The 57,671-nt window shown below is 56.8% G+C and carries 47 protein-coding genes (2 of these 47 running past the window's edge); 23 read left to right on the forward strand and 24 right to left on the reverse strand.

Translation table 11 applies throughout. The features are described 5' to 3' along the window. The 5 genes from DX909_RS02840 to DX909_RS02860 form a co-directional block, all read left to right on the forward strand. Positions 1-730, forward strand: partial view of a sensor histidine kinase gene (locus DX909_RS02840; protein WP_206512956.1) — the 3' portion only. The gene continues 263 nt to the left of window position 1, outside the view; only the last 730 of its 993 coding nucleotides appear in the window; its start codon lies beyond the left edge, outside the window; its stop codon occupies positions 728-730. Positions 731-746: 16 nt separating this feature from the next. Then, positions 747-1,793, forward strand: coding sequence for a sensor histidine kinase (locus tag DX909_RS02845; RefSeq protein WP_229310921.1), 1,047 nt, complete (start codon positions 747-749; stop codon positions 1,791-1,793). Positions 1,794-1,826: 33 nt separating this feature from the next. Then, positions 1,827-2,885 carry a sensor histidine kinase gene (locus DX909_RS02850; protein WP_128543538.1) on the forward strand — a complete coding sequence of 353 codons (1,059 nt, stop codon included), beginning with the start codon at positions 1,827-1,829 and terminating at the stop codon, positions 2,883-2,885. Between the two features lie 136 nt (positions 2,886-3,021). Beyond that, the gene (locus tag DX909_RS02855; protein ID WP_128543539.1) at positions 3,022-3,798 is read left to right on the forward strand and encodes a LytR/AlgR family response regulator transcription factor; all 777 of its coding nucleotides are present in this window, start codon (positions 3,022-3,024) and stop codon (positions 3,796-3,798) included. Between the two features lie 601 nt (positions 3,799-4,399). Further along, the gene (locus DX909_RS02860; protein ID WP_128543540.1) at positions 4,400-5,830 is read left to right on the forward strand and encodes an SGNH/GDSL hydrolase family protein; all 1,431 of its coding nucleotides are present in this window, start codon (positions 4,400-4,402) and stop codon (positions 5,828-5,830) included. Here DX909_RS02860 and DX909_RS02865 read toward each other — a convergent pair. From DX909_RS02865 to DX909_RS02900, 8 genes are all read right to left on the reverse strand, one after another. Continuing rightward, positions 5,781-6,272, reverse strand: a complete 492-nt coding sequence (locus DX909_RS02865; RefSeq protein WP_128543541.1) for an SRPBCC family protein — start codon at positions 6,270-6,272, stop codon at positions 5,781-5,783. The genes DX909_RS02860 and DX909_RS02865 overlap by 50 nt on opposite strands. Before the next feature lie 68 nt (positions 6,273-6,340). Beyond that, on the reverse strand, positions 6,341-6,703 hold the full coding sequence (locus tag DX909_RS02870; protein ID WP_229310922.1) for a hypothetical protein: 363 nt from the start codon (positions 6,701-6,703) through the stop codon (positions 6,341-6,343). A gap of 151 nt (positions 6,704-6,854) precedes the next feature. Then, the gene (locus DX909_RS02875; protein ID WP_128543543.1) at positions 6,855-7,433 is read right to left on the reverse strand and encodes a Crp/Fnr family transcriptional regulator; all 579 of its coding nucleotides are present in this window, start codon (positions 7,431-7,433) and stop codon (positions 6,855-6,857) included. Positions 7,434-7,470: 37 nt separating this feature from the next. After that, on the reverse strand, positions 7,471-8,610 hold the full coding sequence (locus tag DX909_RS02880) for an FAD-dependent monooxygenase (protein ID WP_128543544.1): 1,140 nt from the start codon (positions 8,608-8,610) through the stop codon (positions 7,471-7,473). Positions 8,611-8,973: 363 nt separating this feature from the next. After that, positions 8,974-10,314: a sensor histidine kinase gene (locus tag DX909_RS02885; RefSeq protein WP_128543545.1), complete on the reverse strand. Its 1,341-nt coding sequence runs from the start codon at positions 10,312-10,314 to the stop codon at positions 8,974-8,976. A 181-nt stretch (positions 10,315-10,495) separates the two neighbouring features. Next, complete coding sequence (locus DX909_RS02890) at positions 10,496-12,763, reverse strand: aconitate hydratase (RefSeq protein WP_128543546.1); 2,268 nt, start codon at positions 12,761-12,763, stop codon at positions 10,496-10,498. 205 nt (positions 12,764-12,968) lie between these two features. Then, on the reverse strand, positions 12,969-13,745 hold the full coding sequence (locus tag DX909_RS02895) for a glycosyltransferase family 2 protein (RefSeq protein ID WP_128543547.1): 777 nt from the start codon (positions 13,743-13,745) through the stop codon (positions 12,969-12,971). Positions 13,746-13,820: 75 nt separating this feature from the next. Continuing rightward, on the reverse strand, positions 13,821-15,539 hold the full coding sequence (locus tag DX909_RS02900) for an LIC_10190 family membrane protein (RefSeq protein WP_445479329.1): 1,719 nt from the start codon (positions 15,537-15,539) through the stop codon (positions 13,821-13,823). Positions 15,540-15,848: 309 nt separating this feature from the next. On the opposite strand from DX909_RS02900, the gene topA reads away from it, so the two are divergent. Together topA and DX909_RS02910 are read left to right on the forward strand one after the other, a co-directional pair. Beyond that, entirely contained in the window at positions 15,849-18,377 is a 2,529-nt protein-coding gene (gene topA, locus DX909_RS02905) for a type I DNA topoisomerase (RefSeq protein ID WP_128543549.1), read from the forward strand. Between the two features lies 1 nt (position 18,378). After that, a complete protein-coding gene (locus DX909_RS02910) occupies positions 18,379-19,074 on the forward strand; it encodes an SIR2 family NAD-dependent protein deacylase (RefSeq protein ID WP_128543550.1) in 696 nt (231 codons plus the stop codon). 30 nt (positions 19,075-19,104) lie between these two features. Here the strand turns inward: DX909_RS02910 and DX909_RS02915 are convergent, their stop codons facing one another. Beyond that, complete coding sequence (locus DX909_RS02915; RefSeq protein WP_206512957.1) at positions 19,105-19,992, reverse strand: YitT family protein; 888 nt, start codon at positions 19,990-19,992, stop codon at positions 19,105-19,107. Positions 19,993-20,180: 188 nt separating this feature from the next. Next, complete coding sequence (locus tag DX909_RS02920; RefSeq protein WP_128543552.1) at positions 20,181-20,546, reverse strand: hypothetical protein; 366 nt, start codon at positions 20,544-20,546, stop codon at positions 20,181-20,183. 173 nt (positions 20,547-20,719) lie between these two features. Here DX909_RS02920 and DX909_RS02925 point away from each other — a divergent pair, with 173 nt between their 5' ends. Further along, entirely contained in the window at positions 20,720-21,601 is an 882-nt protein-coding gene (locus DX909_RS02925) for a bifunctional 5,10-methylenetetrahydrofolate dehydrogenase/5,10-methenyltetrahydrofolate cyclohydrolase (RefSeq protein ID WP_128543553.1), read from the forward strand. A 101-nt stretch (positions 21,602-21,702) separates the two neighbouring features. Here the strand turns inward: DX909_RS02925 and DX909_RS02930 are convergent, their stop codons facing one another. Continuing rightward, positions 21,703-24,663, reverse strand: a complete 2,961-nt coding sequence (locus DX909_RS02930) for a TolB-like translocation protein (RefSeq protein WP_229310923.1) — start codon at positions 24,661-24,663, stop codon at positions 21,703-21,705. A gap of 158 nt (positions 24,664-24,821) precedes the next feature. Here DX909_RS02930 and DX909_RS02935 point away from each other — a divergent pair, with 158 nt between their 5' ends. After that, complete coding sequence (locus DX909_RS02935) at positions 24,822-25,229, forward strand: response regulator (protein ID WP_164851184.1); 408 nt, start codon at positions 24,822-24,824, stop codon at positions 25,227-25,229. Between the two features lie 11 nt (positions 25,230-25,240). Here the strand turns inward: DX909_RS02935 and DX909_RS02940 are convergent, their stop codons facing one another. Next, complete coding sequence (locus DX909_RS02940; RefSeq protein WP_128543555.1) at positions 25,241-26,236, reverse strand: hypothetical protein; 996 nt, start codon at positions 26,234-26,236, stop codon at positions 25,241-25,243. Between the two features lie 73 nt (positions 26,237-26,309). Further along, entirely contained in the window at positions 26,310-27,728 is a 1,419-nt protein-coding gene (locus tag DX909_RS02945) for an aldehyde dehydrogenase family protein (protein WP_128543556.1), read from the reverse strand. 131 nt (positions 27,729-27,859) lie between these two features. On the opposite strand from DX909_RS02945, the gene DX909_RS02950 reads away from it, so the two are divergent. Together DX909_RS02950 and DX909_RS02955 are read left to right on the forward strand one after the other, a co-directional pair. Beyond that, entirely contained in the window at positions 27,860-28,945 is a 1,086-nt protein-coding gene (locus tag DX909_RS02950; RefSeq protein ID WP_128543557.1) for a helix-turn-helix transcriptional regulator, read from the forward strand. A gap of 81 nt (positions 28,946-29,026) precedes the next feature. Next, positions 29,027-30,736, forward strand: coding sequence for a hypothetical protein (locus tag DX909_RS02955; protein ID WP_128543558.1), 1,710 nt, complete (start codon positions 29,027-29,029; stop codon positions 30,734-30,736). Here the strand turns inward: DX909_RS02955 and DX909_RS02960 are convergent. Both DX909_RS02960 and DX909_RS02965 read right to left on the reverse strand, forming a co-directional pair. Further along, a complete protein-coding gene (locus DX909_RS02960) occupies positions 30,731-31,510 on the reverse strand; it encodes a hypothetical protein (protein WP_128543559.1) in 780 nt (259 codons plus the stop codon). The two genes, DX909_RS02955 and DX909_RS02960, sit on opposite strands and share 6 nt — an antisense overlap. Continuing rightward, on the reverse strand, positions 31,511-32,560 hold the full coding sequence (locus DX909_RS02965; protein WP_128543560.1) for an AMP-binding protein: 1,050 nt from the start codon (positions 32,558-32,560) through the stop codon (positions 31,511-31,513). Between the two features lie 122 nt (positions 32,561-32,682). Between DX909_RS02965 and DX909_RS02970 the strand changes: the two genes are divergently transcribed. Next, positions 32,683-33,141 (forward strand): DUF2452 domain-containing protein, encoded by a 459-nt coding sequence (locus DX909_RS02970; RefSeq protein ID WP_128543561.1) that lies wholly within the window; start codon positions 32,683-32,685, stop codon positions 33,139-33,141. Between the two features lie 89 nt (positions 33,142-33,230). Beyond that, on the forward strand, positions 33,231-34,055 hold the full coding sequence (menB, locus tag DX909_RS02975; RefSeq protein ID WP_128543562.1) for a 1,4-dihydroxy-2-naphthoyl-CoA synthase: 825 nt from the start codon (positions 33,231-33,233) through the stop codon (positions 34,053-34,055). 44 nt (positions 34,056-34,099) lie between these two features. On the opposite strand, the gene DX909_RS02980 is transcribed toward menB, so the two are convergent. Beyond that, the gene (locus DX909_RS02980) at positions 34,100-35,467 is read right to left on the reverse strand and encodes an FGGY-family carbohydrate kinase (RefSeq protein WP_128543563.1); all 1,368 of its coding nucleotides are present in this window, start codon (positions 35,465-35,467) and stop codon (positions 34,100-34,102) included. 36 nt (positions 35,468-35,503) lie between these two features. Further along, positions 35,504-36,784 (reverse strand): sugar isomerase, encoded by a 1,281-nt coding sequence (locus DX909_RS02985; protein ID WP_128543564.1) that lies wholly within the window; start codon positions 36,782-36,784, stop codon positions 35,504-35,506. A gap of 211 nt (positions 36,785-36,995) precedes the next feature. Between DX909_RS02985 and DX909_RS02990 the strand changes: the two genes are divergently transcribed. After that, the gene (locus DX909_RS02990) at positions 36,996-38,012 is read left to right on the forward strand and encodes a GntR family transcriptional regulator (RefSeq protein ID WP_128543565.1); all 1,017 of its coding nucleotides are present in this window, start codon (positions 36,996-36,998) and stop codon (positions 38,010-38,012) included. Positions 38,013-38,284: 272 nt separating this feature from the next. Then, complete coding sequence (locus tag DX909_RS02995; protein WP_128543566.1) at positions 38,285-38,905, forward strand: 3-keto-disaccharide hydrolase; 621 nt, start codon at positions 38,285-38,287, stop codon at positions 38,903-38,905. Positions 38,906-38,913: 8 nt separating this feature from the next. Here the strand turns inward: DX909_RS02995 and DX909_RS03000 are convergent, their stop codons facing one another. The 3 genes from DX909_RS03000 to DX909_RS03010 form a co-directional block, all read right to left on the reverse strand. Then, on the reverse strand, positions 38,914-39,798 hold the full coding sequence (locus DX909_RS03000) for an N-acetylmuramoyl-L-alanine amidase-like domain-containing protein (protein WP_128543567.1): 885 nt from the start codon (positions 39,796-39,798) through the stop codon (positions 38,914-38,916). 93 nt (positions 39,799-39,891) lie between these two features. After that, positions 39,892-41,472 (reverse strand): MFS transporter, encoded by a 1,581-nt coding sequence (locus DX909_RS03005; protein ID WP_128543568.1) that lies wholly within the window; start codon positions 41,470-41,472, stop codon positions 39,892-39,894. A gap of 41 nt (positions 41,473-41,513) precedes the next feature. Further along, positions 41,514-43,247, reverse strand: a complete 1,734-nt coding sequence (locus DX909_RS03010; protein WP_229310924.1) for an alpha-amylase family protein — start codon at positions 43,245-43,247, stop codon at positions 41,514-41,516. Between the two features lie 213 nt (positions 43,248-43,460). On the opposite strand from DX909_RS03010, the gene DX909_RS03015 reads away from it, so the two are divergent. From DX909_RS03015 to DX909_RS03030, 4 genes are all read left to right on the forward strand, one after another. After that, a complete protein-coding gene (locus DX909_RS03015) occupies positions 43,461-45,335 on the forward strand; it encodes a glycoside hydrolase family 13 protein (RefSeq protein WP_128543570.1) in 1,875 nt (624 codons plus the stop codon). 79 nt (positions 45,336-45,414) lie between these two features. Next, the gene (pgmB, locus tag DX909_RS03020) at positions 45,415-46,080 is read left to right on the forward strand and encodes a beta-phosphoglucomutase (protein ID WP_128543571.1); all 666 of its coding nucleotides are present in this window, start codon (positions 45,415-45,417) and stop codon (positions 46,078-46,080) included. Positions 46,081-46,134: 54 nt separating this feature from the next. Further along, positions 46,135-46,713 carry a DinB family protein gene (locus tag DX909_RS03025; protein WP_128543572.1) on the forward strand — a complete coding sequence of 193 codons (579 nt, stop codon included), beginning with the start codon at positions 46,135-46,137 and terminating at the stop codon, positions 46,711-46,713. Positions 46,714-46,751: 38 nt separating this feature from the next. Beyond that, a complete protein-coding gene (locus tag DX909_RS03030) occupies positions 46,752-49,073 on the forward strand; it encodes a glycoside hydrolase family 65 protein (protein ID WP_128543573.1) in 2,322 nt (773 codons plus the stop codon). 76 nt (positions 49,074-49,149) lie between these two features. Here DX909_RS03030 and DX909_RS03035 read toward each other — a convergent pair whose 3' ends face one another. After that, positions 49,150-49,497, reverse strand: coding sequence for a DUF6970 domain-containing protein (locus DX909_RS03035; RefSeq protein WP_128543574.1), 348 nt, complete (start codon positions 49,495-49,497; stop codon positions 49,150-49,152). 95 nt (positions 49,498-49,592) lie between these two features. Between DX909_RS03035 and DX909_RS03040 the strand changes: the two genes are divergently transcribed. Next, positions 49,593-50,588, forward strand: a complete 996-nt coding sequence (locus DX909_RS03040) for a hypothetical protein (protein WP_128543575.1) — start codon at positions 49,593-49,595, stop codon at positions 50,586-50,588. Further along, positions 50,551-53,004: a hypothetical protein gene (locus DX909_RS03045; protein ID WP_128543576.1), complete on the forward strand. Its 2,454-nt coding sequence runs from the start codon at positions 50,551-50,553 to the stop codon at positions 53,002-53,004. The genes DX909_RS03040 and DX909_RS03045 overlap by 38 nt, the downstream gene beginning before the upstream one ends. 42 nt (positions 53,005-53,046) lie before the next feature. On the opposite strand, the gene DX909_RS03050 is transcribed toward DX909_RS03045, so the two are convergent. Further along, a complete protein-coding gene (locus DX909_RS03050; RefSeq protein ID WP_128543577.1) occupies positions 53,047-53,826 on the reverse strand; it encodes a hypothetical protein in 780 nt (259 codons plus the stop codon). A gap of 3 nt (positions 53,827-53,829) precedes the next feature. Here DX909_RS03050 and DX909_RS03055 point away from each other — a divergent pair, with 3 nt between their 5' ends. After that, the gene (locus DX909_RS03055) at positions 53,830-54,474 is read left to right on the forward strand and encodes a class I SAM-dependent methyltransferase (RefSeq protein WP_128543578.1); all 645 of its coding nucleotides are present in this window, start codon (positions 53,830-53,832) and stop codon (positions 54,472-54,474) included. A gap of 65 nt (positions 54,475-54,539) precedes the next feature. Here DX909_RS03055 and dnaK read toward each other — a convergent pair whose 3' ends face one another. Together dnaK and DX909_RS03065 are read right to left on the reverse strand one after the other, a co-directional pair. Then, positions 54,540-56,474, reverse strand: coding sequence for a molecular chaperone DnaK (gene dnaK, locus DX909_RS03060; RefSeq protein WP_128543579.1), 1,935 nt, complete (start codon positions 56,472-56,474; stop codon positions 54,540-54,542). Positions 56,475-56,683: 209 nt separating this feature from the next. Next, entirely contained in the window at positions 56,684-57,253 is a 570-nt protein-coding gene (locus DX909_RS03065) for a hypothetical protein (protein ID WP_128543580.1), read from the reverse strand. A gap of 152 nt (positions 57,254-57,405) precedes the next feature. On the opposite strand from DX909_RS03065, the gene DX909_RS03070 reads away from it, so the two are divergent. Continuing rightward, positions 57,406-57,671: the 5' portion of a nuclease A inhibitor family protein gene (locus DX909_RS03070; RefSeq protein WP_128543581.1), read on the forward strand. Its footprint extends 142 nt past the window's final position; only the first 266 of its 408 coding nucleotides appear in the window; its start codon is at positions 57,406-57,408; its stop codon lies beyond the right edge, outside the window.

Below are 57,671 nucleotides of genomic sequence, written 5' to 3' on the forward strand. Positions count from 1 at the left end.
GGTGACCCGGAAAGTATATGTATCCTATATTCTGGTCGGAATCATCTGTTCGCTCCTGCTGGGAACCATCTATGAGATCATTTTTTACCTCCAGCAGTACCGGCAGGCCATTGCGGAAGCGGAGGCCGTCCAGAAGGCCGGTATTCAGAGCCAGTTCGACAGCCTGAAGAACCAGGTCAACCCGCATTTCCTTTTCAACAGCCTCAATTCGCTTTCGGCCCTGATCTCGGAAGACCGTGCGAGGGCCAACCAGTTTCTCGACGAACTTTCGACCGTTTACCGGTACCTGCTGCAATCCGGGGAACGACGGCTCGTGACGGTCCAGACTGAAATCGATTTTATCCACTCCTTCTTTTACCTGCTGAAAGCCCGCTACGGAGCCGCCATCGAACTGAAGATTGCCATCGACGTGCAGCTGCTCGACGCCTGGCTGCCGCCCTTCAGCCTCCAGACCCTGGTCGAAAACGCCATCCGGCACAACATCATCCTGGCCGAAAAGCCGCTCGTCATCACTATCCATACGACGCAGGATTCGGCCCTGGCGGTGAAGAACAATATTCAGCGGAAAAACCTCCAGGTGAACAAGCAGCCGGGCGGTCTGGGCCACCTGACCGAGCGGTTTACGCTGCTTCGGCTCCCCCGGCCCCTGATCACCGACGACGGCCGTGAGTTTGTGGTCCGTTTGCCCCTGATCGTCAAAGGTGCCGATTTTTTGGTAAATTTACCGTGATCTATTTCCAACCGATGTGGGCCTGACATTAAACCGATTTACCCAAAAGGATACGTTAATCGCGCTGATCATTCTGCCCTTCTATTACTTCCTGCTGAATTACATGCTGTTCGGGAACACTTACCTCCAGCAGCGGCATGTTTTTCTGGGGGCATCGGTGGTTACGGCGGTGATCTGGACGCCGGCCTATTTCCTGCACGCCGTCCCGGCCGTCTTCCTTCGGAAACAGTTCCCCCATGTCCGTCAGATCTGGATGCGGATGTCGATGGCGCTGGTGATTCATATTTTCATGTCCGCGCTTACCATAACGTTCCTGTTTTACTTTTACCACTGGATCCGGTTTCCGGATTACGCTTTCGATCCGGACCGGCTGCGGCTGGCCCTGACGCTCGGGGTGGTCGGCAATATCACGGCGAACATCATTCATGAGGGCGTTTATACGTTTGAAAAGTGGTCGCAGACGATCCGCGAAACGGAGCGGCTGAAAAAGATCAACCTGCAAAGCCAGCTCGACGGGCTGAAGCAGCAGGTAAACCCGCATTTTCTGTTCAACAGCCTCAATACGCTGTCCTCGCTGATCGACGAAGACACCGAGAAGGCCGGGCTGTTCATCGAGGAGCTTTCCAGCGTCTACCGGTATCTGCTCCAGACCAATGAGGGCGAACTGACCAGCCTGCAGACGGAACTGGCCTTTATCGAATCCTATTTTCACCTGCTGAAAACCCGATACGGCGACGGCATTTTCCTGGAGGTGGCCGTGGCCGACCAGTACCGCGACGCCCGGATTCCTCCGCTGACGCTGCAGATGCTGGTAGAGAATGCCGTCAAGCATAACGTCATCCTGCCCGAGCAGCCGCTTCACATCCGGATCGAAACCACCCGGCAGGGCCGACTGAAGGTGACCAACAACGTGCAGCGGAAAAACGCCCGGGTCCTGTCGAACGGCGTCGGGCTGTCGAACATTGCCACCAAATACCGGCTGCTGGGGCGGGGCGAACTGGAAGTGAAGGACTCCGAGCAGCAGTTTACCATTACCCTTCCGTTGATGACCCATGCCGGCTAACCCTCTCGCTCACCTCACCGCCCCCCCAGCGCCATGAAGCCATTTAGGGACACCCGCCTTCGCATTTTCGGGCCCATCGTTCTGATGCTCTTCGGCTCGCTGTTTTTCCGCCTGAAGTTCATCATCAGCTTCACGCCCGGCCATCTGCTTCAGTACCTCCTGGTTTCCATCACTTCCGGATATATTTGCTGGAATCTGACCCGGTGGGTGGTCCGGAGGATTCAACGGCGCTATCCGGACCTGGTGCAAACCCGCCGGCGGCTGTTCCTGCTGGCGCTGGCGTTTCCCGTACTGGTCAACATCGGTTATTTCCTGCGGTATTTCGGTCACGAGTGGCTGTCTCCCCTCCTGAACAATCCAAAACCGGCCCGCGAAGATCCGTTCATCTTGGATTACATCGAAACCGTGGGGGTCCAGATCTTTTATCATTTCATTTACATCGGTATTTACGAGGGCGTTTATATCTTCCTCCAGTGGCAGCAGACCACCACCGAAAAGCAGGAATTGCTCCGGACGCTGTGGCAGGGTAAGTTCGAAGTGCTTAAAAATCAGGTTAACCCGCACTTTCTGTTCAATTCGCTGAACACCCTTTCTTCGCTGATCTCCGAGAATCCGGCCCAGGCCGAAGAGTTCGTCGACGACATGGCCAGCGTGTACCGGTATCTGCTCCAGAGCAACGAGCGCGAACTGACCAGTCTCCGGACCGAACTGGCCTTTATCCAGTCGTATTTTTACCTGTTGAAGACCCGGTACGGGGAGGGGCTGTTTCTGAACCTGGAGGTCGACGACCGCTCGATGGACACGCTGATTCCCCCGCTGACGCTGCAGATGCTGGTGGAAAATGCCGTCAAGCATAACGTCATCCTGCCCGAGCAGCCGCTGCAGATCGACATTGCCGCCCGGGAAGGAACGCTTCAGGTCCGGAATACGCTTCAGCGGAAACATTTACGAGTCGAATCGAGCCATATGGGATTGTCCAATATTGCAGCCAAATACCGGCTGTTGTCCCAGCCGGACCCGAAAATTGAAGAAAAAGAGGGCGCTTTCGTGGTTACGCTGCCGTTGATTCAGGAACGCGTAGCCGCCCTGTGACCCGTTTTGAGCCTACAATTCATAGCCGATCCGTTCCGGTTCAAACCCGGTTTGTGCGGTTTCAGCCGACTGCCGATAGGCCGATTCCCGGATTTAACGTAATTAGTATAAAAAACATACCTGAAACCTGAATAATATGGATGTCCTGGTGATTGAAGACGAAGAACTGGCGGTTCGCAAGCTCACCAAACTGTTGCAGGAAGTGGACGACAGTATCCGGATCGTCGGAACGGCGGCCAGCGTCCGGGCATCGGTTCAATGGCTGCAGACCAACTCCGCCCCGGACCTGATCCTGATGGACATCGAACTGGCCGACGGGCAGAGTTTCGAAATCTTTGAACAGACCGCCGTCGAATCACCGGTAATCTTTACGACCTCCTACGACGAATATGCGCTGCGGGCCTTCAAGGTGAACAGCATCGATTACCTGCTCAAACCCATCAAGCGGCATGAGCTGGAAGCCAGCCTGGAAAAACACCGGAAGTTCCGGAACCAGCCCGAAACCGAAACCGGCGGGCGGCTCGCCATCGACGCCCTGGTGCAGCAACTCCGCCAGCAGATTCAGCCAGCCGAATACCGGAAGCGGTTTCTGGTCAAACATCTGTCGCAGTGGATGCCGGTGGAAGTGGCCGACATCGCCTATTTCTATTCAGAGGAAGGTGTCAGTCTGTTCCGCACCCGCAACAACCAGAAGTTCTCGGTCGATTATACCCTCGATGAACTGGAGGCCATGCTGGATCCGACGCAGTTTTTCCGGGCCAACCGGCAATTCATCGTCGATATCAACAGTGTGCAGCAGATCCACCCCTATTTCAACAATAAGCTGAAACTCACCCTCAAACCCAACCCGGAGGATGAGGTGCTGGTGAGCCGGGAACGGGCCACCGAGTTCAAGAAATGGATGGGAAAATAATAGGTTTTTATATACGATACTTTTTGCATTCGGCGCCGGCGACCATCACATCGCCGGCGTTTTTATTGCCTTTTCCGAAAGCTCCCATTGCCTGTCCCAAAAGTGGTCGATATTGTCCCAAAAGAAACTGATCTTTTCTTCCATTGTTGATACCTTCCGTTCAGGAATAAAGAAAAAATTAAATAACGGCTCGTTCTGTTTAAAAGCGATTCCCCTACGCTTTCTGCTCTATTTAATTCATCGATCTGCTCCGTTTATGTCCCGGTTTGGGGACTTTCGTTTCAGCGACTCCTTTCCGATTCTCCAACGCCAACCCGGAAAACGCCCTCCCTGCGCCTGATGTACTGACATTTTTTGCGTAAACTTGAGGCTATCCCTTCCAAAAAGGGTGGTTTAAGTTTTCATTTCTTTCATTTAATAAATTTCAATAACCCACTCCAAATGGACATATAAACGACGAATTAATCGCTCCATCGCATTGGAGACATTTCATCTGTTTCAACAAATCATTTTTCTCTGTCCGAAGAAAAAAAAGAATCCTTCCCGCTTCCGATTTCATGAGTCGGCAGAGAGGTGGTTCTTTCCTAAAATGTGTACAACTATGAAACGCGTAGTTAAGTTTTTCGGAGCGACCGGACTATTCATGGCAACGGTTTTTGGCGGTCTGTACGGGTATGACCAGTCGTTTGGCTCCGCAGACGGAATTTTAAAGGGATTCATCCTGGTCAATGTGGCGCAGGCGCTGGGATGGAGTCTCGGGACCCTTTTTATTCTCGCCCTCGGAATGACGGTACCCCACAAGCCTATCCAGAATGGATTTCTGGCCGGCACTTCCCTCCTCGTTACGGTTCTTTTGCTGGAACTCGGTGGATATTTCGCCTATGGGATGGGCTGGTTTTCCTGCTCCGCCCCCCTTTTCCGCAGGTTTTACATTCGGGAAAGCCGCTGCCGCCAGGACGAACCATTTTCCGGCGACTTCAGCGTGGCTGCGGGCCGGTGGCGGCTTCCCTGCCGTCGCCGGACTCGGGTCACCTGCACCGGGGATACCCTGATCGAAACCTCCAATCGCTTTGGCGCCTATGACCGGGAACGGTCCCTGAAGTGCCCGAAAGGAAACCGCAAACGGGTGGTCGTCCTCGGCGATTCGTTTCTGGAAGGCTACCTGGTTCCTCAGTCCGACCGGGTCACCAACCTGCTGGAAAACCGCCTGGAAACCGAACATCTGAATTTTGCCATCAACGGCACCAGTCCGATCAACTATCTCCTCACCTACCGATCCGTGGCCTGCCGGTTCGACCATGAGGTGGTGGTCATCGGTTTACTGCCCGCCAATGATTTCGAAGATTACCGGGAAGACCGAAAACCGCAGCTGGTCGAATGGCCCATTTACCGACCCTACTGGTCCGGAACCTACCCGAACTATCAGCTCCGGTATTCGCTTTCCAGCATCGGTCAGTCCATTGCGGGCGGCTGCACCAGTCCGGCGCAATTAAAAAGGGTTATCGACTCCCTGTATGCCTCCCTTTCGCTTATTGAGAAACTGAAAGCTGATATTCTGTATAATTCCCTGGTGTTTAAAGGGTTGGTTGCCCTCTCCTCGCAAAAGGTTTGGAAACAGGGCGGCTTTACGAAGTTTGAAAAATTCAGTGAGGAGGAGTTCCTGTATCTGTGCTATTCGCTTCAAAAACTGGTGGAATCGGCTCAAGGGAAAACCATCGTCCTGCTGTCGATTCCGGTCTGGTACGACCTTGAAACGCTACACCGGGGCCACCCGAACCGGCTGGACCCCCGACTGGCCGGATTCTGCCGCCGGCACCGCATCACGTTCATACCGCTCATCCCCTACTTTCAAAAGTATAAGGGCGATCTTCACCGGATCTTTCCGGAATGTGACGGACACTGGTCGAAGGAAGGGGAGCGATTCGTGGCGGATATTCTGGCTCGTCATCCGGCTTACCGGCAGGCGCTCGGGCAGCCGGAGGTCAGGAAATGGGAGGATCTCCGCCCGCCAGCCGTTTGGGCAGTTCGATGACGGGGTTGGGCGTTTCTTCCAAAAGCTGTTTCAGCCGGAGCAGATCCGCGCGGAACTGGCGCTGCAGCTGGCTGATCAGCAGGGGAGCCATCAGGCGCTGCCAGCCTTTCAGTTCGACGCTCAGTTCGTAGGTCAGGCGGGTGTCTTTCTCGACCCGTTCAAAAATCCGCTGTTCCCAGAGTTCCACCGGGCCGTCGACGCTGACGTAGGCGGTCCGGCGGTTGGGGGCGGCTGCGGTGACTTCCGCCTGGACGGTGATTCTCTGATCGAAAAGCCGGATCTCCTGCCGCAGCCGCATTCCGGTGCGGGCCATACCGGGAGCATCCTGGTTAATTTGGGAGAGGTTGCTCCGCCAGAGCAGATCATTATCGTAACAGGCCAGGATACCGTACACGTCCGCCAACGGCAATCGGATCAGTTCGGAATGACGAACGGTAATCATGAACAGGCGTTTAGGTTATTGCATGTACGGCATTTCCGACAAACCGTCTCCGGTCGATGGATCATCGGTCAGGCCCCACGTTCACTGTTTTTTACTTCGAGAATAAACCGCTCGGCCTCCGGGAGCGTTTCGCACAGTTTGGTCGGGACAACGGAATTATCCCGCAGGTACAGCGCTTCGGAAGACAGTTTGGAAAAAAGATCGGGAGAAAGAATACTGATGTTATAGCGCAGACCGGCTTCGTAGGCCAGGGGAAAGTATTCATTGACAATCCATTCGACCGATTCGGTCCAGGCGCCGTCCATTTCCTTCGTGTCATGAACGTGAAACCGGCAATCGTTTTTTCGCCCTTCGGTTCGCTGCCATTCCAGCATGAGGAGGGTCGCCCGGATGAGTTCTTCATCCGTGCAGAAACCTACCCACCTCATCATCAAATAGTTAACTGAAGGTTCAAAACTCAGGACAGCGTAAACGATTCCTTCCTCGTTCTCAATATTTTCAATGATGTTCACGGCAGACAGTTCCTTTCCACTAAAAGCAACCCACTAAGATACGTATATTCATTCATTTTTTGCATGGTCCTTACGGTGTCCTTCCTGATTCGGTGGTCTGGTACAGCGCCAGCGTTTCGACCGTAATGCCCAGGTAACTGGCCACATAGCCCGACGGGATTCGTTTCAGTACTTTCGGATGTTCCTGGAGCAAACGGCGGTACCGGGCCTCGGGGGAGTCCTTGAGCAGGGTGGCCTCCCGGCGTTCGAGCCGGGTCAGCTGATCCTGAAGCAGAATGAGGCCGAAGCGCTGCCAGGCCGGGTAGGTCCGGCAAAGATGCATCACCTCGTCATGGCCCAGTTCAAGCACCTGCGTTTCTTCCAGCGTAGCGACATTCACATGGGAAGGCCGCTGAGTGAAAAAGCTGACGAACGACCCCAGGATCGAGTTTTCAAAGACGAATTCCTTCGAAACCTCCCAGCCTTCGGCTTCGTAAAAAAGCCGGCCGCAGCCCCGTTCGATGAAGCCGATGGTTTGGCAGATCTCACCTTCCCGGACATAGAGTTCACCGGCCGGCAGAGTCCGGGGCCGGATCGCACTTTCCAGAGCGTTCTTTTCTTCGATGGTGGGTTTGATGACGCGTTCAATATTGAACAATACTCGATTCATACAGGGGAAGCGAATGAAGTAACTCCCCGTAATATACTTAAAAATCTACCTGGTACAAGGTTTCCAGCCGACGTTCGTTCATTCCGGCCGGCAGGAGCCGGAACAGGCGGTTCCGCAGCCCGGCCAGCACCGGGCTCTCCAGCTGGGCTACCTGCCCGATCCGCCGGGAAGTTTCCACGATATAATGGGTGCGTTTCAAACGCCTTTGCTCAAATCGACGGAAGGCTTCCGGAACGTCTTTGGAGCGGCTCAGCTCGTCGGCCAGGATGACCGCATCCTCGATGGCCTGGCAGGCTCCCTGGCCCATATTCGGCGTCGTGGCATGGGCCGCATCCCCCATCAGCAGCAGGTTTCCGAAGGCATAGCGACGCAGCGGCTTCAGGTCCATGATGTCGTTCCAGAGCAGGTTCTCATTGCGGGTCCGGGCCAGGACCTGCGGAATCGGATCGTGGTACCCCTCAAACTGTCTGCGAAGGTCTTCGACCGAAAACCGGCGGAAACGAGGGTCTTTGGCGGGGGCATTGACACAGGCGAACCAGTAGAGCTTCTGGTCGGCCAGCGGCACCAGACCCACCCGGCCGCGACGGCCCCAGGTTTCGGAGGCTTCTTTCAGATCCAGACCGGACCCGTCGATCACGGCCCGCCAGCACGTATACCCCGCAAACCGGGGCATGGAATCCGGCAGCAGCTGCTGCCGGATCGGGGAATGGATCCCGTCGGCCACCAGCAGGTGATCAGTCTGATGAAAAGTGCCGTCGTCGAACCGTACCAGGACGCCATCCGGGGTCTGCTCGGCGCCGATGGCCCGTTTCCCCAGAATGATCTGGCTGTCGTTCAGGTAACTGAGCAACGCCTGGTGCAATACCGACCGGTGAATGGTAAAGTTGTCGGTGCCGAACTTTCGGCTGACCGCCCGGCTGTCGGTTCGGGTCAGCACCCTGCCCTGCTCGTCCAGAATGCTGAACGCATCGAGGAGCCGCCCGGTCCGAATGATGGTATCGGAAATACCGATTTTCTGAAATGCCTTGATGGCATTGGCGGCCAGGGCCAGGCCGGCGCCCAGCGGCTTCAGGGCCGGGGCAGCTTCGAAAATGACGGGCCGGTATCCCAGCCGGCCCAGGGCGATGGCCGTGGTCAGTCCGGCGATGCCGCCCCCGATGATGGTAAACCGGTTCATTGGTTTTGTTCAGGTTAGATAGCGGTTCTGGACAGATTACAGAAGGCCCGGTTCGGGCAGCCGAAGCAGGAACCGGTCCGTTGGGCAGGGGTTTGAGCGGAAGCCGGCGACGCTTTACTTCCGGGAACGTCCTCCGGTCGGGTTGTCCTACCGTCGAAGTCCCCAGAACCGGCCTCCCGTCCGATTGCCGATGTTTGACCTGCTGCCCTTTCAGTGAATTTCATGGTTTCGTATTTGTTGTCCGATGCCGTAAAATTCAGGTACAGGGGCGGTTTCTTCAATCAGAAATCCGGTGAAACGGAAAAAGGCCGTCATGAATCGGCCCCGGCCGTTCCCAGGCCGCCCGCGGGCTGCGTTGCCTGCTTACTTTTCGAAACGGATCAGGGGCAGCGAAACGACGAAATCCTCCGCCGTTTCCTGAAAGGTGGGAGCCGGCATACCAAGGAGCTGGTATTTGGTGAGGATGTTGAGCAGTCCCTTTTTCGTGCTCTTGACCCGGTCTAACGGCTTCCGCTGGAGGTTGTTGCGAACCGTCAGCCAGCCCTGGCCGGAGGTGGAGATCCGGATCTTCAGGGGCTGATCACCGGAGACGATGTTGTGCTTGACGGCATTTTCCAGCAGGAGCTGCAGCGTCAGGGGCGGCAGCCGGTAGTTCAGGTACAGCTCGTCGACGTCGATTTCCAGGCCGATGCCCCGGCCGTAGCGGGTTTGGAGGAGGTGATAATAGGAATGGATAAAGGTCAGCTCGCGGCTCAGGGTCGTCAGTTCATTGTCGTTGTTCTGCAGGAGATACCGGTAGACACTGGCCATTTCGTCGACGAACTGTTCCGCTTTTCGGGGTTCGTCGGTAATCAGGGAGGAAAGCGAATTGAGGGAATTGAACAGGAAGTGGGGATTCAGCTGTGCCTGGAGGGCCCGCATCTGCACTTCGGACATTTCCTGCCGCAGCTGCTGAACCGAAAGCTCGGCCTCCAGTTGTTTGCGGTGGTGCTGTTCACGCTGGCGGGCCAGCCGCTGCTCCATGACGGCGGTCTTGACGGCCGCCCGGCGCTGCCGGATTCCCAGTCCGAGGGAGAAACAGACCAGTTCCAGAATGATCCCGAACTGAAAATAGGTCAGCGGGGCTTCCCAGAGTGTGACCGGGTTGTCGAAGTTGTAGCCGACGAACGTCATGACCATGGAAGTCACCCCGCCGGCCAGCAGAAAGGCCGTCCCCGAAATAAAATAGCGAACGACCGGGTCTTTCAGTTGCAGGATTCGGTAAATGCCGTACAGGGCAATGACCACGATGGCCAGCCGCATGACGGTATGGGAGCCGTGGTAAAGGCCGGGATACCAGTCGTTTGCCAGGTAACAGATCCAGAGGTGCAGGAGCAGGAAGGCCACAATAAGACCCTTGGTGTATTGAAAAAGCCGGAAAAGTCCTGGGATACGCTGCCGCAGGCCGATGAAGGCATCGGCGAAATCGAAGTAGATGAAATAGGCAATCATCGGTGCCCCGGTCCGGACGAAATACCAGTCGTTATCCGAAAACAGGTCGTTCACTTCCTTCAGCCGAAAGCCGAAATACGCCAGCCAAGTCAGCATGTAAAGAGTGTAAAGCCCGTAAATCCTCTCCCGGTAGATCACCCACTGGATTACGTTCAGCATCAGGATGGAAAGCACCATACCACCAAACATGGGCTTCCAAACTTCAAGAGACATAGAACCGGCCGAATTACGTTAGAATCAGAGGTCAAAGGTATCGAAATCCGGCCAATCTCCGGTAAAGAGTTTTAGCCGCCGGTATCGCCCGGGCCGGTCCAAAAAAAGCCCCCGACGACTGCTCATCGGGGGCCGGATATGGGGATCTGCCTGAAAGCGGCTTATCTGAAGCCTCTCAGGGTCAGGCGTTTTCCTTCTGCTTAATCAGGTTCAGCGCCGATCCGGCCTTGAACCATTCGATCTGCGTCTGGTTGTAGGTATGGTTCACCTGAAACTCCTCCTGGGTACCGTCGGCATGGTTCAGCCGGATTTTCAGCGGAACGCCCGGTGTGAAGTCCGTCAACCCGAGGATGTCGAGGGTATCGTCTTCCCGGATATCGTCGTAATCGTCCGGGTCGGCGAAGGTGAGCGCGAGCATACCCTGTTTTTTCAGGTTGGTCTCGTGAATCCGGGCGAACGATTTCACCAGGATGGCCCGAACGCCGAGGTGGCGCGGTTCCATGGCGGCATGTTCGCGGGACGAGCCCTCCCCGTAGTTTTCGTCGCCGATCACGATGGAACCGATACCGGAAGCCTTGTAGGCCCGGGCCGTAGCCGGAACCTCCGCATACTCACCCGTCAGCTGGTTCTTCACGCTGTTGGTCTTCTCGTTGTAGAAGTTGACCGCGCCGATCAGCATGTTGTTGGAAATATTGTCCAGGTGACCACGGTATTTCAGCCACGGACCCGCCATCGAAATGTGGTCGGTCGTACACTTGCCTTTCGCCTTGATCAGCACCTTGAGGCCGGTCAGGTCGGTACCCTCCCAGGCCGGGAACGGTGCGAGCAGCTGAAGACGGTCCGAAGTCGGACTGACGATCACCTGCACCCCGCTGCCGTCTTCGGCCGGAGCCTGATAACCGGCGTCTTCCACGGCGAAACCGCGGATCGGCAGTTCGATGCCTTTCGGTTCATCGAGCATCACCTCCTCGCCGGATTCGTTTTTCAGCTTGTCGGTCATCGGGTTGAAGGTCAGGCTGCCGGCAATGGCCATGGCCGTCACCAGTTCGGGCGAGGCCACGAAGGCGTGGGTTGCCGCCAGACCGTCGTTCCGCTTGGCAAAATTCCGGTTGAACGAGGTGATGATGGAGTTTTTCCGGTTCGGGTCGTCGATGTGCCGCGCCCACTGCCCGATACAGGGTCCGCAGGCGTTGGCGAGCACCACCCCGCCGATCTTCTCGAAGGTATCCAGCAGACCGTCGCGTTCGGTCGTGAAGCGAACCAGTTCGGAACCCGGCGTTACGGTATACTCGGAATGCGTTTTCAGATTCTTGGAAATGGCCTGTTCGGCGACGGAGGCCGCCCGGGTCAGGTCTTCGTAGGAGGAGTTCGTACAGGAACCGATCAGACCCACATCGAGTTTTTCGGGCCAGCCGTTTTCCTTCACCGCCTGGGCAAATTTGGACAGCGGCCAGGCCAGATCCGGGGTATACGGGCCGTTGATGTGCGGCTCCAGTTCGGACAGGTTGATCTCGATCAGCTGGTCGTAGTAGGTAGCCGGATCGGCGTATACTTCCTCATCGGCGCGAAGGTGCTGTCTGACGGCGTCGGCGGCACCGGCGATGTCGGCGCGGCTGGTCGAGCGGAGGTAATCGGCCATTTTTCCGTCATAGCCGAAAATGGAGGTGGTTGCCCCAATTTCGGCGCCCATGTTGCAGATGGTGGCCTTTCCGGTGGCCGACAGGCTTTCGGCGCCCTCGCCGAAGTACTCGACGATACAGCCCGTTCCGCCTTTCACGGTCAGGATGCCGGCCACGCGCAGGATCACATCCTTGGCGGAGGCCCAGCCCGACAGTTTCCCGACCAGCTTCACCCCGATCAGTTTCGGCATTTTCAGTTCCCAGGGCAAACCGGCCATCACGTCGCAGGCATCCGCCCCGCCGACCCCGATGGCGATCATGCCCAGACCGCCGGCGTTCGGCGTGTGGGAGTCCGTTCCGATCATCATTCCGCCCGGAAACGCATAGTTTTCCAGCACGACCTGATGGATGATCCCGGCGCCGGGTTTCCAGAAGCCGATCCCGTATTTATTGGAAATGGAAGAAAGGAAGTCGTACACCTCCCGGTTCTTGTTGTTGGCGTTTTCAAGGTCCTTTTCCGCACCGACCTCGGCCTGAATCAGGTGGTCGCAGTGTACGGTGGAGGGAACGGCGGCCTTCGGTTTACCGGCCTGCATGAACTGCAGGAGGGCCATCTGGGCCGTGGCGTCCTGCATGGCCACCCGGTCCGGCGCGAAATCGACGTAATCTTTACCCCGGTTGAAGGCCTTTTCGGCCTTGCCGGCGCTGAGGTGTGCGTATAGGATTTTTTCCGAAAGGGTGAGCGGGCGACCCACGGCCTGACGGGCTGCTTCGACGCGCTCACCGAGTTCGGTGTAAACACGTTGAATCATGTCAAAATCAAAAGCCATAGACTGAAGGAATTTAAGCAGTGAACAGAACGATGTATCTGAAAGGATAACATCGGCTACCTGAAAATCGGTTTCCGGGTTTGCGGGTCAAAATTAGATGATTTTCGGTCGAAAGTAAAACCCGCAGTGATTTTAGAAATTATTTGGACTTGTTCTCATTACCGGCAATAACCTGACGGTGCCTTTTCCCAAAGAGTATTCCGGATCAATCGACGGAATCGACGGATTCGGGCACTTTTCGGGAAACCGGCTGGAAAGCCGCCCGGCGCCTTCCGGGAAGGAGGTTGTATTTCAGAATGCAGTAGATGGCCCGAAGACCGTCCCGCCAGCCGATCTTTTTCCCTTCCTGATAGGTCCGGCCGTAATACGCAATGCCGACCTCGTAAATCCGGATGCCGGGCACCCTCGCCATTTTTGCCGTTACCTCCGGTTCAAAACCGAACCGCTTTTCTTCGAGATGGATATTTTTGATCACCTCCGCCCGGAACACTTTGTAACAGGTTTCCATGTCGGTCAGGTTCAGGTCGGTGAGCATGTTGGATAGCAGGGTCAGAAACCGGTTGCCCACCGTATGCCAGAAGTAAAGCACCCGGTGCGGCCGTCCGCCCATGAACCGCGAGCCGTAGACGACGTCGGCCCGCCCGGCCAGCAGCGGCTGAAGCAAATGCCCGTATTCGGCCGGGTCGTATTCCAGGTCCGCATCCTGAATGACGACAAAATCACCGGTGGCCCTCCGGATGCCGGTATGGAGGGCCGCCCCTTTCCCCTGATTGACCGAATGACGAACGTACTGGCAGGAAAATTCAGGCTGTTCCGCCAGGAAGCCCTCCACCACCTCCTGCGTCCGGTCCGTCGAGCCATCGTCGATTACCAGAATTTCCCGGTCCATTCCGGAGGGAAGGCTGACCGCCGAAACCCGGTCCAACAGCAATCGAATAGTTTTCTCCTCATTGAAGGCCGGAACGACAATCGATAATTTCATACGCTGATAAACGGGCGCAGTGGGGTTTGAGTTTGTAAAAGGTACCGTATTAATTAATATAGTCCCGCAATTTGGTTACAAATTCCGAGACGCCCGCTGCCGGGAACTCCGAAAACCGTCGGCCAGGGTGCGGCCCCGCATCTCGAGGTCCGGATAATAATAGGGTGAGCAGGGCATTTCCTCATTGAAACAGCTTTGTTCCAGGGGAGCGGCCCGGGGAGTCAGCACGAGCATCCCGCTCCGGGTTTCCCGTTCGATGAACATGGCCTGGCGGGTGCCCTTGTCCGTATAGGTCAACGGTCGGGGCAGGACCGCATACCGCTCTACCGGAAATCGTTCCCCTACCAGATATCGATTCCCAAAATACCCGATCAGAATGAGGGATGCCCCGGTCACCAGGCCGTTGACAACCCTGTTTCCCATCCGTCCGCGAACCGGGCCGGACACCACCGGCTGCCAGGGCAGCAGGGCCGTCAACCAGATGAAAGCGTATCCGAACCGGAATTCGGGAGCCGAAAGAAACCAGAACAGGAAACCCGCCAGCGCCACCCCATACGGCAGATTGAGGGGCCGAAAGGCGGCTTTCCGTCGCGGGCTGAAAAAGTGAGAGACCGCCACGACCGGCGAAACGACCGCCAGTGCCCAGATCGGCTTGTTGAGGGCATAATGTTCCGGATGAAACAGCCATCGCGGTATCCATTCGGTGGCCGGCGTATTCAGCAGATCCGGCTGATAATAAGCTTCATGAATCCGGAACTTGGCCCAGAAAGCCACAAAATCCTTCTCAAACTGCACCCGGTCGGCGGGGATTTTCCAGTCGAACGAAAACAGGTCGAGGGCGGGGTACGGATACAATAGATAGCCCGACAGGATGACGTTCCGGACCAGCCAGGGCACTACCAGGCACAGGCCGATGCTCCCCAGAAGCCCCCACTGCCCCGCGGTCAGTTTGCGTCGCACCGCCCAGGCTACCGTCACCAGACTCAGCGCCACCGGAATCGTGGCCAGTTTGACGGTAAGGCTCAGGCTCACCAGCATGACCAGCAGCACCAGACGGAATGAAAAAACCGGTTTGATTTCCAGCCAGATCAGAAAAACAGCGACCGGAAGCAGGGTGGCCCACAGGTCAGGGGTCGGGGAATATACCTGCCGGATCAGATAATACAGGATCAGCAGCAGGATCGCAAAAGCCGGCCAGCGGTAGGGTCCTCTCGAATGGGCCTGATTCAGCAGGCGCCAGCTTACCAGCAGGAACACGAAGCCGTTCAGCGGAAACAGGGTCTGACCCACCAGGTCAGTCAGACCGAAGGCGGCCGAAGCCACGAAAAAACTGGAGTTGAAGGCCAGCCGGCCGTGCAGATTTCCCAGCCCCGGAACGACCCGAAACCGTTCGTACCACCGGATCGAGGGCAGATGATACAGCCCGCTGTCGGCGTTGGCCGGGCTTAGGGTGGAATAAAGCAGGACCGTCAGCACGAGCAGGCCGAAAACCGGTACCAGCCGCTGTTTCTGAAAAAACTGGCGGCCGTAAGTTCGGACCTGGTCCGAATACCGGAAGGTGATCAGCACGGCGCCCGCCAGCCAGACCGCCGTCAAATTAGAGTTGGCGGGAAAAAACAGGGAAGCAATCTGGACATAGGCCACCAGGAGGCAAAGGCCGGCCAGTACGAAGTCGCTGCCCTGGACCGGTTCGGCGGGTTCGCGGAAACGCCAGAGCCCCGTTGTCTTATAAAACAGGAAACCGTAGGTAAAACAACCGTAGGTCGCTAAGGCCCACAGGAAAAGTAAAAGCATCACGGATGGAAATGGAAAATGGCGACGGCTCATTTGCACCCGGGAACCGCCAAAAAACCCTGAAAATTCCTTCAAGGTTACTCAATTTAACCATACCGTAACCACAAAAAACCGCTTTTCTTTTCTGAACGAACCGCCCGTACAAATCGTTATTCAATTACGATTATTACCTGCCCATCCGGTCGTTCCCTACGTCAGACTTGCAGATTTTACGGGTTTTGCGTCTATATTTGACCCGCAGGACACGCATATCCGAATGCCGGGAACGCTTGAATGAGGGGAAACTTTACAACTTCAACCTGAATCCATATGTCTAAAAACCTGGTTATCGTGGAATCGCCCGCGAAGGCGAAAACCATTGAAGGGTATCTGGGTAAAGATTTCGTCGTTAAGTCGAGTTACGGCCACGTCCGTGACCTGCCCAAGGACGATATGGCCATCGACATCCAGAATGGCTTTCGTCCCGTTTACGAAATCACGCCCGATAAACGGCAGGTTATCAATGAATTGAAGAAGCTTGCCAAAACCGCCGAGGAGGTCTGGCTGGCGACTGACGACGATCGTGAAGGCGAAGCCATTTCCTGGCACCTGAAGGAAGCCCTGGGCCTTCGCGACGATACCAAGCGGATCGTTTTTCGGGAAATCACCAAGAATGCCATTCTGAACGCCATCGACTCTCCCCGCCGGATCGACATCGACCTGGTCAATGCGCAGCAGGCCCGGCGCGTGCTCGACCGTCTCGTCGGTTTTGAACTGTCTCCGGTGCTCTGGAAAAAAATAAAGTCCGGCAGCTCGTCGGCCCTTTCGGCGGGCCGGGTGCAGTCGGTCGCGGTGCGGCTCATCGTGGAGCGCGAGCGCGAAATCGACGGGCACAAAGCCAAATCCAGTTACAAGGTAACGGCGCAATTCATCGTGGACGGCGGCAAGGTGTTGAATGCCGAACTGCCGAAGAACTTCCCGACGGCCGATGAAGCCCGGGCTTTCCTGGAAAAATGCCGGAATGCCATCTTCACCATCAGGAACCTGGAGACCAAACCGGCCAAAAAAACACCCGCACCGCCGTTTACCACCTCCACGCTTCAGCAGGAAGCATCCCGGAAGCTGTCGTTCTCGGTTTCCCAAACCATGACGCTGGCCCAGAAGCTATATGAGGCCGGGAAAATCTCCTACATGCGGACCGACTCGACCAACCTTTCGCAGGAAGCCATCAATAAAGCCAAGGATGCGATTTTGGCGGAATTCGGCGAGCGATATGTGCATACACGCCAATATAAAACCAAATCGGAGTCGGCGCAGGAAGCCCACGAAGCCATCCGCCCGACCGACTTTTCGGCCAAAAAAGCTAGCGGTGACCGGAACGAGCAGCGGCTCTATGAACTGATCTGGAAACGGGCCATTGCCTCCCAGATGGCGGAAGCCCAGCTCGAACGGACCACAGCCACCATCGGTATCTCGACCACTCCGGAGGAGCTGATCGCCCAGGGCGAAGTGATCCGGTTCGACGGCTTTCTGAAGGTGTATATGGAGTCGACCGACGATGAAGACGAGGAAAACAAAGGGATGCTGCCCCCCCTGACCATCGGCCAGGTCCTCCACCTGGACACGATGAAGGCCACCGAAAAGTTTACCCGTCCGGCCCCCCGCTACACGGAAGCCAGTCTGGTAAAGAAACTGGAGGAAATGGGCATCGGCCGGCCGTCGACCTACGCTCCGACCATCTCCACGATTGTCAAGCGGCAGTATGTCGTCAAGGAAGACCGGCCCGGCCAGGAACGGGCGTTTAAGGAATTGACCCTGAAAAACCGGGAGATCAGCGAAAAGAACGGAAAAGAGAACTTCGGATCGGAAAAAGCCAAGCTGTTTCCGACCAACATGGGAATGGTCGTCAACGACTTCCTGGTCGAATATTTTCCGGACATCGTCGACTACCAGTTCACCGCCACCGTCGAAAAGGATTTTGATGAAATTGCCAACGGCCGCATCGGCTGGCAGGAGATGATCCGCAACTTCTACGGCGGTTTTCACCAGAATGTCGAAACGGTGCAGGGTTCGGCCCTGACGGCCTCCAAAACCGGCAGCCGCGAGCTGGGCATCGACCCCCGGACGGGCAAGAACGTCTACGCGAAACTGGGCCGCTATGGCGCTTTCGTGCAGATCGGGGAAGCCACCGACGATGAAAAGCCGCAGTTTGCCAACCTCCGGAAAGACCAGCTGATCGAAACGATTTCCCTGGAGGAAGCCCTCGACCTGTTTTCTCTTCCGAGAGAAGTCGGTTTCTTCGAGGACAAATCGATGACCATCGGGATCGGCAAGTTCGGGCCGTATGTCAAACACGACGACAAATATGTTTCGCTGGGGAAAGAAGACGACCCGTATACGATCCTGCCCGAACGGGCCATTGAACTGATTCAGCAAAAGCGGGCCGAAACCGCCGGTGAAGCGCTCGGCGAATTCGAAGGCAAACCCGTTTCGACCGGCAAAGGGCGTTTCGGACCCTATATCAAACACGACGATAAATACATTTCCCTGCCGAAAGGCGAGACCATCGGCTCCCTCACCCTGGAGCGGGCGGTGGAACTCATCCGGCAGAAGCGGGAAACGGAAACCAACAAATTCATCCGGGAATTTCCGGAGAACCCGTCGGTGAAAGTCGTGAAGGGCATGTATGGCCCTTACATCTCCATCGGGAAGCGGAATGTGAAAATCCCGAAAGACCAGGACCCCGCGGCTCTGACGCTCGAAGACTGTCTGCGCCTGGCCGGGGAACCGGCGGCCGAAGACAAGGCTCCGGCCAAACGGGCGACACCGGCCAAAAAAGCGGTGGCCCGCAAAAAATAAGATGAAAAAGATCGTCGTATTATCCGGCGCGGGAATCAGTGCGGAAAGCGGTTTACGGACCTTTCGCGACTCGAACGGCCTCTGGGAAAACCACCGGATCGAGGACGTGGCCACGCCCGAAGCCTGGCAGCGGGACCCCGATCTGGTGCTGGAGTTTTACAATCTCCGCCGGAAACAGGCGCAGGACGCCCTGCCCAACGCCGGACACCTGGCTCTCAAACGGCTGGAGGATTATTTCGACGTGACTATCATTACGCAAAACGTCGACGACCTGCATGAAAAAGCCGGGTCGTCGAACGTTCTGCACCTCCACGGAGAGCTGTTCAAATCCCGCAGCACCGTCGATGAACATCTGGTGTATTCCATCGAAGGCTGGGAACTCAAACGGGGTGATCTTTGTGAAAAAGGCTCCCAGCTGCGGCCCCACATCGTCTGGTTCGGCGAAGCGGTACCGATGATGGAAACCGCCATCGAGATTACCTATCAGGCTGACCTGTTCATCGTGGTTGGCACTTCGCTGGTCGTTTATCCGGCGGCCGGTCTGGTGGATTTTGTCCGGCCGGGCGTTCCGGTCTACGTCATCGACCCGAACGTTCCTGAAATCCGGACCCGCAAAAACCTCACTTTTATCCCGGAAGCCGCGACCACCGGCCTGACCCGGCTGGCCGAACAACTGATCGCTTCCGCCGGCACCTGACCACTGAAATCTCCGGCGTTTGTTTTCCGCCTAATGTAATGGCCGCATTTTGATCATGCCGCCCCGGACGTCGGCGATGGAATGTTCGATGACGAAGGCTTTTTCGTCCACCTCCATCAGCTTGTCTTTCAGGCGCGTAATTTCCAGGCGGGTAACGACCGCATACAGGATATTGATGTCGTTTTCCCGTAAACCGCGTTTCCCGTACCCTTTCTCCCCTTTAAGGACGGTAACACCCCGGCCCAGTTCCTCGGTTATCATCTGTCGAACTTCCTCGTGGTGGTCGGAAACGATCATGACCGCGATGTATCCCTCGATCCCGTGAATCAAAAAATCGACGGTTTTGGAAGCAGCCAGGTAGGTCAGCATGGCATATAAGGCGGTTTCAATATTGATCAGAAGGGCCGCCGACCCGAAAATCAGGGTGTTAATCATCATGATGACGTCACCCACCGACATGGGTCCGCGCCGACTGACAAACACCGCCAGCACTTCCGTTCCGTCCAGCACCGCCCCGCCCCGGATGGTCAGCCCGATTCCGGCCCCGAGGAAAAAGCCGCCGAAGACGGCAATCAGCAGTTTATCGGTTGTGACGACCGGATAGGGAATAAAGGTCAGACATAAAGCCAGGGCGCAGATGGCAAACAGGGTTTTCACCGCAAACCGCCAGGACAGCTGCCGGTAACCCATCCAGATAAACGGCAGGTTGATGAGGACGACCAGTATGGCCAGGTCAATACCGGTTTCAATTTCCAGCAGCAGGGAAATCCCCATGGCTCCGCCGTCCAGAAAATTATTCGGCAGCAGAAATCCTTTCAGCCCCATTCCGGCGCTCAGAACTCCCAGCAGGATCAATCCAATTTCTTTACCTTCCCGAAAAAGGACGGTGGTCTGTATCGTGGAGATACGGTTTTTCATCGTGAGGTTCATTCGGTTGATGGTGGATAAATGAAGAAACAATAATTTACCGCTCTGGCCGGAACTTTACCGGATGGGTACAGAAATCTGAAACCCGGTCTGCACAATGGGATCAGTTGAGAAAGCTTTCAACCAAAAACAAGGCGAGCGGAAACAGGATACCGGGATTTGCCGAATGAATCAAATCCTTACGGTGCGTTGATGGCGATATGGTGTCCGAAAATCCTTCGGAAAAAAGAGAAGAAGAAATAGAAGATTTCGGTTCGACGGATCAGCTTTTCCGTACGGACGGCCACCCACATCACGGTAGCCATAACATATACGGAAAGCGGAACGTGATAGGTCAGTGAAGGAGTCACGACGGCCTCCAGCGATAACCGGACGGCCTGCCCGTCACTCAGGTCGGCTGAAGGATCGTGGGATACGGTTGCCGGCGTTTCAATTTTTTTTACCGCTTCCCGGAAATGATCACAGGACTGCCGGGCGCACAGGCCCGCAATCCACCCGACCAGGAGGAGGCAAAGCAATTGAAACACAGAGCGGTATCGCTTCATCGAGTGAAATGATCGATTTGGAAGTCCTTCATTGACAGGGTGATATCAACAAAAATAGAAAAATTTCTCCGGAATTCCCACCGGAGTTTTCATTCTCAGGCCGCTGCCGGCCGGTTTGATTGGCTTAAATCGCCTACCTTTGCAGTTCACCAATTTGAGCGGAGCCTTTCCCTATGCAACTCCTCGACGGTAAATTTCTCTCTCAGCAGATCAAACAGGAAATCGCGGCCGAAGTGGCCGAAATCAAAGCCGCCGGCGGTAAAATTCCCCATCTCGTCGCGATTCTGGTCGGGTCGGCCGGGCGCAGTGAAACCTACGTGGCCAGTAAAATGAAAAACTGTGAAGAAGTCGGTATGAAATCGACTCTTTTCCGGTTCGACGAAACGGTTTCCGAGCAGGAACTTCTGGACAAAGTCCGGGAAGTGAACGACAATCCCGATATGGACGGACTGATCGTTCAGCTCCCCCTCCCCGAACATATTTCCGCCGACAAGGTGATGGAAACCATCCATCCGGCCAAGGACGTGGACGGCTTCCACCCGACCAACATCGGCCGGATGGCGAAAGGCCTGCCCGCCTACATTTCAGCTACCCCGCAGGGCATCCTGGAAATGCTGAAGCGGTATGAGATCGAAACGTCCGGGAAACACTGCGTCGTAGTGGGCCGCAGCCAGATCGTGGGTCTGCCCATGAGCATTCTGATGCAGCGCAACACCTACCCCGGCAACTGCACCGTTACCCTCACCCACAGCAAAACCCGCAACCTCGCCGACATCTGCCGGACCGCCGATATTCTGATTGCCGCCCTCGGCCGCCCGGAGTTCATCACCGCCGGCATGGTGAAGGAAGGCGCCGTGGTGATCGACGTCGGCCTGGAGAAAGTACCGGATCCCTCGAAAAAAAGCGGTTTCGCCCTGAAAGGAGACGTCAAATTCGACGAAGTGGCCCCCAAAGCCGCCTATATCACCCCGGTTCCCGGCGGGGTCGGCCTGATGACCATCTCCTCCCTGATGCAGAATACCCTCAAATCCGCCCGCCGGGAGATCTATCCGTAAATTGGGGATGTTTGGGAGTTTGGGGGTTTAGGAGTCGGGGTGTTCAAGGCTACGTTCAAACCCCTCAACTCCCCAACGCCTAACCCCCCAAACCCCTGCACTTAGAATCCTATCTCCACGACCAGCGGCTGCACCTGCCATTGGCCGGTGTTGATATTGTAGGTCGTACGGACCCCAAGTTCAAAGGGGGTGGAAAGCCGCATGAAGTTGAAGATGAATGACACATCGAAGCCGGCGGTATTGAATGTATCCCGCACCAGAACTTCCCGCCCCTGGGTCCGAAGGCGGCTTTCGCCCTGCGCGGCATCATAAAAACCGGTGGCCCGGATTCGCTGGATGTACAGCCACCGGCCGAGCGTCAGATCCGGGTCAACCAGCGGCAAGCGGTATTCCACACTGGCGGTGCCTAACCGGTCGAAGCTGGTATAGGAGGCCCCTCGCGGAAAAAAGACGATCGGACTGAAGCGATACGAATCCTGCTCCTGCTGCTGGTAGCCTCCCCGAAACCGCAGGGAATGGTGTTTTCCCAGGCCCGGAAAGAACAGGCTACCCTGAGCGGCCCACTGGTTCCCGGTCAGGGCGCCCCCGAATGGCGTATGCCGCCAGTTGGCCTGGAACGTCTGCCCCCACCGGGGAGCCACATCCCGTTTGGCCTGCCTCAGCGTGCGGGCATAGGTCAGACCATAGCTCATGGCGCTCAGGCTTCCCCCGAAACCCACCTCCGTGATCGGGCGGGCCGGCAGATCATACCCGCTCACCTGGATGTAGTTATAATACGCGGAGAGCGAAAGGCTTTGCAGGTATCTGGACCGGGTCAGCTGAAGAGGCAGACGCAGCCCGGCCGTAAACTGGTCATAATGCCAGCGGTCGCTCCGGAGGGAGTCGAGCGGGGTCCGGCGGTCGACGTACAGCGAGGTATTCCGGCGGCCACCCTGAAAACCGAGATCGATTATCGGGAACAGGCCCTGGTAGCTTAGGTTGGCGTAGTATCCCGCTGCCCTTTCCGCCTGATCATAGGCCAGGCCCAGTTCGAACTGGGTCGTGCTCAGAAGGTCCTGCGAGAGCAGGCCGAGCGTCAGGTTCTGACCGCTCGAAGAGGCAATCGGCCCCCAGCTATAGACGTTCAGCGCGTTTTTCAGCCGGCTGAATCGTTCGACGGGATATCCGGGCGTTGCCGGCACCGAATCGGCCAGAGCCGCCCGGACCTGGGCCGCCCCGGGCTCCTGCCGGGCGTACGGCTCAAAATACCGGAGGGCCTCATCCTTCACTTTCTCCACCGGAACCCAGGTCGACGGGTCGAGGGGCATTTCGGAAACGCGGTACCCGTTGGCCCGGAAATCATGAAACCCAAGTTTTCTGCCTTCCGGCGAAAGGGTCGCGTGGTAGGCTCCCAGCGGTCGCGAGGTCACCTGGAACCGCTTTCCGGTTTCGGTATCCAGGGCATAAATATTGTCGATGCCGGAATGGGGAGAGTTATAAAATACATACTGCCGCCAGGGCTGCGGGTGGCTGAGGTTTTCCGGGGTGACCGGTATCAGATCCCGTCGGGTGCCGTCCTGGGCGTCCAGCATCTGGAGCGTTTTTCCCCCGGTCCGGCGAACCACCGCCACGATCGTCCGGTTATCATCCCGCCAGCGCGGATGGAGATAAAAGCCATTTTCGGGATTGTCGAACGTCCGGATTTCGGCCCCGGTCCGGGCGTCCAGAACGACCAGCCGGGTACGGTACTGTTCGTCATTCCGGACGGCGGCAATCCGGCTTCCGTCCGGGGAAAGGGACGCCACCGAAAAGCGGGTCCGGCGCTTCAGGTACGTAAGCCTCCCGGTTTTGAGGTCGAGTACTTTTATATCCGAATAAATCCGTTGTCCGAAACGTGGGTCGTAGAGATTTTCGGTCCAGCAAACTTTTCCTCCGCCGGCCGACAGCATTTCCGGATTATTGAATAGTCCCTGCACAAATACCTTCTTTTCCTTCCCCTCACGGTCCAGAAGCACAAGCCGGCTGATGTCACCCAGACCGGATTTGATCGCCAGAATCCGGTTTTCCGAAACATACTGCGGGTAACGGTAATTGGTGTATACTCTTTCGGAAGCGGAAACGGGATAATCGGTGGCATCGGTCACGCGGAGGGCGGATTGCCGGCCCTGCCATTCCCTCCCAATCTCATGCATCGTCTGCCGGTACAGGTCTTCCACCCGCATCCGCTGCGTTTTCCCGGCCGAATTTTCTTTCCGGAAGGCGCGGGCCGTCCGTTTCAGGCTGTTGGAGAAGGCAAACGGATAGAGCGGAAAGCGGTAATACCGGTTCAGAACCCCGCTCCATGCCTCTGCTCCATAAGTCCGTTTCAGATAGGAAGTGAGAAAATATCCTAAAACATACTCATTGGGAACATTATGTCGATAGGAACCGGACACGGCTTTCGCATAGGTAAACTGCCGGCCGGCCAGCAGGTTGGCCCGCCAGGATAGGTCGAAATTTGGGATGCGGCCGCGTCCTCCGGTGGTCAGAGCGGTTTCGGTGCCGACGGCATCGCCTTCCCAGAACCAGCCGGGTACACCCAATGTCAGGGCGGCCAGGGCCGAGTTCCCGAATACCGAGTAAACCACGTTCGAGAAGCCCTGAAGGGCTTTATCGTATTGAACCACATGCCGGAATTCATGAATCGCCAGCAGATCGAGCCAGGCGAGGTTACCCGCCACGAAGGGGTCCTGGGGCGGAATGGCGAAGAACTCCGACCGCCGGGGCAGCAGGGTTACAAAACCGTTGCTGACGGTGGTCTGGTTCTGGAGGATCACCGATAACGGACGGGGCCGGCGTTCCAGTCCGGCGCTCACCGGCTCGTACACCTGTTCGAGCCTCCGGGCGGTTTGCTGGGCAGGGCCTTCAAATCCGCGGGGAAAAATGACCCGAAAGTGCGGTGTGCGGAGCTGGTCCCACCGGAGGTTTGGAGGGTTCTGGTCGAGCAGGGGCAGCGTCTGCGCCGTTGCCGAAAATAAACCCAGCCACAGGCCGGGTACGATCCATCGCAGGAAGCGGAATGAGAATACGGAGAACTGGGCCATCATTCTGGGTAAAACGGCGCTGGATGCCCTTTTTAACGAAAATATGATCGGTTAAATTGGTAATCCAGTACAAATCTATTATCTTCAATCACTTATTTCGGCCGCGTTAAAAAGCCGGCTCATTGCCTATGTTGCCAAATAGACCCTTTACGATTTTAGTGGCAGATGACGATGAGGAAGATCGGCTTTTGCTCGAAGAGGCCTTTCTGCAAAATGGCCTTTTTGACTGCGGACGCTTTGTCGAGGACGGAGACCAGGCCATCGAATATCTCCGGAGCTGTGTCGGCCCCCTGCCCGTCAATCCCCTTCCTTCGCTGATCATCCTTGACATCAATATGCCGCTTCGGAACGGACTGGAAACCCTTCAGGCCATTCGGGCGGACAACCAGTTGAAAAATATTCCGGTTCTGATTCTGACCTCTTCCCGGCAGGAGGTCGAGAAAGCCTACCGTTTGGGCGCCAATTCCTATCTGGTCAAACCGATGCAGTTCAACGAGCTGATCCGGATGGTCGGCGAAGTAACCACCTACTGGCGCGATACCGTCAACCTCCCGTTCGACCAGTAAAGGTGCCACCCCTACCGGCCTTTCACCTTCCGGTACACCAGCGAAGCCTGATACCGCAATTCCCTGAAAAGCCGGCTTCCCAACAACCCCTTTCCCGTATAGTACCGGTGAACGACGTTTTTGCTGTTCCCCTGAAAATGCAGCGTATGCAGCAAAATGTCCTGATTTAAAAGGCGGTTTCTGGCTATCGGCCGACCCTCACGCATCACCACTTTTTTCCGGCCGGCTTCAAACTCGTATTCGTCGATCCGGAAATTCGTGGACATACAGATGTTATGGTCGAAGGCTGAGCCTTCCCGAGCCTGCGAGAGGTTCCGGACCCGGGTGCCGTATTCCTCATAATAGACATACAGCGCCGTCATGTCGGAAAAACCGGCCTGGTCGTTCTTCTCAATTTTTCCCAGTCTGATCTTTTCCATGAACGCCATCAGGCGCGGTTCGGTGTACAGCTGGATCGCCAATGCACAGAACCGGTCGATGCCCTCCCGCGTCCAGTACGAGGAATGCCCGGACGCGGAGGCCACCCACTGAAAATCCGCACCCAGGTTGAATCCCGCCAGGTACGTATTCAAGCCGGTTTCACCGGAATACCGGGTCAGGTTCGAAAAGATCATCACGTCCGAGTCGGCCACGAAAACCTCCCGATAGCCCTGCTGCTGCATTAGTTCCTTCACCAGAAACCACCGAATGAAACAGAACAGCTCATACGCATAGCCGTTCGGCGACTGGTGCCGGTAGACCTCCTGAAACCGTTGTGCATCCGCGCTTTTCAGCTCATTGATCTGCTTGTGGATCAGGAAAGGAAACCGGTTGTTGGCCGGGTCGCCGAGCAGATATACCGGACTGTCGGGGTTGGTATGGACGGCCTGCCGGAGGGTGAACTCCAGATAGGGACTGTAATTCTGATGGATAAAAATGATAGGGATTCCCGCTCGGGCTTCCGGTTTTTCTGTCGGGTGAAAAACTGTTTCGCCGGCCGGGGTTACTGGGGAAGCCGTATCTTCCATCGAGGCAGTTTATGGGGTTTGAAGGCCCTAAGATACGCATTCGGTGGTTGCAACCCAATTTTTGGACGTCACCTCAGAGGTATTTCACCAGCATCGAAATCAGCTTCCGCTTCTTTTCCGAATAGGGTGGGTAGATCAGTTTCAGAAACTCGACCTGCCGCCGGACGACGCCCCGGGCATTGGAGAACTCCTGAAAACCGTGAAAACCGTTGGCCTTGCCCAGCCCGCTGGTGTTGACTCCCCCTACCGGCAGGTCGGTATGAATGAAATGAACCAGGGTATCGTTGATGACGGCGTTTCCGGAACTGGTCCGAGCCATGAAAAACCGGATGGCCGCATCGTCCCGGCCGAACAGATACATAACCAGGGGCTTGGGGCGTTCCCGAATCCAGCGGAGGGCTTCCTCCGGCTCATCATAACCGATGACCGGCAGCAGCGGACCGAAAATTTCTTCCTGCATGAGGGTCATGGACTCACCGACCAGGTCAAGCACCGTCGGGGCAATGAACCGGTCGGCGGCCTCGGCCTCCCCTCCGATCCGAACGCGGGCACCCATTCCGACGGCTTCGTCCAGCCAGGTTTTCAGGCGGTTCCAGTGGCGGTCGTTGAGGATACGGGCCAGACTGTCCGACGCCTGTACCCCTTTTCCAGCCGGGTCATACATCTCCCGGACGGCCCGGCCGATTTCATCGATCAGCCGGTCTTTGACGGACTGGTGAACCAGCACATAATCGGGGGCGATGCAGGTCTGGCCGGCATTGACCCATTTGCCCCAGGCAATCCGACGGGCCGCCGTCGGCAGGTCCGCCGACCGGTCGACGAGGCAGGGCGATTTTCCGCCGAGTTCTAGCGTTACCGAACTCAGGTTTCGGGCCGCAGCCTCCATCACCTTTTTCCCCACCGCCGTGCTGCCGGTAAAGAAAATATGGTCGAAGGGAAGTTCGAGCAGTTGACCGGCCACCTGCGCATCGCCTTCAACGACCGTCACCTCGTCCGCCGAAAACTGCGATTCCACCATTTGCCGGACAAATTCCGCCGTGTGGGGCGTCAGTTCGGAAGGCTTCAGGATGGCCGTATTTCCGGCGGCAATCGCGGAGGTCAGGGGTTTGGCGAGCAGGTAAAACGGGTAATTCCACGGTGCGATGATGAGCGTGACGCCTTTGGGTTCATAGCGGATGTGGCCCGAGGTTCCGAACATGGCGAGCGGACTGGAAACCGGCTGCGGTTTCATCCATTGACGCAGGTGGCGGATGGCGGTATTCAGTTCGTTGACCGACGTAAACAGCTCCGTCATTTCGGTTTCGGCCGCCGGTTTTCGGAAATCGGCAAACAGTGCCCGAAACAGCCTGGCCCGGTTGGCCAGCAGATAGGTCCGCAGCCGCTCCAGTTTGCCGATCCGCTCTCTGACCCCGGTCAGGGCGATTTGAGCCGCCCGCCGGCGCTGGGCCTCGAACAGTTCCCGAAAATGAACTACGCGGTCGGTCGTTGACATAGGCATGGAGGAAGTGTTTTGGCCGGAAATACCCTTAATAATACAAAAAAAGAGAAGCAAGGGTAAAAAAGCCGGACGTCCGGCTATTTGCAATACGGGAAATACTAATATTTTTGTCAAAACCGTACCGTATGAGCATCGTCAGCAACAATATCAAATACCTCCGCCGTCTGAATGGATTGACCCAGGAGCAGTTTGCCCGTCGGATCGGCATCAAACGTTCCCTGCTCGGCGCCTACGAAGAAGCCCGCGCCAACCCCAATCTCGATAACCTGATGGCCATTGCCCGTTCGTTCAATACGACGGTGGATAATCTGCTCAAAAGTGACCTGCGGAAGATCCGCGAAACCCCGGACCTCAGCATTCCGCTCGACCGCGGCTTTGACGAGCGTCCGGCCGGCGGATTTGCGGTACCCTCCTCCCCCCTGCCGAAGGAAGTTCCGGAAATGGCCGGCCCGGCCCCGAAACCGCTGGCGGCCGTGCTCGAAAAATTCTACCAGGGTCCGGTGACTCCTCCGGTTATTGAAAAACCCCGGCCCGCCCCGGCGCACCAGGCCATCAATCTGGTGGCCCAGCGCATCATACCAAGGCCGGTTTCCGGCCGGGAGGCTTTTCCGCGGATGCCGGTGATGGCCCCCCGGCCCCCGCAGCCGCTTTCCTTCAATAACGTGTATGAAAACTCGGCGACCTCCGTCGGCCGACCTCAGGCCGACCGACGGTCTCCGGAAGAACCGCACGCTCCGGCATCGATCCAGTATGTCCGCCAGGCTCAGTTCGCCGATTATATGCACCGGTACCAGCAGACCGATTTTTTACAGCGCCTGCCGGGTTTTCAGCTTCCGATGCTTCCGACGGGAAATTACCGGGCTTTCGAAGCCGGGGAAGAATTCGCCTTTCCGGGGGCGCTGGTGGTGGGGCAGTTCGTTCGGAACTGGTATGAGATTGCCGACGGCAAGTGGTATATCCTGCTGGTTCAGGGTCAGGGTCTTGCTTTTCGCAGGGTAATCAACCAGGTAAAAACGAAAGGCAGCCTCCTGCTGACCGCCGATCAGCCGTCGGTTCCGAACCGGGAAGTTCCCATCCGGGAGGTTCAGGAGGTCTGGGAAATCCGGGCCTTCGTCAGCCAGCAGTTGCCGGAGCCGGCCCCTTCGCTGGATGGCCTGCGGAGTCTGGTCGATGACCTTAAATTTGAACTGGACCGGCTTCAGAAAAAATAAGTACCCTACAGAAAAAATATCGCAGGTCGTTACCGGGAAGTAACGACCTTTGCGGCAACGTCAACGACCGTCTCCATCGTTTTGAACCCGACTGCCAACCGAAGTACCCCTGCCACCCAACCGATCCGCCGAACCATTCTGAACCGGCTGGCTGCCGGAATTACCGGGCTGGTGATCTTATTCTACTGGTATTACATCGACACCTATTCGGTCAATTTCCCGTTTCAGGATGACAATAGCCTGCTGCTGGTGATCGCTGAGGTAAAGAAAAACCTGGGGTTCCGCCATAACCTGCATACCTTTTTCCGGGCGGAAAACGACCATCGGATCTTTCTGCCGCGGTTGGTCGGTTACCTGGATTATCTCCTGACCGGGTCTCTCCACTTCAAACTGTACATTTTGATGGCCGCGTTGAATATGACGCTGGTCCTGGGGCTGATCTACCGGATTTTCCGGCGTCTAAATCTGCCTTTTCTCTATTTTCTTCCCATCCCTTTCTTCCTGCTTCAGCCTCAGTTTCACGAGGTGAGCCTCTGGGCTTTGACCGGCCTTCAGCATACCAATCTGCTTCTGTTCCTATTTACCGGCCTTTACCTGCTGGAGCCGTCCGCCGGACCGGGCCGGATCGCACTGGCCGCACTGCTTTCCCTGCTGGCGGCTTTTACTCATGGAAATGGTCCGCTGATCTTCGTCGCCTGCGGTTTTTTCCTGCTGATTCAGCGCCGGTACCGGCTTCTGGCCGTGTGGATTCCGCTGTTTCTGGTCTCCATCGGCCTCTATCTGACGGGCTACACCCCGGGGAGCGGGGTGAAACATACCATCAACTGGGCGTATGTTCCCGGCTCCTTTCTGGCAAAAGTGGGAGCGATTTTCTCGGCCTGGGGGCCATTCGGGATCAGCGGGTCGGTCGTGTGGGGGCTGGTGGTCTGCGGAATACTGGTTCCGCCGATGGTCATCACCCTGATTCAGTCCCTGCGGAAGGAACGAAAACCGAACCTGATTACCGATCCGGTCTTTGCGGCCTTTTCGTTCGTCCTGCTGACGATGGGGCTGATCACCGCTTTCCGATCCACGGACGGCATCATTCTGGAAAACCGCTTTAAAATCTATGCCGCCGTCAGTGCCGGGCTGGTTTACCTTTATCTTCTCTGCAAACTGGCTGGTGCTCGCCGGCACGCGCTTCTGGCCGGTTTTTCGGGCCTGGCGATCGGCTTTTACTTCAGTTCGTTTTACGTCTATACGCCGGAGGTCATTTACAAGCAAAGCCGGTATGCCGCCGATACCTACAACTGGAGAAAGCAGCAGACCGAGCTATGCAACGAATCCTCCATCGAATCCAGCCTTCATTTTCTGATTCCCGCCTACCGGGAGGGCTATTGGCAGGTCCCGGATCTTTTTCCCAACCTCGACGCACCGCTGGCCGACGCCTATCGAACGGGCCGACCGGAGAAGGTCCATTTTGAAATTCGCCGGTATGTCAGTAACCGGACGAACGCACCGCTGCTGGAAATCGGCACGCCCGAAGTGGCGCTCCGTCGGGAAGGAATGCACGACGACCTGTTTCTGGTGCTGCGGGAAGAAGCCTCCGGCCGGACCTATCTGGCCGGAACCCAGCCCCGACCGGCCGGCCTCAGAAAACTCGTTCTGGAAGCCGGCCTGTTTACTTCCGGTTTTACGACGGTCGTGCCCATAGATGCCATGCAGCCGGGGGCCTACCGTCTGGGATGTCTGCTTAAAAAGGGGGATAATACCTACGCTTTCGTCGTTTCCGACCAGACGATCCGGTTATGAATCCGGCGCCGTGGCCAGCCGTTTCAGCGTCTGGCGCAGTCGGGTCGCGGGGCCGTCGTTTCCGAGGGCCTGAGCCGACAGGTCAAACCACTCCTCCGTTCCGAGGTTCAGGAACTGGCCGTCCTGTTTCGGAGGGCCGGGAAGCGCCGAATCCGGGTCGTAGTCCACGGCATAAACGATTTCCATCAGGCTGCGCAACTCCGCCCAGGAGAGTGTATCGGATTGGTTTCGTTCGCCCTGCCGGACCTGGAGTTGGGCTTCCCGTTTACTGAACCAGGCCGTCAGCCGCGTTTCCGATCGCTGACTGCCCCGTTTCTCCAGATACGTCATTTCAAACGGTTTTTCCTTGCCGGAAGCCTCATAGACCGCCTGAATCAGTTCCTGAGCCAGATAAATCCAGTCTTCCTGACGGGCCGGGCTACCGGTTTCAACCGCTTTTCCTTCCATTTCGATCGTTACCTGAAAATAGTCGTCGTTCGTACCCAGGCGGTCTTCATCGAAAGGCCGGAGCCGGGTTTTACCGATAAGGTCTTCCAGGGGCCGTTGCCAGGCCCCCGGCAGGGTTCCGGTCCAGGCATAATCGTCGTCGCCCGTAAACCCCTCCCCGATGATTTCATCTTCGTCGATCTCGTCGCGGTCGGTATACGTGATCGAAAATGCCACCGCAAGACCGCCGGAGGGATCGGTACGGCCGATCATGGTGTAAAAATTGGAATACGGAGGGGGAACCGACTGCGCAGACTGGTAGCGGATTTCCAGGGATTTCAGGCTCATTCAGTGATTCTGGGATATTTTCTTTTTATCGATCTTGCCCGTCGGCGTTTCATCAAAACCGCCGACGGAAATAAACTGTTTCGGAACGGCATACGGCCCGACTTCCCGCCGGACGGCATCCTTCAGCTCCTCCCGAACGCCGTCCGGCAGCGAAACGGACTCCATGAACAGAACTACCCGCTGCCCCAGCCTCTCGTCCGGGACGCCGTATACGAAGAACCGACCCCGGAAACCGGCCCGGATCAGAATCTCACCGGCGACCTCCTCCACCCGCTCCGGCTGGATCTTGACTCCACCGCTGTTGATGATGGTATCGGCCCGGCCCAGCAATCGAAACCGCCCGTCGCCGGTCAGATCGACGACATCATTGGTCTGAATCTTCCGGAAGCCGGTAGCCGCAGCGGTTATGTGCAGGCAGGACCGCTCATCGACGCCGATCTCCACGCCCTCCAGCACCGTAAATTCGCCGGCTTTTTCCGGGCCGTTCAGTTGCCGGACCGCAATATGCGACACCGTTTCCGTCATTCCGTAGGTGCTGAACACCGGAGCGGAAATGGCCTGAATGCGGTTTTCCAGCCCCCGGTCGACGGCCGCGCCACCCACCAGCACGGCTTTCATTGTATTCAGAAAAGGCAGCGACTGCTCAGGTGTTTCGAGCAAAGCCGCCATTTGAAGCGGCACAAAGGCGGCAAAGGCAAACCGGTCCCGTTCCGGATCGAACCCGTCCAGCGGTCGAACGGACGGCTCCACAATGGTCAGATCGAGGCCGAGTTCCAACCCCCGGACGAGCATCATCACCCCGGCGATGTACTCGATGTTCAGGCAGACCAAAGCCCGGTCTCCGGCCGCCAGCCCGAACCGACGGCCGGTCAGAGCCGCGCTGGCCTGCATTTGCGTCCGGCTCAGAGTAATCGGTTTTGGGGTTCCCGTCGATCCGGACGTTTTCAGGACAAAGGTAGCCTGCCCCGACAGCCAGGCGCGGCAGAAGGCCACCGCTCTGGCTTCGTATTCGGTTTTCGGCTCAGGAAGACGTCCGGCGGTGATCTGCATGCATGCTGGGTTCTGACCCTTCAGGACCGAACGGCCCTTACAGGTTTGGGTAAAATACACTACTTTTGCCGGAATTAGGTTTTTAGCGAAAACCGGAAAGGCTCCACAACCGTTTCCTGAATATGACCGACGAAGAATTCGAAAATCCGATTTCGGCCGACAAAGTTACCGATAAGCCCGGATTATTGGAATATGCCCATACCGTAGGCGGAGCCGTTATCAAGCCGGAAGATAAGGGCAAAATCAAGGGCCGGGCGGTGATGGCGATGCGGGAACAAACCGATATTCAGCTGGCCCAGCTCTACAAACAGATGCAGCTTCTGGCCGAGCAGGCCACCGCCATCCGGAACCGGGTCGAGGTGTCCGAGCGCATCTATTCGGCCCAGATGGGTTTCGAGCCGGTGGTCGGCCATACCTATTACTTTTACGTAAAAAAGGACGGCACCGACGTTCTTTCCATGATCGCTCCCAACGAGTGGGGCCGCACCTTCCCCTACCTCCGGTGTATGGCCACGGTCCGCATGATGGCCGACCACACCTGGGACGTGGAATATCACGAAACTGAATTCTCGAATGATTGAATAAATGAATGATTGAATGGGCGCTGCCATTTTTTGCATTGCGGAGCTTCATTCAATCATTCAACAATTCAACAATTCAACAACTGAATATGCAAAGCAAATATCCCTGGGAGACCATTAAGGAATACCACGAAATCCTGTTTCAGTATTATGAGGGCGTAGCCAAAATCAGCATCAACCGCCCCGAAAAACACAATGCCTTTACGCCCCTGACGGTCAGGGAGATGAGTGAAGCCATGGAGTTGGCCCGCCAGGACGAGCGCGTCGGGGTGGTGATCCTGACCGGGGAAGGCGGCCGGGCTTTCTGCAGCGGGGGCGATCAGTCGGTGCGGGGGCATGGCGGTTACGTCGGAGAAGACAAGGTACCGCGGCTGAACGTGCTGGACCTCCAGATGCAGATCCGGCGCATTCCGAAACCGGTCGTGGCGATGGTGGCCGGCTGGGCCATCGGGGGAGGGCACGTTCTCCACGTGGTCTGCGACCTCACCATTGCGGCCGAAAACGCGCGTTTCGGGCAAACCGGGCCTAAAGTGGGCAGCTTCGACGGTGGTTTCGGAGCCTCCTATCTGGCCCGGATCGTCGGGCAGAAGAAGGCCCGGGAAATCTGGTACCTCTGTGATCAGTACGATGCGAAGGAAGCCCTGGACATGGGGCTGGTCAATAAAGTCGTTCCGCTGGAGGAACTGGAAGAAACCACCCTCGCATGGTGCCGGAAGATGCTCGAAAAAAGCCCGATTGCCCTTCGCATGCTGAAAGCGTCCTTCAACGCGGAACTGGACGGGCAGGCCGGAATCCAGCAGCTGGCCGGCGATGCGACGCTCCTGTATTACCTCTCCGACGAGGCTAAGGAAGGCAAGGACGCCTTTCTGGAAAAGCGGAAACCGGATTTTCAGAAATTTCCCAAGTTTCCTTAAAAAGCGGAAGGCCGGTTTCAAAACCGGCCTTCCGCTTTTTTGGGTCAGGCACTTACGACATCGCTCTTTACCCGCTCGAAGGTCCAGCCGGAAACGGGTTCGTCGTCCTGCCTGATGTAGAGAGCGGCCCCGATGGCGGTGGCCTGCGGAAGCTGGGAGGTAAATACCTGCTTTTCCGGAAACAGATTCGCCAGCAGTTGCATAAAGATCGGATTGCGGGCGAATCCGCCGTCGACATACAGCGTCGGCACATTGGAATCGACCAGACGGATGGAAACGTTCAGTATCTGGACCAGATCGACGATCAGCTGCGTGTAGGCTTCTTCGGCCGACTCGAAGGAGGAGAGATCCCAGACGCCGGGGGGGCGGTCAGGAAAAGGGCCGGTTCCCGACATACAGGCCGGAACCAACCGGTTTTCGGTTCGGGCGAGAGCCTGCTGAACCAGATCGGCCTGATAGGGAATCTTGCGGGAAAACTCTTTCCCAACATTAAAATGCTGGGCGATGCGGGCCACCTGGTAATCATGCTCGCGACCCATGAACAGCCGGGACGCCTTCACGAACGTTCCGCCGACGGTCAGAAAGGTCAGACAATCTTTTTTCAACTCCTCCTCACTGAGCGGGCCGCGATTGAACGGGTTCAGGGAAATGCACCAGGTGCCGGTCGAAACCACCATGAATTCCCCCTGACAACGGCTCAGGTACGCCATGATGACCGAGGAACTGTCGTGCAGGCCGCCCCCGATCGGCACGGGCCGGTCGTTGACCAGATCGAACCCGACGACGGGCTGGCCCACCACGGGCGCCAGTTTCCGCTGCAATCCCTCCCGCAGCACCCAGTCGTGATAATGCCGTTTTTCAAAATCCCAGAGGGTGGTGTGGCAGCCGATGGACGTAAAATCGGAGACGAACTGCCCGGAGATCAGAAAGGAGATGTACTGCGGAAGGTGGAGCGACCACCGGATCCGTTTGAACACCTCGGGCTGTTCGTATTTGACCCAGTAGATCTGCAAACCGGAATTCAGCATACCCATCGGCGGTGAGCAGGTCTGCCGGGCCAGTTTCATCACGTCCCCGTACTGTCCGTAAAATTTCTTAGACAGTTCCTCCGGAAACGGTTTCAGGTACGAGTAGATGGGGGTAAGCGGGTTGCCTTCCGCGTCGACATGAACGAGGCTGGCTCCATAGGCCGCCACGTTCACCGCCCGCAGCTGAATGTCCTTCCGGTTTCGCAGGCCGTTCCACTGGTCTTTGACCCACTGCGTCATCAAAGGCAGGTCGTCGCAGGGATAACCGTCTTCGTCGGCGGTTTCCGGCAGGGTTTCGCTGATTTCCTCCACGGCCCGGTACTGGTCGTCGAAAAGGATAAGTTTTTTATTGGTTCTTCCGATATCAAAGATCGCGGTCAGCATCGGTCCGAAGGTTGGTAGGGTTTAGGTCACCGGTTTTCAAAGGCCGGTTGCCACGGCCCGCCGGCCGCGTTTGTCAATCAGATGCCGGCGAACGTCCAGCTGCCGGAACAGCCCGATGGGGTCGAGCGCCCCGCCGTTGCGACGCATGGCCTCGGCCACCAGCGGCCGAACGTCGGTCAGGAACGCGTCCTTCAGAATTTCCTCGGCGGTGGTCACCTCGTTGGCTTCCTGAGCGGCCGAGAGCGCATCGCGGTCCACCAGCAGGGCTTTGGCATAGGAAGTCAGGATGTTCTGTACCGATTGCAGCAGGTCCTCCAGCGGGTCTTTGGTATTGTGGCTGGCGTCGATCATGTAGGCCACCTCCGGATTTTTTACCGCCGGATCGTTGGCTCCATCTACCAGTTCGTTGAAGATCAGAAACAGCTGAAACGGTTTGATGCTGCCCGTGGTCAGGTCGTCGTCGCCGTACATCGAACCGTTGAAATGGAACCCGCCCAGTCGGCCGAAGTGCAGCAGCCGCCCGACAATCTGTTCGATGTTGGTATTGGGAAGGTGGTGCCCCAGGTCGACCAGCACCTGGGCGTTCGGGCCGCAGTACTGGGTAAGCTGGAAGGAAGTGCCCCAGTCGGGAATGATCATCGAGTAAAAATGCGGTTCATAGGGCTTGTACTCGATAAGCATTGTCCAGTCGGCAGGCATGGCTCCGTAGATGGCCTTCAGGGAGTCGGCGGTACGCTGGTAGGCCCGGCGGAAATGCTGCTGGCCGGGAAAGTTGGAACCGTCGGCGAGCCAGACCGTCAGCGTACGGCAACCGAGCTGCTCACCGTACCGGACCACCTCAATGTTATGTTCGACGGCCTGCCGGCGGGTGGCGTCGTCGGTATGGCAAAGGGAACCAAACTTGTACGAAAGAGGCTGCTCTTTCTGATCCTGAAAGGTGTTGGAATTGACCGAATCGATGGTGAGGTCGTAGGAAGCCAGCAAATCCTTTACCGCCTGCGGGTCTTCGGGAATGTCCCAGGGAATATGCAGGGAAATGGAGCCGGAGGCCCGGTTCAGGGCCTGCAGCATCCCGACGTCCTCGATCTTTTCCTCGAGGCTGCGGGGTTCTCCCCCACCCGGATACCGCCCGAACCGCGTACCGCCCGTACCGAGCGCCCAGCTGGGAATGGCAACCTGAAACTGCCGGACTTTTTCGACCAGCGCATCGGCGTCGATGCGCTTTCGGGAAAGGTGTTCCGCCAGGTAACCCCAGCGAAAGCCGTGATTGTCGTTCAGGGACTGATTATAGTCGGCAATGCGTTCTGTTTTAATCATCGGAATGCAGGGATTAGGCAATAGCCACTTGTCTAAAGACACTGGTAAGGGTAAAACTAATGATCCTCAGGGCACGACCGGCAGCGGATACCGAAATTCAAAAATCCGAAAGGAAATATCGTCCGCCGTCCTGTCCTTTCCTGAAAAAAAGGCCTGTTTTTTATCCTATTAATCCGCATATTTGTAACATTTTTTCCAGACCTTTATCCCTATGATCGAACTGAACATTGAATCTCATTCGAGCGTACCGAAATACCGTCAGATCGTCAATGCGGTTATCAACGGGATAGAAATCGGTACGCTGAAGCGTGATCAGCAGTTGCCCTCCATCAACGAACTCAGCGAAGAATACTACCTGGCGAGGGATACGGTCGAAAAGGCCTACAACGTCCTGAAGAAGGAAGGAATCATACAGGCCGTTCAGGGCAAAGGGTTTTTTATCCGCCGGGACGGGCCGGGGCAGCTTCGGGTGCTGCTGATCATGAACAAGCTCAGCGCCTACAAGAAGATGATCTATTACGCCATGCTCAACAAGCTGGGGTCGGATGCGGTCGTCGACCTTCGGATTCACCACCACAGCGCTCAGCGTTTCAAGAAACTTCTGGAGGAGAATCTGGGCCAATACCATTTTTACGTGGTCATGCCGCATTTTTACGAGGAAACCGAGCAGGTCAACATCGTCAAGTTGCTGGAGCAGATTCCGCGCCAGGAGCTGATCATCCTCGACCGCGACCTGTCGGACCTGAACGGCTCCTATTCGGCTGTATATCAGCAGTTTGACCGGGATATTTACGAAGCTCTCGAATCAGGGCTGGACCTGCTCGACAAATACCGGCAGCTGACGCTGGTGTTCCCGAAAGATGTTTTTTACCCTCGGGAGATCGTCCGCGGTTTCCGGAATTTCTGCGTCCATTATAAAAAGGATTTCGAGATTCTGGACACGCTGACGGGTCGATCCCTGCAAACCGGCACCGCTTACATCGTGCTGGAAGACGGCGACCTGGCCGAACTGGTGCGGCAGGCCAAACAGCGGAACCTCCGGCTCGGGCAGGAGGTCGGCGTGCTGGCCTTCAATGAAACTCCGCTCAAGGAAGTACTGGCCGACGGCATCGCCGTGATCTCGACCGACCATGAAAAAATGGGCGAAACGGCCGCCCGGCTCATTCTTTCCAAACAGCAGGAAAAAGTAAAGAACCCCTTTCTGCTCATTCGAAGGGCTTCTTTGTAAAAAAAGGACCACCCCCCGACCCCCTCCTTGATAAGGAGGGGGAGGGCGCTGCCTCTCTTTGTCATTCCGACGCAGGAGGGATCTTGTAGCCCAATAACCGGTCACGGTGAGGGCCGAAGCAAAAGATCCCTCGTTCCTCGGGATGACAAAAAACACCCCCTCCTTATCAAGGAGGGGGTCGGGGGGTGGTCTCCCCGGCGTCCCGATCGTAAAAAATTACGCCAAAACAGAAAAATTTAACACCCTAAACTCCTTAACCTCATCCCCTACCCATGCTTATTTTCCACTCCTTCCTGCTCCTGCTTTCCCTGTTCGCCGGCTTTGCCAAACCGGTATCGCTGTTCGATGGTAAAACGTTTCGGGGCTGGGAGGGCGATACGGCGAGGACCTGGAAGATTGAAAACGGGGCGCTGGTCGGCGGATCGCTGGAAGAGAAAGTACCGCACAATGAGTTCCTTACCACCCGACAGGCTTACGGTAACTTCGACCTGAAGCTGGAATTCAAACTGGAGGGTACGGAAGGGTTCATCAATGCCGGCGTTCAGTTCCGCAGCCAACGGGCGACCGACCCGGCGTATGAGATGGTCGGGTATCAGGCTGACCTCGGGAAAGGGTACTGGGGCTGCCTCTACGACGAATCGCGACGGAACAAGGTGCTGGTCCATGCGGATTCGATGATGGTGCAGAAAATTCTGAAGCCGCAACAGTGGAACCAGTACCAGGTTCGGGCCGAAGGTCCGCGCATCCGCATCTGGCTGAACGGCAAACAGACTGTGGATTATTCGGAGCCGGATGCTTCCATCCCGCAAACCGGCCTGATCGGGCTTCAAATCCACGGTGGAGGAAAGGCAAAAATTTCCTACCGTAATCTCACCATCGACGCTCTTCCCTGATCGGCCGTTTAATTTCGGGCCTGCATGACAACCGGCCGGCCGGGCGGTTTCAGCCGGGCGACACGAATCCCTGAAAACTGCCGGTTCCAGGCCACGTAGGTGCTTAGAGGTTCCTCCGAAATCACCACCTGCCCGTATTCCGAAGAAGCATGGAGCAGATGGGCTCGCCGGATGCCGTCCGAGCCGGTCTGCCAGGTGACCAGCCCTACGTGTTTCATGTCCAGGCCCGGGCGCGAGGCCGTCAGCATGATGATGTCGCCTTCCTGAAGATTTCCTTCTACCTCTCCGATTTTCTTTTTGGGGATAAACCAGAACGGCTGCCGGCTAAGGTCCGATTCCACCCGGGCCATCTCCTGAAAGACTGCCGGATCGGTCAATGGCGGGTATTTCCAGGTGCAGGCGGTCATGTAGGAAACCGGTTTGGAGACCTGAATCCCGCCGATTTCCCGGGTTACGTCCTGCAGAATTCCCTTCCGCTCGTTGTCCAGCAGCCATTCCGAGAAATAATGCAGGCGGCTGGCATAGCCGTTCACCCTGCCGTCCCGGTAGCGGATCCGGGTCAGGTTCTGCTGAAATAATTCCCCGAACCGGCCGGTGTCCGTTGGATCGGGGAGCTCGTTCCAGGCGATGGACAGGGCCAGCACCGTTTCCAGAAAGGTGGTGCAATCGAAAGTCCTGAAGTTAACGACCAGCCGTTCGGTTTCATTTCCGTCCAGCGTGTGGGCGACGTAAGGCCGGCCGAGGAACGATTTCCCGATCGAAACGGCGGTTTCGGCGGTAGAAGGCCCGGCACTTACGGAGATCTGACGGATATCCGATTCCGGAAGCGGGGACTGAGCAAAGGAAAAAGTACAAAAAGCTACGGTTACCAGAATGGTAAGAACACTCTTCATCAAACAGCAAGCGGTTAAGAAAAGAAAAACGCAATGGACCCGGCGGACGAAATCAAGGCCAATTGCGTGAAAATACGATTTTTCTCCACTATTTTATTTCAAACCGATCTCATCCACGTGAATATCGTCCTTATCGTCGACCCGAAGCGACAAAAGGCCGGCCAGAATCATCGAAATCCCGCCGACGAGGAGCGCATAAACCGGTTGGCCGCCGAAAACGGACTTGACGATGAAACCCAGCAGGGCGGCTGCCACCAGTTGCGGGATGGTGATAAAAAAGTTGAAAACACCCATGTAATACCCCATTTTATTGGCCGGTAACGCTCCGGCGAGCATGGCATACGGCACGGAAAGGATACTGGCCCAGGCAATGCCCACCCCCACCATGGACAGGATCAGCAGGTTCGGGTTACTGATGAAATAGATGGATATCAGGCCCAGGCCTCCACAAACCAGACAGATCAGGTGTGCCACCCGCCGGCTCGTTTTCCGGGCCAGCACCGGAATGGCAAAGGCTACCAGCGCCGAAACCAGACTGTAAGCCGCAAAACAGACGCCGACCCAGTCCGCTCCGTCGTTGTAGGCTTTGGAGGTCGTATCGGTCGTGCCGTAAATATGGCTCGTTACCGCAGCCGTCGTGTAAATCCACATGGCGAACAGGGCAAACCAGGAGAAGAACTGAACCACGGCCAACTGCTTCATCGTGGACGGCATATTTTCCAGATCGTTCACGATCGTGACGAAGCTGTTCCGGGCATTCCCTCCCCGCTGAAGCAGCCCGGCCACCACGAACAGCAGGCCGACGATGACGATCATCCCGGAAAAAATTAGCAGTTGCTTGTCCAGCCCCCGGGAGAGAAAGATAAAAGTCAATACCGCCCCGATGCCGGTGGCAATCAGCCCGTTCCGGACCTGCCGCCGTCCGTTTTTCAGATACGGTTCGGAACCCGGAAAGGTAGCTTCCGCCGGCTGATGTTCGGCATGGTCGCCAAAAGCCTGAAGTTCCTCCGGAGAATATTCCTTCGAAGTAAAAACCGTCCAGAGAACCGCCAGCAGAAACACCCCGCCACCGAGGTAAAACGACCACTTCACCGAGTCGGGGATGACGCCCTGCGCAGCTTCGTTGGAGACCCCAAACCAGTTGGTCAGCAGATAGGGCAAGGCCGAGGCCACCACCGCGCCGACGCCGATGAAAAAGCTCTGCATGGCAAAACCGGTGGTTCGCTGCTCGGAGGGCAGGTTATCGCCGACGAAGGCCCGGAACGGCTCCATGGAAACATTGATGGAGGCATCCATGACCCAGAGCGTCACGGCGGCCACCCACAGCGCCGGAGAGTTGGGCATCACGAACAAGGCCGCCGTGGCCAGAATGGCGCCGGCCAGAAAGTAGGGCCGCCTGCGCCCCAGGCGGGTCCAGGTGCGGTCACTAAAGTACCCGATGATCGGCTGGACGATGAGCCCCGTCAGCGGAGCGGCCACCCACAGTACCGGGATTTCATCCACATTGGCGCCGAGGGTTTCAAAAATGCGGCTGACGTTGGCATTCTGGAGGGCGAAGCCGAACTGAATGCCCAGAAAACCGAAGCTCATGTTCCAGATCTGACTGAAACTCAGAAGCGGCTTCCGGCGTGTTCCCGTCGCGGAAGCGGTTTTTGAAGAAGAAACTGTAGTCATAGGTTCAGAAAAGTTAGCAATGCGTTCGGAAGGGCCACCGGCTACCGGATCTCCAGCACCAGCACCTCCCGGGGCGGCAGCTCGATGGGCACCCCGGCCCCGGCCGCGGCCTTCAGTTTGGTTTTGGTCCGGAACAGGTCGGTGAACGAATACGTCCGGTTCGGCTCGAGTTTCATGGTTTTCCAGGCTTCCGCGGGAATCCGGACGGTAGTCCGGGCTGTTTTCTCCTTATCGAAGTTGCAGACAATCAGGAGCTTCTGCTTTCCCGAATGCCGCAGGTAACTGAACAGACGGTGCTGATCGTAGCCCTGACTCTGGCCGTTGTTGTTGGCATACTGCAGGTCGTAGAACGACCCGGTGCGGATGGCGTCGCTGGTATTGACCAGTTGGTTCAGGCTTTGGTAAAACTGCCGAAGCTTTTTCTGGTCGTCATTCAGGCCGCCCCCGTCAAACTTCCCCTGATTGGTCCAGGCCTGGAATTCCGGGACGCCCCAGTAATCGAAAATGGTGGTGCGGCCGTCCTCGCCCTGAAATCCTTCCGCCTGAGTCGGGTTGACGCCCAGTTCCTGCCCGAAATAAATCATGACCGGACCGGTATGCAGCGTGGCTGAAAGCGTCATGGCCGGAATGGCGGCCCAGGGGTCCCCGGCAAAGTGGCGGGAAGCGATGCGCTGTTCGTCGTGGTTTTCCAGAAACCGCAGCATGTGGTTGGCAAAATCGCCGGATTCCTGCTGCCACACCCGGGTAATGTCCTCAGTCGTCCCCTTCCCTTCCATCAACCGGCGAACCGCGTCATACAGGCCCACCTTGTCGTACAGGTAATCGAATTTTCCGTTGAAAATGTAATTGCGGTATTGCTGCGGGTTATAAATTTCGGCGATGAAAATGATTCCGGGTTTGGCGGCTTTCACCTGCGGGATCACCCATCCCCAGAACTCGACCGGTACCATTTCGGCCATGTCGCACCGAAAACCGTCGACGCCCTTGCCGGCCCAGAACAGCAGTATGTCGCGCATCTTCTCCCAGGTGGCCGGAACCGGCTGGAAGTGCGTCTGCCGGTTGTTCAGGTAATTGACGCCGTAGTTGAGCTTGATGGTTTCGAACCAGTCGTTTCGGTCGGGTTTCGACTGAAAAACGTCGTTGCCGGTCGCCCGTGCCGGCGATTCGGTATACGGTTTTCCGGCAAACCAGTCCGGGGCCGAGATGCCGTCCGGAAGCTGAAAATCCTGTCCGGGCAGATAATAGAAATTGTTCTTCGGATCGAAGGCTTTGCTGGTATCGTCGCCCTGACCCAGGTCGGCCGTGCCTTCCGGCTGGGCGTCCGAGGCATATTGGCGGGCGACGTGGTTCGGCACAAAATCGATGATCACCTTCAGCTCGTTCGTATGCGTCCGTTTCACCAGGTCCTCAAACTCCCGCATCCGCCGGTCGACCTGCACCGCCAGGTCCGGGTTTACGTCGTAATAGTCTTTGATGGCGTAGGGTGACCCCGCCCGGCCCTTTACTACGGCCGGATGATCGGGCCGGATTCCGTTGGCCGTGTATTCGGTCATTGTGGCGTGTTCGATCACACCGGTGTACCATACATGCGAAATGCCGAACTTCTTGAGTTCCTGAAGGGCTTTGGCCGTGATGTCGTTGAACTTCCCGACGCCGTTTTCGTCGCGGCTGCCCCAGGGTTTATTGGTCTGGTTCCGATTCCCGAAAAGACGGGTAAAAATTTGATAGATAACGAGTTTGTCCGATTTGTCTTCCAGGGGTTGGGATGTATTCATAAATAAATCGAATGGTTCGGTGGCATGGCTCAGGGTAGTACTCAGCAACCCGGTGGCGATCAGTGTATTAGCAAAGGAGCGACGGTTCATTTGTGATGAGTGTATCGAAGTAACTTTGCAGTATACTTATTATTTCAAAACTACAAGCAAAATGAACAATAATACTTTATTTTACCATATTTTTGGCACAATACATTCGAATGCTAACCTACCATGCGACGTTCTGTACTTCTTCTCTTTCTGGCGGCCTGCCTGAATACCGGGGCCGTTTTGTCCCAATCCGCCATCCGACGCATCGACCCGACCAACTGGTGGGTCGGCATGAAAAACCCAAACCTTCAGCTGATGGTCTACGGCCCCGGGGCGGGTGCCATGACCTACCAGGTCAATTATCCGGGGGTAAGGCTGGTCCGCACCACAAAAGCCGAACACCCGGATTTCGCCTTCCTCGACCTGACCATCGGTCCGAATACGCAAGCCGGCCAGGTTCAGATCGTCGGAAAAAACGGCAGCCAAACCGTCACCCGGGCCTATGAACTGAAAGCCCGGCGGAGCGGCCCGAAAGCCCGGGGGGTTTCGTCGGCCGATTTTATCTACCTGATCATGCCCGATCGGTTCGCCAACGGAGATCCGTCCAACGACGCCGTGGCCGGGATGCTCGATTCGAAAGTCGACCGCAGCATTCAGCACCTGCGGCACGGCGGTGATCTTCAGGGCATTCTGAATCATGCCGATTATCTTCAGGAAATGGGCGTCACGGCCGTCTGGATGACGCCGGTCATCGCCAACGACGAAAGCCTGAAACAGGAAGCGCCGGACCGGATGCAGGCCGGGTACCACGGCTACCACTTCACCGACCATTACGAAATCGACCGGCGGTTCGGGGGTAATGATGGCTACCGGAAGTTTTCGGAGGAACTGCACCGCCGGGGGATGAAACTGGTGCAGGATGCGGTTTATAACCACGTCAGCGACGACCACTGGCTGTTTCGGAACGCGCCTTTCAAAGACTGGTTCAACCAATGGCCGGCCTATACCGGCAGTTCCCACAAAGACCAGGCGCTGTATGACCCGTATGCCTCGGAGGCTGACCGCAAGCAACTGCTCGACGGCTGGTTCACCCCCTTTCTGCCCGACCTGAACCAGCGAAACCCCTTCCTGGCAACCTACCTGATCCAGCACGCCGTCTGGTCGACGGAAATGTTCGATCTGGATGCCTGGCGGGTGGACACCTACAAATACAACGACCTGAATTTTCTCAATGCCTGCAACCAGGCGCTGATGAACGAATACCCCAATCTCCACATTTTCGGGGAATCCTGGGTCGGGACGCCGGTCGCCCAGGCGTTTTTTGTAAAGAACACCGTCGGGTTTCCCTACAAATCCAATCAGCCCGGCGGCCTGGATTTCGTGTTGTACAGCGCCACCAACGACGCCCTGAAGGAAGATTTCGGCTGGGATACCGGCGTCAACCGGTTTTATCAGGCCCTGACGGCCGACGCCCTCTACGCCGAGCCGAACAAACTGGTCACTTTCCTCGAAAATCACGACACCGACCGGTATTTTTCGGTCATCGGGGAAGACCTCTCCAAATACAAAATGGGCGCGACCTGGCTGCTGACTACCCGCGGAATTCCCTCCTGGTACTACGGCACGGAGGTTCTGATGAAAAACTTCAAAAACCCGTCGGATGCGGAAGTACGGCGCGATTTCCCGGGCGGCTTCCCCGGCGACCAGGAGAACAAGTTCACGGCGGCCGGGCGAAATCCCCAGGAGGCCGAAGCCTTCAACCTCGTGAAGAAACTGGCGAATTACCGGAAAGTCACCCCGGCACTGCATTCGGGAAAATTGATGCAGTATGTTCCGCAGAACGGAACTTACGTTTATTTTCGCTACGACAATAACAAAACCATCATGGTAGCCACCAACACGAACCGGCAGGAAACCACCCTCGAAACCGCCCGTTTCGCCGAACGGATGAAAGGATTCACGGGCGCCCGAAACATCCTGACGGACGAGACGGTGACCAGCCTCGGAACATTAAAGTTGCCCGCCCGCACCGCCGTGGTGCTGGAACTGACCCGATAAATCATGGGCCGGTTTTTCTCCCTCAGGTCCGTCCGGGCAGGAGATGAAAACCCGGCCCGACAACCTGTAGCGTTTAACCATGCCGATTCAAGGATTTCTATTCGACCTCGACGGGGTCATTGTCGATACTGCCATCTTTCACTACCAGGCCTGGAGACGGCTGGCCAACTCCCTCGGATTCGACCTCTCGGAGGAGTTCAACGAAACGCTGAAGGGCGTCAGCCGGACGGAATCGCTCGACCGGATTCTCGCCCACGGCGGGCTGACCCTTCCCGAAACGCGTAAAACCGAGCTGGCCACTCAAAAGAACAATTGGTACCTTGAGTTGGTCAGCCGCATGACGCCGGCCGATATTCTTCCGGGGGTGACCGCCTTCTTTTCGCAGGTGGAAGCCGCCGGCATCCGGACGGGTCTGGGGTCGGTCAGTAAAAACGCCCGGCTGATTCTGGACCAGATCGGCATGATGGATGCATTCGACGTCATCATCGACGGCACGAAAATCGCAAAGGGCAAACCCGACCCCGAGGTATTTCTGAAAGGGGCCGCCGAACTGGGGCTTTCCCCCTCCCAATGTGTCGTATTCGAGGATGCGGTGGCCGGGATCGAAGCGGCCCGGCGGGGGGGTATGCCCACTGTCGGCATCGGATCGCCCGCGGTCCTGACCGATGCCGACCTGGTGATTCCTTCCCTTGAAAGGCTGACCATTGCGGACGTTCTGGCGCTGGCACCGGTAAGCCGGGCCTGAGCCGTAAACAATCAACCATGAACCCCGGCGCGGCCGGAAGCCCTGACCTTACCTATGCAGAAATTAGAAACCGCTTCCCGGCTTCAGGCCCGCATCCGGGCCGTGCTGGATACGGTGGAGCGCGAATTCCGGCCGATGTCCGATGCTCAGCTCGTCTGGAAACCGGACACCAAACGCTGGAGCATTACCGAATGTCTCCAGCACCTGAATCTGGCCGAACGCTTTTATATCCGGAATCTACAGAAAAAAGTAGACGACCTGGGCCTGATCCAGGTGGCCCCGACGGACCAGTTCCTGAAAGCCGGGACGCTGGGGAAAATGCTGCGGTATGCGGTCGATCCCCAAACCAGAATGAAGCTGCCGACCATCTCGCTCATGAAACCCCGCAGCGACCTCGACCCCAGGGAAGTCATGCGTCAGTTCGAGGAACTGCAACAGCTTCTGCACCAGATTCTTGACAAAGGTGTTTACCTCGACTGGAATCAGGAAAAGGTGATGACCCTCATTGGAAACTGGGCCAAAATCAGGCTCGGGGACGCCTTCCTGATGCTGGTGGCCCACACAGAAAGACACCTCAACCAGGCCCTGCGGGTGAAGGAAGAATTGCTTGGCACTCCGCCGGCCCGCTTTTAAAATTGCCAACGACATTCAACATCTGACAATAGCCTACGATGAAACAATATCTTACACCCGACGAATGGTGCATCGTCGAAGAGGGCTTCCATGCGGCCTACAATGAAATTACCGAAAGCCTCATGAGCCTCGGAAACGGGCGTATGGGCCAGCGTGGAAACTTTGAGGAAAGATTCACCGGCAAAACCCTCCAGGGCAATTACGTGGCCGGGGTGTACTACCCCGACAAGACCCGGGTCGGGTGGTGGAAGAACGGCTATCCCGACTATTTCGCCAAAGTGCTGAACGCAGCCAACTGGATCGGGATCGACATCGACATCGAATACGAGTCACTGGACCTGAACACCTGTACGGTGCGGGATTTCCGCCGGGTGCTGAACATGAAGGAAGGCTACCTCGAACGCTCCTTCATTGCCACCCTGAAAAGCGGGAAGGAACTGAAGGTCAACGCTCGCCGGTTCTGCTCCATCGTCGACGACGAGGCCGGGGCCATCCGGTACAGCATCACCCCGCTGAACTTCGACGGTAAAATTACGGTAACTCCGTATATAGACGGCGACATCCGGAACCGCGATGCGAACTACGACGAGAAGTTCTGGGATGAAGTCCGCAAGGAAACCGGGTATGCCGAAGCCTATATCGAACTGAGAACCCGAAAAACCGGCTTTCACGTCTGCACCGGTATGTGTCTGGAGATCGAGCAGGACGGCGCTCCCATCGATTTCCAGTCGCAGCCGATCCGGCGGGAAAAATACGTCGCCAACCGCATATCGCTGGATTGCCGGCAGGGTCAGGAGACGGTGATCTACAAATTCGCCTGCAATCTCTCTTCCCTCAATTACGACAGTGACCATCTGGTCCAGGAAACGCGGCAATACATCAAACGACTCTCTTCCAAAGGGTTCGAGAGAATGCTGCTCGAACAGAAGCAGGCCTGGGCCGATCAATGGAAAATGAACGACATCGTCATCGAAGGGGACGTGGCCGCCCAGCAGGGCATCCGGTTCAATATCTTCCAGCTGGAGCAGACCTATACCGGTGAGGACGAGCGCCTGAATATCGGCCCAAAAGGATTCACCGGCGAAAAATACGGCGGATCGACCTATTGGGATACTGAAGCCTACTGTCTCCCCTTTTACCTGTCCACCGCCGATCCGAAAGTGGCCCGCAACCTGCTGCTGTACCGCTACAAGCACCTCGGAAAAGCCATCGAAAATGCAAAAAAGCTCGGTTTTCGGGCGGGTGCGGCCCTGTACCCGATGGTGACCATGAACGGCGAGGAATGCCACAACGAGTGGGAAATTACCTTCGAGGAAATCCACCGCAACGGCGCCATCGCCTACGCCATTTTCGAATATGTGCGGTACACCGGCGACGAACGGTACCTGGTCGATTACGGGCTGGAAGTTCTCATCGCCATCAGCCGGTTCTGGAGCCAGCGCGTTCACTGGTCGACGGCCAAACAGCAGTACGTGATGTTGGGCGTCACCGGTCCGAACGAATACGAAAACAACGTCAACAATAACTGGTATACCAGTTACATTGCCGCCTGGACGCTCCGCTACACCATCGAAGCGGTCGGCATTGCGCGGAAGCTGGACCCGGAAAAATACGCCGAACTCTGCGACCGGATACACTTCCGGGAAGAGAAGGAGGTGGAAACCGCCCGGCACATCGTCGCCAACCTGTACCTGCCCTACGACGAAGACCGGGGCGTCTTTCTCCAGCAGGAAGGCTTTCTGGATAAGGAACTGATGCCCGCGTCGGACCTCCCCAAAGGCCAGCGCCCCCTGAACCAGCACTGGTCCTGGGACCGGATTCTGCGGTCCTGCTTCATTAAACAGGCCGACGTTCTCCAGGGGCTATATTTCTTCGAGGAGGAGTTCGATGGGGAAACCATCCGGCGAAACTTCGATTTTTACGAACCCATGACGGTGCACGAGTCGTCGCTCTCGCCCTGCGTTCATTCCGTGCTGGCGTCCCGGCTGGGCCTGAAGGAAAAAGCGTATGAGATGTACCTGCGCACGGCCCGGCTCGACCTCGACGACTACAACAACGATACCGAGGACGGCTGCCACATCACCTCCATGGCCGGCACCTGGCTGGCGGTGGTGAAAGGCTTCGGCGGCCTGCGGGTTCGCGATAACCAACTGGTTTTAAATCCTTACTGCCCCGACAATTGGGAGTCGCTGTCGTTCAAGGTTCGTTTCCGGGGGGCCCTTCTGCAGGTGAAGGTGACGAAAGCGGAGGTCGAAGTGCAGAACTTCTCCGCCCGGCCCGTATCCATTCTGCTGGCCGACGCCCCCCTGACCCTGGAAGCCAACAGCCGGAAGGCCGTCAACCGGACTGAAAAGGTGTAATGGCATTCAAATCAGAAGCCGGTATTTCCGAATAATAAATCCTGTTCGGAAATACCGGCTTTGCTGTATAAATCCCTCAGTTCTGACGTTTATCTTCCCAGACCAGTTTAGGATTTTTGGCTTCCCGCGAAAAGTCGGGACAACGGCCGTCTCCCCGGCCGGTCAGACCGCCGTCGGGGGCGCAGAGCGTGTCGCAGTCGGCGATGACCAGGCTGGGCAGGTCGCAGCAACGGGAGGATACATAAAATACCTCCCTGCCCTGAAAGTCGTATCGGTAGATCTGGGCGGGGGGGTTCCAGACCTCGCCGTTTCTGATTTCCTGAATCACCGACTGGATGCAGTCCGGTAGTTGTTCAGGAGCCGGATTCTTCTCCTGACAGGACAGCACCAGTACGAGAGCCAATAGACTGACCAGCGTTCTCATAAGCAGAGAATGATGTTTTAACGTATGACGACTTTTCGTTGGAAATGTTTTTTTCAACCTTCAGACTTTCGGCTTATCGATTGATTTACAGCCTCTTGACTGTAACAACTTTTCAGGGTTGCCGAACGGAAGAAAAGAAGGACCTCAGTCCGGCTTTTTACTACTGGAAAACCTCCTTTCAGTTGACGCCGACGGATGCGTCGCTCCTGGCTGATCTGAAAATCAACAAATTATATGTCCGTTTCTTTGACGTGGACCTGGACCCATCCACCGGAAAAGCCGCTCCGAAAGCGCCCCTTCGGTCCTTTCATCCTCCGGTCGGTCCGGAAATCATACCGGTAGTGTTCCTCACCAACCAGACGCTGTTGAAAACGCCTGCGTCCGAAGTACCGGGCCTGGCGCGAAACATCCTCCGAAAAATCCAGAGTTATGGTCGTCCGGCCGGGTTGCGATTTCAGGAGATCCAGATGGACTGCGATTGGACGGCAACTACCCGGGCGCGGTACTTCCTGCTCCTGGAAACGATGCGGAAAGACTTTCCCGGACGCCTTTCGGCCACGATCCGGCTGCACCAGGTCAAATTCCCGGACCGGACCGGCATCCCTCCCGTCGACCGGGGCATGGTGATGTTTTACAACATGGCCGACTGGAAAAAACCGGAAACGAACAATTCCATCTACGATCTCGAGGTAGCCGACCGGTATCTGGCATTCGTCGGGAAATACCCGGTTCCGCTGGATATGGTCCTTCCCCTGTTTCGCTGGACCGTCGTTTACCGCAATCAACGTTTCCTGCACCTGCTCAATCAGGTAGACCGGGAGGTGGTTGCTGGGGCCGGTTTCCTGACCCGCCGGAACGATCAAACGTTCGTGGCTGACCGGGACACGACGGCCTTCGGTTTCTCGGTCCGCCGGGGCGACGTTTTCCGGACGGAAGAGTGTCTGCCCAGGGATCTGCTGAAAGGCCGGGACCGGCTTCTTTCCGAAATTCAGAACCAAAAACTTACATTTGCGCTCTATCACCTCGATTCCACCGTCCTCACACCGTATTCCCATGCGTTCCTTGAAAATCTCCTCCACCCGGCTCCGTAGGGTCGTCCTGTCGGGTGGCGTTCTGATCGGTTTTGCCTGTGGGCCGGGCACTTCGGACGTCAACGAGTTCGTCAGCTTCTTCATGCCCGAAAGCAGCCGGGCAACGGTTATGGATCAGATTTTTCATTATACGCCGATGCTGTACCGATTCGACGACTGGTACGATACCGACGAAGATACGGTCCAGACCGATGCGAACGTGCTGGCCTGGCGGGACTATACCCGGGGCAGGGTGGATGATGCCGAAATCGGCAGTGCCCTGTACCAGACGGACAACCGGGAGGCCAACGGTCTGGTGCGCTGGGCGTCTTCAGCCAGACCCGAGGCACTGACCTACCTGAAGCTGGCCTGGCAGGCCGAATCGCTGACGCCTAAGCCCGTCAATGTCTGGGAAGAGGATACCGCCCGACGGGATACGTCCACGGCCCCGCTGCGGACCCTGAAGGAGGAGGCCCTTGCCGGATATGGAAAAACCAACGACCCATTCCTGAAGGAACGGTATGGTTTTCAAGCGGTTAAACTGGCCGTTCAGGGAAAGGAATACCAAACTGCCCTTAGGCTGTACGACCAGTTGATCCAGCCGCTTTCCGGAAAAACGTTTATCAGCGACTGGGCCCTCAGCCGCCATGCCGGTGCCGCCCTGGCCCTGGGAGATACGGCGCGGGCGATCTACGAGTTTGCCCAGGTGTTTGACCGCTGTCCTTCCCGACGCCGGGAAGCGGAAAGCAGCCTCCGGATTTACGGAATTCGTTTCCGGGAAAAAGCCCTGTCCTTCTGCAAAAACGACCACGAAAAGGCTTCCGTTTACGCCCTCTGTGCCTTGCTGCCGCGACAGGATGGTCTACCCTTCCTGAAAGAGATCGTCCGTCTGGACCCGAAATATCCGCTCATCGAGCTGATCATGGCTCGTGAAATCAACAAGAATGAATATTATTTCTTCCAGGAAACGGCTCCCATATATGCCTACGACGAAAAAAGCCGGGCCGACTCCCTGCGGTTCCTCGATCGGAAACAGGAAGCGTCCGATTATTTTAGCCAACTCGGTAGTTTCGCGCTGGAATCGGCTGAGAACAAAGCGCTTGGCAATCCGGCTTTCTGGTATACGGCAGCGGCTTACATGGATTATCTCGGGAAAGATTATTCCTCAGCGAAAAGCAAGCTGGAAAAAGCGACCGCCCTGCCCATCGACAATCCGGTTCTGAAACAGCAGATTGCCCTGGAACAAATGCTGGTGCTGGCTGCCGAAACCGAAACCATGACTCCTGAAGCCGAAAACCGGCTGATCGGCTATCTGGAACAATTCGGCAGCCCGCGAAATTTTTACATCAATAACGCTTTCGTCGAAGTCTGCAAACAGGTCGCCCAGAAATACGGATACGGCCGGCCGTCCGCACCCAAAGCCGGCGGCTGGCTTTCCGGCTGCAGCCGTTCCTCCGAGGGCCCCGATGATGCTGCCACCGCCAAAGGCTTTCTGCTGACCGCCCTGACGTCCTCCCAGGTCAATCGGAGCGAGGTTGTTTTCGATAGCCACACGGACCTGTATGACATCGAAGACACCACCTCCTTCGTCACGATTGGAAAAGTCATTGCCCAGGCCGGCCGACCCAATCCGGACCCCTTCCTCAAAAGGCTCCTGACCCTGACCGGTTTTGACGGTAACACGCTAAATATGTTATACGGCCGCCGGCTGCTGGCCGATCACCGGTATGCGGAGGCCGCCGAAGCCTATGCAAAGGTCGATCCGGCCACCTGGAAAAAAGACCCTTACCTGACCCATTTCGGGGATAACCCCTTCGAGGTGAGTCTGAAAGGAAACCGATTCACTTCCGGAAAACCCAACCCGTTTACCCCGCAGGCTTTTGCCCGGAAAATGGCGGAAATGGAAAAACAGGCTAAAAATGCCTCCGGTGACCAGGCCGCCGGGCTGTATTACCAGTTGGGTTGCGGTGCCTATAATCTGAGCTGGCACGGCAATTCCTGGCTGCTGGTAAAAGCCCGCTGGAGCGGTGCCGAACCGGCCTTTAACGTATACAATGCTCAGGCCGTAGTTCAACAGGTGCAGAAAGAGCGGTTTCTGGATTCGCTCGCCCGGGATCCCTATTACACCAATTCACGCGCCCGGGCCTTTTTCGAGCAGGCCATGACATCCGCTAAAAACCCTGAACTGGCCGCAAAAGCCTGTTTTATGGCCGCCCGCTGCGAGCAGGATGCCTTTCAAACCTGGTATGCAATCGAACAGGTCCGACGAAATTTTAACACCGACCCCGGACCGTTCGACCGGGAAATGGAACTGCTGCGAAAAACCAAGTATTCCTCCTTCTGGCAAATGCTCTCCCGGCAATATGCCCAGACCCAGTTCCAACGGGACATGATCCGGGAATGCGCCACTTACGCCGACTATCTGGCGGGAAAATGAACCCGGCTTTCCGAACAAATCCCGCTTTCCCGGCGGGGTTTGTCATTTAAACCGATCCCCGAAGTAGAAATTGATTCCCACCGACAGGTAGGCCCACTTGTCGGCACTGTTTTTCCCGTAATGATTCCCTTCCGTGAAGGCCGGAGAGGATTCCGGAGCCGGCATAGTGCGGTTATCGTCATCGCGCGTGGCATCTAGCTTATCGGTTCGGACCAAATTCAGGCGGAGGTCTCCGAAAACGCTGGCCCGACGCGACAGGGCAGTGGACGTTCTGATCCCGAGCGGCCACACCCATTCGTGGGTGCGTTTAATGCCTGCTTTACCCCGGGCTTCCAGGCCGTCGCGGGAGCGATGGCTAAACCGGTTGTTCGTTTGCCGCTGAAGGTTTCCGGTGGTGAGATGGCGGGCTTCGGCGCTGAAGAACAGTAGCCCTCCCCCGGCATAGGGCCTGATTTCTACCCGTTTGTGGCCCTTTCCCAATACCTTGAGAAAATCGGCCGAAACGACGAGGGCGGTCTGGAAAAACCGAGCCTTCGATTGGGAATGATAAAAGCCGGTCTGGCGGGATTTCAGGGTTCCGATTTCAGCGGGTAACTCAACGGTGAAAATTTGGGTTACAGGAACAAGGAGTGAAACCCCCAGAAACGGTGCCGAAGCCAGGTCTTCGAGGTCGCCGTACAGGAGGGTGAAGCCGGTTCGGACGGAAATGGCCGCCGGCTGGCCGGGATGAGCCGAAAGGTCGGTTTTTCGCTGGGCCTGAAGGGGTGAGCAACAAGACAAAAGCATCTGAAGCCCAATCAGGGCGGGTAAACATCGGTTCATACTGTGGGAAAACATAAGGTTACATCGGACAACGGCTTCGACCGGGTAGCCTCCTTTTACGACCCGCTTTCCCGGCTGGTTTTCGGCAATGCCCAGCGGAAAGCCCAGGCCCACTGGATCGGCCGGATTCCCCCGGCGGCTGATCTCCTGGTTTTCGGCGGAGGTAGCGGCCGGCTGCTGTCCGCCCTGTTAGACGCGTGTTCCCCCCGGAAAGTCATCTATATCGACGCTTCTTCGAAAATGATCGAACTCGCCCGACGTCGGAGCGGGAGCGACGGACGGGTCGATTTTCGTACCGGAAATGAAGATTCCATCCGTCCTTCCGACCGGGTGGATGTGATCCTGACGCCCTTCGTACTGGACCTCTTTTCCGAAAAACGACTGACGGTCAGCATCTTGCCAAAACTATATCGGGCGCTGAGTCCGGGAGGTCTCTGGCTGGGTACGGATTTTGTCCCGACAAACCACCTCGGACATTCTGCGCTCTTGAAAGCCATGTATCTCTTTTTTCGATTCACCAGCCATATCGAGGCCCACCGGCTACCGGACTGGAAATCCCTGATGGAAAACGAGTTAGGTTTGCACCGGGAAAGGTCGGCCGGCTATTTTGGAGGTATGATCGAAACCGGAATCTGGAGGAAGGACTGAGAAAACAGAAAAACAAAAAAGCCCCGGCAAAATTACCGGGGCTTTTTATCAGATAACAAAAACGGTTACTTCACTTCTTCGTACGGCACATCCGAGACGTTGCTGTCCTGACCGGAGGACGTCTGACCATTCTGCCCGTTGGCCGGACCGCCGTCGGCAGCCGAGCCGTCGGCCGGGTTGGCCTGCGGACCGCCCGTGGCGTTGTACAGCTCCTGTGAAGCCGTCGCCCAGGCCGCGTTCAGGCTTTCCATGGCCGCATCGATGGCGGCTACGTCGCGGGAACCGTGGGCGGTGCGAAGCTCGCCCAGAGCGCCTTCAATGGCAGCCTTGTTACCGGCAGATAGTTTATCGCCGTATTCCTTCAGTTGTTTTTCCGTCTGGAAGATCATCGAGTCGGCCTGGTTGACCTTGTCGATCTTCTCGCGCTCGGCTTTGTCGGCGGCCTCGTTGGCTTTGGCCTCCTCCCGCATCCGGGCGATTTCGGCATCGCTCAGACCGCTGGACGCTTCGATCCGGATCTTCTGCTCCTTGCTGGTGCCTTTATCCCGGGCCGTTACGTGCAGAATCCCATTGGCGTCGATGTCGAACGTTACTTCAATCTGCGGGATACCACGCGGGGCCGGCGGAATGCCGTCGAGGTGGAACCGTCCGAGGGAGCGGTTCTGGCCGGCCATCGGGCGTTCGCCCTGCAGAATATGGATTTCAACGCTCGGCTGGTTGTCGGAGGCCGTCGAGAACACTTCCGATTTCTTGGTCGGAATGGTCGTGTTGGCGTCGATCAGGCGGGTAAAGACCCCACCCATCGTTTCGATACCCAGCGACAGCGGGATGACGTCGAGCAGCAGGACGTCTTTCACCTCACCGGTCAGAACCCCGCCCTGAATGGCGGCACCGATGGCGACGGCTTCATCCGGGTTGACGTTTTTGGACGGTTTCTTACCGAACAGTTTTTCAACTTCTTCCTGAACTTTCGGAATGCGCGTCGAACCACCGACCAGGATTACTTCGTCGATCTGGCCGGCCGACAGACCGGAGTTTTTCAGGGCCCGGCGGCAGGGTTCGAGGCTCCGCTGAATCAGCGAGTCGGAAAGCTGCTCGAATTTTGCGCGGCTCAACGAACGGACCAGGTGTTTCGGAATGCCGTTCACCGGCATGATGTACGGCAGGTTGATCTCGGTCGAACTGGAGCTGGAAAGTTCGATTTTCGCTTTCTCGGCGGCTTCCTTCAGCCGCTGCAGCGCCATCGGATCCTTCCGCAGGTCGATGCCCTCGTCGTTCTTGAATTCCTGCGCCAGCCAGTCGATGATTACCTGGTCGAAGTCATCCCCACCCAGGTGGGTATCACCGTCGGTCGCTTTTACTTCGAAAACGCCGTCGCCCAGTTCGAGGATGGAAATATCGAACGTACCGCCACCGAGGTCGAAGACGGCGATCTTCATATCCTTATGCGTCTTGTCGAGGCCATAGGCCAGGGCGGCCGCCGTCGGTTCGTTGATGATCCGCTTCACGTCCAGACCGGCAATCTGGCCGGCTTCCTTGGTGGCCTGCCGTTCGGCATCGTTAAAATAGGCCGGAACGGTAATGACGGCTTCGGTAATGGTTTGACCCAGATAATCTTCGGCCGTCTGCTTCATCTTCTGAAGAATGAGGGCGGAGATTTCCTGGGGAGTATATTGACGATCGCCGATACGGACGCGGGGTGTGTCGTTGGGACCGCGCTCGACCGTATAGCTCATCGTTTTCATTTCATTCTGAACGTCGTTGAAACGTTTACCCATAAACCGCTTGATCGACTGGATCGTGTTGGTGGGGTTGGTGATGGCCTGGCGTTTGGCCGGATCACCCACTTTGCGCTCGCCGTTGCCGTTGTCCATAAATGCGACGACGGAGGGCGTGGTCCGACGGCCTTCGCTGTTGGCGATGACCACCGGCTCGTTTCCTTCCATGACGGCCACACACGAGTTGGTAGTTCCTAAGTCAATGCCTATAATCTTTCCCATGATACTTATATGATGTCCTTCCGGTTATTGGTTTTTGACAAACTACTCTCTTTCAATCAAGCTGTGTGCCATTGAACCAAAATGCAGGAAAGTGTGACAGATTGACAGCGAAAGCTGACTGAATGGCGAGTTCGGCCGAACTTGCCGTTGAGGTTTGTCAGATAACCGGCCATTTTCGATGAAAGACGGCCGGTTATCCGGTAAGCGTCTTATTTTCCGCCGAACAGGCCGCCGAGCATTCCGCCCAGACCGCCCCCCTGCTGCCGGTTTCCTCCACCGCCGAACAGGCCGCCGGCCGCCTGCATGAGATCGTTCATATCCAGGCGGCCGTCCCGCATGGCCGAACCCGCCATGCCCATCCAGTCGACGCCCTGTCTTCCGGTGGCCTGACCCATGATGATATTGCCGTCGACACTCGGATCGTTCGGGTCCTGGGACTTCTGCATGAGTTTACCGAGGATCATCGGAACCACCGCCCCGGCGACCGACATGGCCGTCTGGGGGGAAATGCCGAGCCGCTCGATGAGACTTTGCTGAACATTTTGCTGAACGCCCTGCGTCACCGGGCTGGACTGCACGCCGGCCTGACCGCCCTGGCCCATAACCATCCCGAGGAGGTCGCCGAGATTACCGCCCTGGGCCTGCTGCTGAAGGCCGCCCATGATCCCGCCCGAAATGGCGTTGATGGCCTCCTCATTCTGATGGTTGGGAATGGCCGGGTTGTTGATCACCGCATCGTCGGCATTCTGCCGAACCAGATTCATCAAAGTATCTAACATGATTGAAAAAGGGTTACGTCGTTTTGTTCCGATCCTGAAAATTTCCGTCCGAAGACGGGCTGGTTTCTGGACAAACCTTTACTTTGTAAACAACCATCCGTCAGGGATTCAGTTTACCCTTAGACGAAATTAATTGGCAATCGTAACGCACCATGTCCGAAGAAACCACCCCGAAACCGCCCGTTTCCGACCTGCTGGAGGGCTTGTTCTATCCCAGTGAATCCGATGAACCGGTCGAATTCGTCACGTTCTCCGTCTGCCCCGACCCTCCCCTGACGGTCGGCCGGGTAAAGGAGGTTCTGCTCATCACGCCGGAAACATTTGTGGAAGAAATACCGGAAGATCAGTTCTGGGCACCGGTCGTCAACGAGGAGGAATGGTTCGGGCCGGAAGAGAAGGAACGGGCGTCCCGATTCCG

The organism is Larkinella soli (genome assembly GCF_003703975.1).
Lineage (GTDB): Bacteria > Bacteroidota > Bacteroidia > Cytophagales > Spirosomataceae > Larkinella > Larkinella soli.

Bases quoted from the DNA above. Each gene is read 5' to 3' on its own strand.
- DX909_RS02990 (WP_128543565.1), top strand. From the start codon at position 36,996: ATGATCGAACTGAACATTGAATCTCATTCGAGCGTACCGAAATACCGT.
- DX909_RS02925 (WP_128543553.1), top strand. From the start codon at position 20,720: ATGCAACTCCTCGACGGTAAATTTCTCTCTCAGCAGATCAAACAGGAA.
- DX909_RS03000 (WP_128543567.1), bottom strand. From the start codon at position 39,798: ATGAAGAGTGTTCTTACCATTCTGGTAACCGTAGCTTTTTGTACTTTT.
- DX909_RS02985 (WP_128543564.1), bottom strand. From the start codon at position 36,784: ATGATTAAAACAGAACGCATTGCCGACTATAATCAGTCCCTGAACGAC.
- DX909_RS02970 (WP_128543561.1), top strand. From the start codon at position 32,683: ATGACCGACGAAGAATTCGAAAATCCGATTTCGGCCGACAAAGTTACC.
- DX909_RS02950 (WP_128543557.1), top strand. From the start codon at position 27,860: ATGAGCATCGTCAGCAACAATATCAAATACCTCCGCCGTCTGAATGGA.
- DX909_RS02850 (WP_128543538.1), top strand. From the start codon at position 1,827: ATGAAGCCATTTAGGGACACCCGCCTTCGCATTTTCGGGCCCATCGTT.
- topA (WP_128543549.1), top strand. From the start codon at position 15,849: ATGTCTAAAAACCTGGTTATCGTGGAATCGCCCGCGAAGGCGAAAACC.
- DX909_RS02885 (WP_128543545.1), bottom strand. From the start codon at position 10,314: ATGTCTCTTGAAGTTTGGAAGCCCATGTTTGGTGGTATGGTGCTTTCC.
- DX909_RS02910 (WP_128543550.1), top strand. From the start codon at position 18,379: ATGAAAAAGATCGTCGTATTATCCGGCGCGGGAATCAGTGCGGAAAGC.
- DX909_RS02915 (WP_206512957.1), bottom strand. From the start codon at position 19,992: ATGAAAAACCGTATCTCCACGATACAGACCACCGTCCTTTTTCGGGAA.
- DX909_RS02960 (WP_128543559.1), bottom strand. From the start codon at position 31,510: ATGAGCCTGAAATCCCTGGAAATCCGCTACCAGTCTGCGCAGTCGGTT.
- DX909_RS02890 (WP_128543546.1), bottom strand. From the start codon at position 12,763: ATGGCTTTTGATTTTGACATGATTCAACGTGTTTACACCGAACTCGGT.
- DX909_RS03030 (WP_128543573.1), top strand. From the start codon at position 46,752: ATGAAACAATATCTTACACCCGACGAATGGTGCATCGTCGAAGAGGGC.
- DX909_RS02995 (WP_128543566.1), top strand. From the start codon at position 38,285: ATGCTTATTTTCCACTCCTTCCTGCTCCTGCTTTCCCTGTTCGCCGGC.
- DX909_RS02980 (WP_128543563.1), bottom strand. From the start codon at position 35,467: ATGCTGACCGCGATCTTTGATATCGGAAGAACCAATAAAAAACTTATC.
- DX909_RS03025 (WP_128543572.1), top strand. From the start codon at position 46,135: ATGCAGAAATTAGAAACCGCTTCCCGGCTTCAGGCCCGCATCCGGGCC.
- DX909_RS03005 (WP_128543568.1), bottom strand. From the start codon at position 41,472: ATGACTACAGTTTCTTCTTCAAAAACCGCTTCCGCGACGGGAACACGC.
- DX909_RS02900 (WP_445479329.1), bottom strand. From the start codon at position 15,539: ATGCTTTTACTTTTCCTGTGGGCCTTAGCGACCTACGGTTGTTTTACC.
- DX909_RS02945 (WP_128543556.1), bottom strand. From the start codon at position 27,728: ATGTCAACGACCGACCGCGTAGTTCATTTTCGGGAACTGTTCGAGGCC.
- DX909_RS02940 (WP_128543555.1), bottom strand. From the start codon at position 26,236: ATGGAAGATACGGCTTCCCCAGTAACCCCGGCCGGCGAAACAGTTTTT.
- DX909_RS02965 (WP_128543560.1), bottom strand. From the start codon at position 32,560: ATGCAGATCACCGCCGGACGTCTTCCTGAGCCGAAAACCGAATACGAA.
- DX909_RS03015 (WP_128543570.1), top strand. From the start codon at position 43,461: ATGCGACGTTCTGTACTTCTTCTCTTTCTGGCGGCCTGCCTGAATACC.
- dnaK (WP_128543579.1), bottom strand. From the start codon at position 56,474: ATGGGAAAGATTATAGGCATTGACTTAGGAACTACCAACTCGTGTGTG.
- DX909_RS02860 (WP_128543540.1), top strand. From the start codon at position 4,400: ATGAAACGCGTAGTTAAGTTTTTCGGAGCGACCGGACTATTCATGGCA.
- DX909_RS03045 (WP_128543576.1), top strand. From the start codon at position 50,551: ATGCGTTCCTTGAAAATCTCCTCCACCCGGCTCCGTAGGGTCGTCCTG.
- DX909_RS03010 (WP_229310924.1), bottom strand. From the start codon at position 43,247: ATGAATACATCCCAACCCCTGGAAGACAAATCGGACAAACTCGTTATC.
- DX909_RS02920 (WP_128543552.1), bottom strand. From the start codon at position 20,546: ATGAAGCGATACCGCTCTGTGTTTCAATTGCTTTGCCTCCTCCTGGTC.
- DX909_RS03065 (WP_128543580.1), bottom strand. From the start codon at position 57,253: ATGTTAGATACTTTGATGAATCTGGTTCGGCAGAATGCCGACGATGCG.
- menB (WP_128543562.1), top strand. From the start codon at position 33,231: ATGCAAAGCAAATATCCCTGGGAGACCATTAAGGAATACCACGAAATC.
- DX909_RS02870 (WP_229310922.1), bottom strand. From the start codon at position 6,703: ATGATGAGGTGGGTAGGTTTCTGCACGGATGAAGAACTCATCCGGGCG.
- DX909_RS02880 (WP_128543544.1), bottom strand. From the start codon at position 8,610: ATGAACCGGTTTACCATCATCGGGGGCGGCATCGCCGGACTGACCACG.
- DX909_RS03035 (WP_128543574.1), bottom strand. From the start codon at position 49,497: ATGAGAACGCTGGTCAGTCTATTGGCTCTCGTACTGGTGCTGTCCTGT.
- DX909_RS02875 (WP_128543543.1), bottom strand. From the start codon at position 7,433: ATGAATCGAGTATTGTTCAATATTGAACGCGTCATCAAACCCACCATC.
- DX909_RS02865 (WP_128543541.1), bottom strand. From the start codon at position 6,272: ATGATTACCGTTCGTCATTCCGAACTGATCCGATTGCCGTTGGCGGAC.
- DX909_RS02895 (WP_128543547.1), bottom strand. From the start codon at position 13,745: ATGAAATTATCGATTGTCGTTCCGGCCTTCAATGAGGAGAAAACTATT.
- DX909_RS02855 (WP_128543539.1), top strand. From the start codon at position 3,022: ATGGATGTCCTGGTGATTGAAGACGAAGAACTGGCGGTTCGCAAGCTC.
- DX909_RS03050 (WP_128543577.1), bottom strand. From the start codon at position 53,826: ATGAACCGATGTTTACCCGCCCTGATTGGGCTTCAGATGCTTTTGTCT.
- pgmB (WP_128543571.1), top strand. From the start codon at position 45,415: ATGCCGATTCAAGGATTTCTATTCGACCTCGACGGGGTCATTGTCGAT.
- DX909_RS02930 (WP_229310923.1), bottom strand. From the start codon at position 24,663: ATGGCCCAGTTCTCCGTATTCTCATTCCGCTTCCTGCGATGGATCGTA.